This is a genomic window from Pantoea sp. At-9b (assembly GCF_000175935.2).
GTDB lineage: Bacteria > Pseudomonadota > Gammaproteobacteria > Enterobacterales > Enterobacteriaceae > Pantoea.
The window spans coordinates 461,373-519,043 of sequence record NC_014837.1 but is presented as its reverse complement, the minus strand read 5'-3'; the positions used below and the strand labels follow the sequence as shown (position 1 = coordinate 519,043).

Sequence of the window (57,671 nt, the reverse complement as noted above, 5' to 3'; positions counted from 1 at the left end):
CAGAACTTCTTCGTTGTCGATCTTCTCAGTTTTTGCGCCGTAACCTTCGTTGAAAATCACCACGTCGCCCACTTTAACGTCCAGTGGCAGGATGTTGCCGTTTTCCAGGATACGGCCTTTACCTACTGCAACCACTTCGCCACGAGTAGATTTGCCTGCCGCAGAACCGGTCAGAACGATGCCGCCAGCTGATTTTGCTTCAACTTCTTTACGCTTGACGATCACGCGATCATGTAACGGACGAATTGACATGTGATAGCTCTCCTTTAGAAAGTCCAATCATTCAGTTTTAGGGGTTGAACGCCGGGCTTCATGGCTTCCGGCCTCGTGGTGGAAGAGATTAGGGCTAATAAGAAGGCTTTCAAGGGGGAAACCAGAAAAAATTTTCGTTTTTGTAACAGACGACGAAAAACCCAGCAAAAAGGCGGCTTGCGCCGCCTTTCGGAAATTACTGATCTTTGTCCTGGCCTATACGATCGTTGTTTTTACGTTCGTACTCACCATCCACGGTAAAACCACTGTCCGGCCCGGCTCCGGGACCACGCCAGACGCGCAGGTGCGGCATCAGCTTCAGCGTCAGGTGCTTTTGCACCGGCGGCAACAGCAGCAGTAAGCCGAGGAAATCGGTGAAAAAGCCGGGCAGCAGCAGCAAAAAGCCCGAGATAATCAGTGAAACGCTTTTGATCATCTCCGCCGCCGGGCTTTCATTACGCGCCATTTTCTCCTGCATCAGCATGAAGTTTTTCACGCCCTGATTTTTCACCAGCGAGACACCAATACAGGAGGTGAAAATCACCAGTAGCATGGTGAGCAGCACGCCCATCACATGCGCGACCTTGATGAAAAGCGTGATTTCAATCCAGGCCAGAACAAAAAAGATCACAAACGGTAACCAGCGCACCGATATCTCCTGTGAGTTGAGGCTGTCTCGCGCCAAGCCAGACAGCAGAATGGGAGGGTCAAAGGGACCGTAAAGAAAGAGATGGTCATTCCGAGCGCTGATTTCAACCGATCCTGCCAAATTTTTCCGGCTGACTTAAAATTGTGAGAAACATCACATATCGTTATTAGCGTAGCGCCAGCAAAAGCCCGTAAAGTGATCTGTGCACAGGCTTTTCTGTAATGACAGAATATGATCGTGCTCGCCAGACCGAAGATGGATAAAATGTCGGCGCTGGTATTCCACGACAATATAATTGCATCACCTGCACGTGACTCGCCGCCCTCCTCTGATCGCCTCAGAGTGCGTCCGGCAGCCACTCAGCAGCCACTCAGCAGCCATAATAAGAAGGTAATCATGGCGAACAACATTCGTATCGAAGAAGACCTGTTAGGCATGCGTGAAGTTCCGGCCGACGCCTACTATGGTGTTCACACTCTGCGTGCGATTGAGAACTTCTATATTAGTAATAGTAAAATCAGCGACATACCAGAATTCGTTCGCGGTATGGTGATGGTGAAGAAAGCAGCCGCCCTGGCGAACAAAGAGCTGCAAACAATTCCTCGCAACATTGCTAACACCATTATTCAGGCTTGCGACGAGGTGCTGAACAACGGTAAGTGCATGGATCAATTCCCGGTGGACGTCTATCAGGGCGGCGCAGGGACCTCCGTCAATATGAACACCAACGAAGTACTGGCCAACATCGGTCTGGAGCTGATGGGTCACCACAAAGGTGAATATCAATACCTCAACCCGAACGACCACGTGAACAAGTGTCAGTCTACCAATGACGCTTATCCCACCGGTTTCCGTATCGCGGTGTATACCTCGATTCTGAAACTGATCGATGCCATCAACCAACTGGGTGAAGGCTTCCAGCGCAAAGCGGTGGAATTCGAGAACATCCTCAAAATGGGCCGTACCCAGTTGCAGGACGCGGTACCAATGACCCTCGGTCAGGAGTTCCACGCCTTCAACGTGCTGCTGAATGAAGAGACGCGCAGCGTACTGCGTACCGCAGAACTGCTGCTGGAAGTGAACCTCGGTGCCACCGCAATCGGCACCCGTCTCAACACACCGGACGGCTATCAGCAGCTGGCGGTGCAGCGTCTGGCAGAGGTCAGCAACCTGCCGGTGGTGCCAGCGGAAGATCTGATTGAAGCCACCTCCGACTGCGGTGCTTACGTGATGGTGCATTCATCACTGAAACGTCTGGCGGTGAAACTGTCGAAAATCTGTAACGACCTGCGCCTGCTCTCCTCCGGTCCGCGTGCCGGTCTCAACGAGATCAACTTACCGGAATTGCAGGCGGGCTCTTCCATCATGCCAGCCAAAGTCAACCCGGTGGTGCCGGAAGTGGTGAACCAGGTGTGCTTCAAGGTGATCGGCAACGACACGACGGTGACGATGGCCGCCGAAGCCGGGCAGTTGCAGCTTAACGTGATGGAACCGGTCATCGGTCAGGCATTGTTTGAATCCATCAGCATCCTGACCAACGCCTGCTACAACCTGCTGGAGAAATGCGTCAACGGCATCACCGCCAACAAAGCGGTGTGTGAAGCCTACGTATTTAACTCCATCGGTATCGTCACTTACCTCAATCCGTACATTGGTCACCACAACGGTGACATCGTCGGTAAGATTTGTGCTGAAACCGGCAAGAGCGTGCGTGAAGTGGTGCTGGAACGTGGCCTGCTGACCGAAGCGGAACTGGACGATATCTTCTCGATTCAGAACCTGATGTTCCCGGCCTACAAAGCCAAACGTTACACCGACGAAAACGAACAATAACTCGTTCTGGATCACGTTGTAGCAAGCACGCCCGTATAGAATACGGGCGTGTTTTTTTTGGGCGACTACAACTAAGGGATGTCGCGTTTCAGGGAGTGAAAAGATGGTCGTGGTCGAATTAATCATCGTGTTGCTGGCGATCTGGTTGGGTGCCCGTTTAGGCGGTATCGGCATTGGTTTTGCCGGTGGCCTGGGCGTGCTGATCCTGACGCTGTTTTGCGGCATGAAACCGGGCGCGATTCCCTTTGATGTGATTGAAATCATCATGGCGGTGATCGCCGCTATTGCGGCTATGCAAGTGGCGGGCGGTATGGATTACCTCGTCAGCCTCGCTGAACGCCTGCTACGCCGTCATCCGCGTTATGTCACCTTCCTCGCACCGCTGGTCACCTATGTCATGACGCTGCTGGCCGGTACCGGCCATACCGCTTTTTCCACCCTGCCGGTCATCGCTGAAGTGGCGAAAGAGCAAGGGGTACGACCATCACGCCCGCTCTCCATCGCCGTGGTAGCGTCGCAAATTGCCATCACCGCCTCGCCTATCTCCGCTGCGGTAGTCTTTTTCGCCTCGCTGCTGGAACCGCGCGGTGTCAGTTATCTGGCCCTGCTCGGCGTGGCTTTACCCTCGACCATGCTGGCGATCTTCTGTGCCGCGATTGTCACCAATTTCCTCGGCAAAGAGTTGAAAGACGACGCGGTTTATCAGACCCGGCTGGCGAAGGGAGAAGTGACGTTGCGGGGTGCGCAGGTGTTCAATCTCAAGCCCGGTGCCAAACGTTCGGTGTTGCTGTTCCTGGTCGGCATTGTGGCGGTGGTACTCTATGCCACCGCTATCAGCGAAAATGTCGGCTTGATTGCTCACCCGGTGCTGCCGCGTAACGAGGCCATTGTGGTGTTTATGCTCACCATCGCCACACTCATCTGCCTGACCTGCAAAATCGATACCGGTGAGATCCTGAGCGCCAGTACGTTCAAGTCCGGGATGAGCGCCTGTATCTGCGTCATGGGGGTGGCCTGGTTAGGAGATACCTTTGTAAAAGCGCACCTCGACGCTATCCAGACGCTGGCCGGTGATATGTTGCAAAGCTATCCGTGGTTACTGGCGCTGGTGCTGTTCTTTGCCGCTACCCTGCTCTATTCGCAGGCCGCGACCACCAAAGCACTGATGCCCGCCGCGCTGCTGCTGGGCGTATCCCCCCATGCGGCCATTGCCTCATTTGCTGCGGTTTCAGCCCTGTTTGTGTTGCCCACTTACCCGACGCTGCTGGCCGCGGTAGAGATGGATGACACCGGCTCCACACGCATCGGTAAGTTTGTGTTTAATCATTCCTTTATCGTACCTGGCGTGCTGGCTATTGCGTTGTCGGTGCTGTTTGGTTTTCTGTTTGGCAGCCTGATCCTCTAGCCTGGTTACATCCTGTAAACCTTGTGTTTAGCGGGGCGTGTTATCATCACCGCTTTCGTCACCGGAGCCTTCTGATGAGCATCAATTCTGCCGTTGTGGTGCTGTGCACAGCACCGGATCAGGCCAGTGCAGAGCAACTGGCTGCCCAGGCGTTGAATGCCAAACTGGCTGCCTGCGTCACGCTGCTGCCGGGTGCAACCTCGCTGTATGTCTGGGAAGGGAAACTGGAACGGGTCAGCGAAGTACAGATGTTGCTGAAGTGCGATACTCTACATCAGCAGGCGCTGATGGATTTGCTTAAAGCGGCGCATCCCTACGATGTGCCCGAATTACTGGCACTGCCGGTACAACATGGAGACAATGAATACTTGTCATGGTTGCACGCATCTCTCGCCTGATCGGCCTCTGCCTGGCGCTGTTCATCAGCCTGTCGGTCCAGGCCTCAATCTTTTCGCCCAATAGCAACAGCCGCTTTGTGCCGGTTGACCAGGCCTTTGGCTTTGACTTTAGCCAGCAGGGCAATCAGCTGACGTTAAGCTGGAAAGTCAAATCTGGCTATTATCTTTATCGTCAGCAAATTCACGTTACGCCGCAAAAAGCGCAGATCGCCCCGCTGGCGCTGCCGCAAGGGCAGCCACACGAGGATGAGTTCTACGGCAAAAGTGAAATCTATCCGCAGGATCTGCAGCTACCGGTGACCCTTCATCAGGCCAGCGACGGTGCCTCCCTGACGGTCACCTATCAGGGCTGTGCCGCTGCCGGTTTTTGTTATCCGCCAGAAACCCGCACAGTACCGCTCAACGCCGTGGCTGCCAATAACGCTGCGCCGCCGGTCAGTGCACAAGCAGAACATCGCAGCACCCCGCTGCCGTTCTCGCCGTTATGGGCGCTACTGATTGGCATTGGCGTGGCCTTTACTCCCTGCGTATTGCCGATGTACCCGCTGATCTCCAGCATCATCCTCGGCGGCCCACGGCGTTACTCGCTCGGACGCCTGTTCGCCCTGGCCATGGTCTACGTACAAGGCATGGCGCTGACTTACACCGCGCTCGGTGTGGTGGTCGCCGCCGCCGGTTTGCGCTTCCAGGCGGCGTTGCAGCATCCCTATGTGTTAATTGGCCTCTCAGTGCTGTTCATCATTCTGGCGCTGTCGATGTTTGGCCTGTTCACCCTGCAACTGCCTGCCAGCCTGCAAACGCGTCTGACGCTCTGGAGCAACCGTCATCAGGGTGGCTCGCTGCCGGGCGTGTTTGCGATGGGTGCGCTGGCGGGTTTGATCTGTTCCCCCTGCACCACCGCGCCACTCAGCGCTATCCTGCTGTATATCGCCCAGAGCGGTAATCTGCTGGCCGGGGCCGGTACTTTGTGGCTGTACGCGTTTGGTATGGGTTTACCGCTGATTGCCGTGACGCTGTTCGGTAATAAACTGCTGCCCAAAAGTGGCCCGTGGATGCATAGCGTCAAAGAGGGTTTTGGTTTTGTGATCCTCGCGTTGCCGGTTTTCCTGTTGGAACGCGTGATTGGCGATGTGTGGGGAATGCGCCTGTGGAGCCTGCTCGGCGTCGCCTTCTTTGCCTGGGCGTTCCGTCTGAGTTTAGGGCTACAGGGCAAAGGGCGCATCGTCCAGGTGGTGATGCTGGCCGCAGCGGTGGTGGCAGCACGACCATTGCAGGACTGGGCGTTCAGCGTAGATAACCAGGTACAAACTGTGGCGCATCTGCCCTTCCAGCCGATTGCCAATAGCCAGCAGCTTGATACCGCGCTGCAACAGGCACAGGGACGCATCACCATGGTCGATCTCTATGCCGACTGGTGTGTGGCATGCAAAGAGTTTGAGAAATACACCTTTAGCGATGAACAGGTACGCAACGCCCTGAGTCAGGTACAGCTGTTGCAGGCGAACGTCACCGCCAATAATGCGCAGGATAACGCGCTGTTGCAGCATTTACAGGTACTGGGGCTGCCAACCATTCTGTTCTTCGATGCACAAGGCAAAGAGATCCCTGACTCACGCGTGACCGGTTTCCTCAACGCCGACGAATTCCGCACACATTTGCACAATCTGCCGCGTTAAACGAAACTGGAGCAAGACACACCCCGTCCGACTGCCGGACGGGCCGCATACCAGAGGAGAGTCACTTGCAACGTGAACAGATACTCGAGCATGCGTTGAATGTGCTTGAACAGCGCGGCCTGGCCGCCACCACGTCTTTGCAACAACTGGCCGGTGAAACCGAGCTGGCCCCACAACAGCTGGAACGCTTCTGGCCTGATCGCGATGCGCTGCTGTATGACGCCCTGCGCTATCACGGCCAGCAGATTGATAGTTGGCGACGCCAGATTCAACTCAACGAACATCTCAGTGGCGCAGACAAACTGCTGGCACGCTATGAGGTGCTGGCGGAGCACGTCAATAAAGGCCGCTTCCCTGGCTGCCTGTTTATCGCCGCCTGTAGCTTCTACCCGCAGCCCGATCAACCGGTCCATCAACTGGCTGAACAGCAAAAACGCGCCTCCTGGCAATTTACCCACGATATTCTGGTCAATCTTGAACTGGATAACCCGCCAATGGTGGCGGATCAGATGGAGTTGATTCTGGAAGGTTGTCTGAGCAAGCTGCTGGTGAAACGCAATGTGCAGGATGTCGCCATGGCGCGCCGTCTGGCCGAAGACGTGCTGAGCATCGCGCTGTGCCGTAAAAACGGGGCGCTATCCTGAGGATTTTGACCGCTTTGCCTGAAAAGCAGGCAATCAATCACGTTTCCTGCGGTTTTTTCGCAAAAGCCGTTGACGGCTGTAAGCCATTAGGGTTTAATGCGCCCCGTTGCCCGAATAGCTCAGTCGGTAGAGCAGGGGATTGAAAATCCCCGTGTCCCTGGTTCGATTCCGGGTTCGGGCACCAAAATTCAGAAAACCCAGCCAATGGCTGGGTTTTTGCTTTTTAGCTTCTCACAGGTTTTACATTAACTAACGCTTTGTAAATGAAATGCCCTTCCTTTTAGTACCCATATCCTGAAAAATTTTATAGCATTATTATCGCTTCCGTAATATTCGCAACTCAACATCCCGCTGGGAATAATCCCAATATCCGCGCATTGAAATAACTACGGAGTCACCCATTTTCTGGTAATCTGGTATTTCACCTCAGGAAAATTATACGGTTCGGAAAAGTATCAAAATTCACCTGCTGATCACTTTTCTACAGAAACCGCCTGAGAGAAATATTATTCTACCTTTCATCCACCTTTATAGATTTTGATAATTTTACAGGGGACAAATATGGACAAAATGACAAATTCCAAAACCCGTCGCAAACACATCCGATTCTCTCATGCGCTGCTCGACCAGATTGAAGAAAGCATGAATAGTGAAAACAGTCAGAACTTCTCGGCCTGGGTCGTCGATGCCTGCCGTCTTAAAGTGCGGGAAATTCAAAAGAATTTTAAAAGATAAATTATTATTTAAATGTCTCTGGTATTTAATCCGCCATACAACTGACAAAAGAAACAATAAGACATAATGGTTGGTAAGAGATAAAGCATTTCCTTTGCGGTATTCGCACTGATAAATAAAAGGCCTGTTACGGATAATAACGTTTCCATAACAGGCCTGCTATTTTATTAACCTTCCAGCACCAGGCGACTGTCTGCGAGGATTAACGGCTGAATCTGGTGTGTCACCAGCAACGTCGTTTTTCCTTTCACCAATTCTTTTAGCGCCTTCAGCACCATTTCCGTATTTGCGGCATCCAATCCCTCGGTCGGTTCATCTAATAAGACGATGGGCGCATGCGACAGAAATGCTCTCGCGATGGAGATTCTGCGCGCCTGACCGCCGGAAAGACGGGCACCCAGCTCACCGACCAGCGTATCCAGCCCTTGAGGGAAAGCACGAACTTCTTCTGCCAGCGCAGCCTGAGAAAGTGCCTGCCATAAAGTGCCATCATCCGCATCCGGTGCCACCAACCGCAGGTTGTCCCTGATCGAGGCATTAAACAGATAGGTTTTTTGTCCGACTACCGAGATGCTCTGGCGTAACACCTCGTCCGATAACGCCCTTACCGGGGTGTCACCGATCAACACATCGCCTTGATCACAATCCCAAAAACCCTGTATCAGGTTCAAAATCGTGGTCTTGCCTGCCCCGCTGGGCCCAAGCAGCGCGAGGCACTGCCCCTGCGCGACCCGGAAGCTAAGCGAGTCCAGCACAACCGGCTGCTCAGGCGCATAGCGCATGGTTACCGCGGCAAAGGTCAGATCGAAGCTGGCAGGCGTTGCACTGCGACTGGGCAACACCACGGCCGGGGTCAGCTCTGCCATGGAGAAAATCCGGCGCGCCGCTTCGCGTGTCACGCCCAACGCGGCAAATGCCGTTGGTAATGCGGCCACCGCTTCAGTGCTGGCGAGTACCGCGAATAACAACATGACGATGTCATTGCCGGCAATAGCGCCCGCATGGCCCGCACTGACCAACAGAATAAAGGCACAAAACATCCCCAGCTGGCCAGCCAGCGCTGACAATGCGCTGCCTGATGCCCCGATCCACGCCTGCTGGCGCTGCGCGGCAATCAGCTTTTGCGAAAGCAGCGACAGATGTCGGGACTGCCGGGCAACGGCTCCCGCTACCTGTAACTCGCCAAGACCACGAATCAGGTCAGTCGATGCCGCCTGAATGGATGCGCGCAATCCCGTCACCGCATGACCACTGGCCCGGGTGCGCGACGCCACCACCAGCGGCACAATCACCCCCGCCAGCAACAACATCACACCATCAATGACGGCAACGCCTGGAGAGAACCAGAACAACACACACAGAATCGCGATCGATGAAATCATCCCGGCAATCGCGGGTGCCAGAATTCTCAGGTAAAAATTGTCGAGGCTATCGATATCCGTTCTCAGGCGCGCCAGCACATCGCCGTCGCGAAACCCCTGTAAACGCGCAGGAGCCAGCGGTTCAAGACGCTGGTAAAACCAGACCCGCAGCACGGACAACAACCGTAAGGTTGCATCGTGGGTCACCAGACGCTCAAGGTAGCGCGCAAAGGTGCGCAACACCGCCAGACCACGAATGGCTGCGGCAGGGGTAAAGAACTCCAGCGTCAGCGCCCCGACACCGGCCAGCGCCATCGACGCGATGAACCAGCCTGACAGTGCCAGCAGCGTCACATTTGACAGGATAACCACCACTGACAGCGCGATGCCAAGCGCCATGCGTAACCGCCAGGGACGCGCCAGCGCTAAGAGATGACGTAAGTCGTTCATGCTGTTGCTCCCTTCTGTAACCGTTCAAGCTCAGCAAACACCCCGCCGTTCAGCAACAGATCTTGTGGCTTACCGGATTCGATCACCCTGCCCTGCGCCAGTACCAATACGTGGTCGGCCATCGCCGCCACCTCGGTATCGTGAGTGATCACTAACCGTGCCGAATTCGGCAACGCCTCGGCCAACGCGGTCATCATCTGCCGCGCCGTGTGGCTGTCCAGTGCCGCTGTTGGCTCATCAAGGATCAGCACTGGTGGTGCAGTCAGCACCGCACGCGCCATCGCCACGCGCTGGATTTGGCCGCCAGAAAGCCCCTGACCGCCATCGCCAACCTGGGTGGCGTAGCTGGTCGGCAACGACTCAATAAAAGTCGCGGCCTGAGCCAGTTGTGCAGCCGCGTACAGCTCGCTGTTCCCGGCTTCAGGATGGGCCAGGCAGATGTTGTCCGCTATCGATCCCGCAAACAGGGTCGGTCGCTGCGGCAACCAGCCGATTTGTTTTTGCCACGTGGGCAAATCCAGCTCGGAAAGATCGCGTCCATCAATCAAAATGCGCCCGCTGGCAGGCGTGATAAAGCGCAACAGCAGCCTGGCAAGGGTGGTTTTGCCTGCCCCACTCGATCCCACGATAGCCAGCGTTTCTCCCCGGCGCAGTGTAAAGGAGATGTCCGCCACACCACCGCCTTCCTGATGTTGATAGCCAACACCTTCAACGCGAATCTCCTGCGCAGCACCCACCGGCACCACCGGGTGAGGTCCGGGCGCTGGCGGTTCGGTATTCAGGATGGCTAACAATCCTTCGGTGGCACCAAGGGCATCCATGCGGGCGTGATAATGCGCCCCGAGGTCACGCAAAGGGCGGAAGAATTCAGGTGCGAGCAACAGCGCAAACAACCCCGGCAGAAACGCCAGTTCGCCGTAGTACAGACGGAAGCCGACATAGACCGCCACCATGGCGGTACTGATAGTGGCGAAAAATTCCAGCACCAGCGAGGACAGAAACGCCACACGCAGCACCTTCATCGTTGTCTGACGGTAGTTTTCAGAAATCACCGCAATGATCTGCGCCTGCCTGCGGGCCGCATTGGACTGGCGCAGTGTGGTCAGACCGGAAATCACATCGAAGAAATGCGCGCTCATCAGGCTGAGTTTATGCCACTGCCTGAGATTCATTTTCTCGGCACCCTTGCCGACCAGGATCATAAATAACGGCACCAGCGGAGCCGTGATCAACATAATCAGCCCTGACACCCAGTCGGTGGGGAACAACGCCACCAGAATCGCCAGTGGCACAATACCGATGATGATTTTTTGCGGAAGAAAGGCGGAGAAATAGGTTTCGATCGCTTCAACACCTTCACCCAGCGAACTGGCGATGCTGCCGGTGCGCTGTTGCTGGCTCCATGTCGGGCCAAGTGCGGCGATACGTTCCAGTAAGGTTCCGCGCAACGTCTGTCGAATGCGCGCGGCACTCTCGAACGCGAAGCCCTGGCGCAGCATGTCCAAACCTGCACGCAGGATCATCACGACAGGCAACAGCCAAAGCGCGGGGAACAGTTCGGTCAATCCTTTGCCGCCGATGACAACCCGGTCAATCAACCATGCCAGCAGCCAGCACTGGACAATCATCATGATGGCATTCAGCGTTGCCATGGTGACAGACAGGGAGAAGAAGGCGCCAGCCTGGCGACGCTGGCTGGAGAGCCAACGTTCTGCCAGGCGAGCGGCCGCGCCACTAAGGGGAGGACGAGCCGACATGATGCGTTTAGTGTCCGTAACCAACCAGTTTGGAGATGCGTCCCCGGAAGACCCAAATCTGATACCAGTTATACATAATCATCACTGGCACAAACCCACCCATCGTCAGGGTGAAGGTGATCAGGGAAACCTGCGGGCTGGCACCGGCCCAAATGGTCCAGGTATTCGGCACGATCCATGGGAACATGGTAATCAACATACCAAAGCCCAGAATCAGTGCTGCACCGTTGAACCACATAATTGCCGCAAAATCTTTGTCTTTCAGGGTGTCACGACGTACCTGCTCAATGCAGAACAGGGCGATAAGACCAAACAGCCCCCAAATCCAGAAGTGCGGGCCGAACCACTTCGCACGCGCCCAGTCAAAAATCGCAGCACTCCATACCCAGGTGATCACCACGGCGGCAATCGCTAACCAGAAGATGGTCGCGGTCCAGCGGGCGGCATCCTGACGGATAGGCTCTGACTTTTCAAAACGGGCACGCACAAACAGCACGCCGGAGAACGTCATGGCGACGCAGGATGAAATACCGGTCCAGATGGAGAAAGGCGAAATAAAGTTAAACGCCCCGCCCGCATAATGCGGCACGCCCTGCGCCGGAGTATCCAGTGCAAAGCCCTGCAACACGGCACCGACACACATGCCACCAAAGAAGGTCACGGTCAGGCTGGCAACACCAAATACCCCGTCCGAGAAACGCTGCCAGAACGGCGACGCCAGATGGCGGAACTCCAGTGCCACCGCACGGGACATAATGCCCCATAACACCAGCGCCATCGGTATCATCAGGTAGCTGAACGCGGAACCGTAAACAAACGGGAAAGTACCAAACATGATACCACCGGCGACAATCAACCAGGTTTCATTGGCATCCCAGGTGCCCGCCATCGCCGCCATAATCGCGCCGCGTTCGTCATGATCTCTCACGAAGAGCGAGAAGATCCCCGCTCCCAGGTCTGCGCCATCCAGCGCAATGTACAACAGCACGCTGACGCCAAACGCCAGCCACCAGGCAATTGTCAGAAATTGCTGGGTATGAGTAAGCATATCCATGGGTGTCTTCTCCGCGTCAGACCGGTCTTACGTATTCAGGATGATCAGCATGACCGCCCGGCGGCAGGTCGAGATGGCCGAGGTGTTCATGACCTTCACCCGGCAACTTGCTGGTTAAATCCGGTCCCTGACGCACGACTTTGGCGAGGAACCAGATGGTACCGGCAACGACCGCTGACTCGAAGATGGCAAAACCGACCAGCCAGAAGATAGCCAGCCCAAGCGTCATCGCGCTCATACCGTCTTCAGTACGCATCAACCCGTTAACAATCCACGGCTGACGACCGATTTCACGTGTCCACCAACCGGCGATCACTGCAATATAAGGCAGCACCACCATCGCGACGGCGATAAACAGGAACAACGTATTACGTGGTGCCAGTTCCACCGTCATACGGCGGCGGCACATCAACCAAATGCCCCACAGGCTGACCAGCAGGATCGCCCCACCCGCTCCCGCCATGGCGCGGAACGCATAGAAAGGCAGTACCACAGGCGGCTGTTCATCTTTCGGGAAGCTGTTCAGGCCTCTCACCGGGCCGTTCCAGGTTTTGGTTTCGATCAGGCTCAATGCATGCGGGATAGAAATCGACCAGGCCAGCCCATTTCCTTCCGCATTCGGCCAACCAAGGATATGCCAGGCACTGTTGACGTTACCGGCTGCATCATAGGTGTCGTAGTGCCCTTCCATCGCTGCCAGTGCCGCAGGTTTGTTTTCGAGAGTATTCTCGCCCAGCACATCACCCATATAGACCTGTGCAGCGGCAACGAAGGCCAGCAAAACCAGGGCATATTTCAGCGGTTGCAGGAAAAGCTCGACATTGCGGCGTTTCAGCACGAACCAGGCACACGTCGCAACCACGAAGCAGAGCGACAGCTCAAAGCTGGCGAGTAACATATGAGGAAAGGCGGTTTTGACATTGGGATTGAGAAGTGCAGCGACCCAATCCGTCACATGGAAAATGCCGTTCTTGTACTCAACCCCGGTTGGCGTCTGCATCCACGAGTTGGCGACCAGAATCCACATCGCTGAAAGCGTTGAGGAGAGGGCAACGTTGAAGGTGGCGAAAAGATGCATGCCACGGCTGATCTTGCCCCAGCCAAAAATCATCAGTCCGATAAAACCGGCTTCGTACATAAAGGCGGTGATGGTCTCATATCCCAACACCTGGCCGAAGAATGGCCCGGCGGCTTGAGAAAAGCGGCCATACAGGATACCAAAAGCCATTTCCATCGTGACACCGGTAGCCACACCGGCCCCGAAGTTAACGATGAACAGCTTTTCGAAAAAGCGACACAAGCGGTACCACTTCTCATCGTTTTTTCTAACCCACATCAGTTCAGAAATGAACAACAGCGCGGCCAGACCGATGGTCAGTGGTGGATAAATGATATGTACTGATGAGATTAGCGCGAAGTCGATTCGCGTAATCAGCGATGTGAGATCGTTACTTAACATGACTATCTTCTTTTCTATTAAGTGACCAGATTAGCCAGCGACAACCGAACGCTCTTCCCCTTACATGGCAGGTGAAGTGGTAAGAGTCAGAACGGGGAGTGTAGAAACAGGTGTCGCACCATCGGATTAATCTACACGCCGATGCATCATAGTTAGCATTTATCCCTGCTAAACACACAAGAAACAGGATAATATCCGAAGGCATGAACAAGAGAGGTTGAGCCTGACCATTTGGTCATGCTGACACCCGGTTGATTGCCGACGAAGCTTATAAAATAAGCGCTAACAGTACTCGACGATAAGCAAAAGACCCTAAACGCTGAAATTTGCTTATTTGAGATGATCCAGGTTTCGAGACGCTTATATTGTCGATAAAGAACAATATAGGAGCTGTGTAGTCCGAATGAGGCTCAGTATATTCCCCCCCACCCGCATATTGTCAAGAAAAATGTGGGTAAATCGTTTTTTTGTTGCACGACATCTTATATTCATTCACAAGAAAAGAAAAATGAATCAATCAATCAACCAACTGTAACCAAAAGAAAATCAATCATTAATGGCGTCGGCGTTTCTACGTTAGATCGTGGCACCATTGGCAATAATAAAACACCCAACATAAGTAAAATTATACTTATAAATCAAAAACATATGCACTTGAATGATTTTAATGATTAATCTGATAAATCGCGTTTAATGTCTAAATAAAGAATCTTTCCGATCTGAGAAAATAATAATTTCCCAAGTTTACGATAACCTTTATTCAATATAAAGGTACATAAAATTCACAAAAAAACCGATATCCTTATTATCACAATGGCTATATCAATAACCTTTCATTCGATTATTTACAACAAATATAACCAATAAGTAACATAGATAAAGTTATCGCAGATCGTTTATTGCCTGACAAAAGTTTACAGACAGGATTGCCGGTAAAATGACGCTGAAAAAGGGCCCATGCTGGACATGCACCCTTCCCGTACCCAGACAATCGTTCAATCGGTTGCGGCTAACAGGTCAACCTGAGGGGTAGAACCACCACAGCAGCGCCTGGGCTACATAGATAAGACACGCCAGCACGATTTTTGAGCACAAACCGCGATGAGAAAAATGCTTCAGGATCACGCAAAAGATAACGAACAGCATTTGCAGCATTTCGCGCAGATGTAACAGGTGAGTGATGACCATAACATTTCCACGAATGACCAAAGTAGTCACCACTATACCTTGGTTTAGTTTGCGGAAAATCACTATCTGGCGGGAGTTGATGGACCGTCTAGGTTGACTTTCTATCGGGCAAAGATAATCAGCAAACTATTGGCTCAACGGCGCAGGTACGACTAAGCGATAAAGAAAAGGTATCGGGTTATCAAGACAGTTTTCCGTGCACCATCCGTAGCGATTTAATATTTGTTCCAGCCGTGCGGTATTCCCGGTCAGACGAACGAATAAAGGGGCAATTTGTTGACCATCGTCATTAAAGGAAACATCCAGAGAAGTGCGCGATAAATAAATCGCGTCCGCCGTGGTATTGCCGGCCAACACACGACAGCCAGACCATTCCCGATCGTTGAGATGATGAAAGGAAAAATCCATTTGCTTCGCGGTTTCTATGGCATAAGTCAGTCTGAACAGATCGTTTTGCTCCAATAATATGCCATTACAGGTACGCCACAGATAATCCAGCTTATCGTGCAGTTCCGACCTTGCGCCAAGCCTGCGTCCCTGTTTCAGTAACCAGTGAATATCGGGAGCGACCTCGCGAGGAAAACGATGTTGTTTCAATGCAGTGGAGAGCCAGCGGATCAGGAAAATATTTTCCTGCGACACCGATCGTACCGCGCCATCCAGCCTTGCCATATGCAGAGCAATCAGGGCACACCATGCCAGATGTCCGGTTTTTTCGGTCAGCGATTCAATTTTCACAGCGACACTCCATGTAATTGACTGTCATCCCCGCAGATTTAAGTGAAATACAATTTAGGCCGAATGTAAACCTTGCCTATTTCCCTTTCTGCCGTGTCGCGCCATTATTAAAAACATCACTAAAGAATATTCTGAGATTCCATATAAAAAATCTTTCTGGCTGAACCTCTTTCCTGATTCATATTAAAATTCTCTCTGCCCACCTAACTCAATTACTCTATTTGGCGGAATCATAAACTGCTCATGCGCACGCAACGCATTACGCTGGAAGAAATGGAAAATTGCGCCTTTGACCCGGGCCAACCCGCGGCGTTTTTTCATCACCAGGGTGTCGTGAGACGTAAAGAACGAGGCTTCCTGCAACGAACAGCCAAAACCTTCCAGCCCGCATAAATGCAAAATTTCCTGCATTGAGGGCACCTCATGCCAGCCATAGGACGCCGTCACCTGCCAGAATGAAGGAGAGAGTTGCTGCATGCGAATACGCTTCTGGTTATGCACCCTTGGCGTGTCGATGGTACGGATATGCAGCAGTACGGTGCGCTCATGCAACACCCGGTTATGTTTGAGGTTATGCAACAGCGCTTGAGGAATTTCATACTCTTTGCGCGAGAGAAAAATAGCCGTGCCACCGACTCTCATCGGCGGCGCAGCTTCCAGCGAACTGATCATCGCCTTTAGCCCCACCGGGTCATCCGCCAGGCGTCGAATCAACAGTGAGCGCTCACTACTCCAGATCAGCATCAACATCAGCATCGTCATCGCCAGCAATACCGGCACCCAACCGCCGGAGAGTAATTTCATCAGATTGGCGCTAAACAGGGGTACATCAATGGTCAGCATACAGAGGAGAAAAACCACCGCCAGCGGCAACGGCCAGCGCCAGTTTTTGAACGCCACCACACTCGCCAGACAGGCCGTCAGCACCATGGTGCCAGTCACCACGATGCCATATGCAGCCGACAGCGCGGAGGATTGTCGGAAAGCAACGATAATCACCGTCACAGCGGCAAACAGCAGCCAGTTAACCACCGGAATATAGATCTGCCCGGACTCGGTCGATGAGGTGTAAATAATCCGCACCGGCGGCAGAAACCCCTGGCGTATCGCCTGATGTGTCAGGGTATAGACGCCGGAAATCACCGACTGCGCCGCAATCACGGTTGATAAGGTGGCGAGGACGATCAGTGGGATCTGCGCCCAACCTGGAGCCAGCAAATAAAAGGGATTACGCACGGCATCCGCATCCCCCAGCACCAACGCCCCCTGACCAAAGTAGTTCAGCACCAGCGCTGGCATCGCAATGATCAACCAGGCGAGCCGAATCGGCGCTTTGCCCAGATGCCCCATGTCCGCATACAGCGCTTCCGCGCCGGTGACCGCCAGCACTACCATGCCTAACGCTGCGAACGACAGCGCCTTGTGTTGGTTAAGAAATTCCAGCGCATACAACGGATTCAAGGCTTGCAGCACGCCAGGGTGCATCAAAATCCCCCGCACACCCAACGCAGCAAGGGTAAGAAACCACACCAGCATCACCGGACCAAACACCAGACTGACCCGCTCGGTGCCGTGTTTTTGGATAATAAACAGTAAGGTCAGGATGATCACCGACAACGGCACGATCACATGATCGAGCGCCGGAGCCACCACTTCGATCCCTTCAATCGCCGACAGCACCGAAATGGCGGGAGTGATCACGCCATCACCATAAAAGAATGCACCACCAATCAACCCGGCCAGCACAATCAAATGTCCGGCCCGGCCTGTGACATGCTGGCGAGCCAGCGACATCAGCGTCAGAATCCCGCCCTCTCCATCATGATCGGCGCGCATCACAAAACAGACGTATTTCACGGTAACAATCAGCGTCAACGCCCAAAAAATCAGCGAGAGAAACCCCATCACCGCCGCAGGCGTGGTACCACCGTCGGGCAATATGGAAAGGCATTCCCGCAGGGTATACAGCGGGCTGGTGCCGATATCACCAAACACAATGCCTGCCGCTGCCAGCATGCCTGCCGGAAGAGACTGCTTAGTTGAAGCCATAAGAGACGCATCCTTTCAGAGGGGAGTACGGACTGAGAATATTATAGCTGCTGCCCCTGGCGTCGTTGCGCCGGGTAACGCCGACAACCGCCCGTTTTTGCCTGATTTTTATATCTGCCCGGCGTTTTTTTACGCCTTTTTTATATGCCGACGGCTTAAATCACAGGGAACGATTGCCATCGTGATCAAAGGGAAAATGCTATGTCAGGCTTAATTCTGGTTTCGCACAATCTGTCCCGTGCTTCGACGTTATCCGCCCTGTATGAAAGCATCCTGTCGCGCTGCGGCGGGTTGTGGGTGAGCTGGGATGGCAAAACTCAGGCCATCGCAGCGGATACGCCACGTCCCCTGACCTTCCGCCATGGTCATAAATTTGACACCCTCAGCTTCCCGCTGACCCAGGGCGAAAAAGAACAAGGTTATCAGCACTATGTCCATCAGGGCCTGTGGCCGATATTTCACCAACGCCCGGACTTGGCGCGTTTTAACCATGAAGATCTGAGTCAATATCGGCAATTCAATCAGGCCTACGCCACCGCAATTGCTGAATACGCGATGCCCGACGACATTATCTGGCTCCAGGACTATCACCTGATACCCTGCATCAAACTGTTGCGCGACGCCGGGCTGACCAACCGCATCGGTTTATTCTTCCATCAGCCGTTTCCGGCTGGCCAGGGATTTTCCGCCATCCCGGACTGGCAATGGCTGGCTGAGTCATTGTTGGGTTGCGACCTGATCGGCTTTCAAACCACCCAGGACATGAACAACTTTCTGCTCTGGGTGGAGAGTACCTATCGTTGTGAGCGCCTCGGTGCCGCGCTGTTTCGCATTCACGGCCATCTGCTCAAAACCGGCGTCTACCCGGTTGGGATTGACCTGGAAGACGCGCATTGCCTGCTGGCCAGCAACAGTTGCAGTTATATGGAGGAACAATGTCGTGCCACGCTGCCGCAAAACACGGTCCTTAGCGGCGGCCATCTCGACGACAGCGCCGGGCTGCCTTACCGCATCAGCGCGGTTGAGGTGTTGCTGCGCAACCATCCGGATTACGCCGGTAACATGATGCTGCTCCAACTGGCTGCGCCGTCAGCCGGTTACGCGCCACGGACTGCCGGACTAAGCCATGATCTGGAGAATATCTGCGGTGAAATGAACGGTATGCATGGCACGCTGGCGTGGTGCCCGGTCAGTTATCTGACAAACGCTTACAGCCGTGAGGAGCAGGCGGGGATTTATCGTGCGTCCCGCGTCGCGCTGGTTACGCCACTGATGGCGGGCATGAGCCTGATGGCAAAGATGTATGTTGCAGTGCAGGACCCGGCCAACCCTGGCGTGCTGATCCTGTCACAGTTTGCCGGGGCAGCGGAACATATGGATGGCGCGTTGATCATCAATCCTTACGACCCGGACGCCATTGCTGACGCCATCCATACCGCGCTACGCATCCCGCTCAGCGAACGTCAGAATCGTCATGCACGCTTGATGAAAGGTATCCACCGCCAGGATTGCCACTGGTGGGCAGATCGTTTTCTGACGGATCTGCGTGCACCGGAAACGGAAGAAGCGGTGGTGATGGCAGGCAGCTTGCTGGTGACCGCCGGGATGGGGAGACGGGTGAGATATTAAACCGACAACGGGAGGCCGAGCGGCCTCCCCGAAGCGTTAAAAATCGTATTGCAGGCTTAAACGGTTCTGCCAGAAGTGTGAATCATACAGCGGTGATGTCTGCACCCCGGCGAAATCGGTCAGGCTCAGACCCTTCAGCACGCCGCTGAAACTCCAGGTAAAGTACACCAGATATTCCGACTGATTAATGCTGGCCGACGCCGGTGACGGTTTCAGATCCATAAACGAATACTGCGTCCCGAGCGACAGGTTCTCGTTCATCACGTAGTTCAGGTTGGTCATATACGCGTTGCCGCTACCGAGATCCTGGGTACTGGTAAAGAACGGCTGCGCAAAGTAAGGGCCAGACGACGTGTTGTGCGCATAAGGCGTCACCAGTGAACCGTTGTTCCAGCTATTACCGCTGGCGGCGATATGGTCATAGCCCAGTTTCCAGCTCAGGGCTGGGGTAAAGGTCAGCGCCAGTTGTGCACCATAAGAGGTGCTGTTCACCTCACCGGCAAGCGCTTTGCCGAGGCTGGTGCCACGAATAAACTGCACACCTAAATCCGGCTGGAACAGCGTGTCCTGCCATTGCAGATGGCTCTCGCCATACACCAGGCGCGTATAATCGGCGTACTCCTGATACCACAACTGCCCGGTAAGTTTTTTACCGTCCCACTGCGTGCCACGACCACCGCCCAGCGCCCACATGCCGTTGGTGCGCTCATCAACATCGGTATAGGCCGTGGTATTGAGGAACTGATCATCACCCCAGGGTTTATAACGCCAGACTTTTGTGGCATGCAGATAATTGGTGCTGTCGCCATAATTCGCATCCACGCCACGGAACAGAATTGGCGTAATACGCCAGTCGTAATCACCGACAAAAGGAATATTGATTCGTTGATCACCGGCCGTTATTTTAAAATCATCCTGCTGCCAGCTTAAATAGGCTTCACCGACATTGGTTTGATTATCACCAATATCGCTGATGGTATGGGCTTCATCCGGATGATCAATACCACGCAGGAAAATACCGCTCACGCCAGCACGGAAACCATAAAACGGGGCGGTTTCATATTTAATGCTGCCACCGTAGCTCACGGTGTCCTGATTAAAACCTTTGGAAAAATAGGCGTTGTGTGTCGAATAATAAAGCGTCCGTAAACTACCGCTCACCGTACCGCAGGTGAAGATATCGGTGAAACTATTTACGCCACTCGCACCATACTGACAATCGCTGATATTGCTCTGTGTTGCCGCCAGTGCAGCCGGAGCAAGCGGGAAAAACAGCGCAGCAAGACACGCACCACTCAGTGTTTTTAATTGCATAATCCCAAGCCTCGTCACTTTTTAAAAAGAGCAAAGCATGGCCACCGCACAATAAATAGACGGAGGGTGGCTTGCTTTGCGGTAAAAAGTTTTATTATTGATTAATTATTTACACCGGTTATTTTCACATCCGGCAATGTATCGCGTACTTCCCAGCCACGTAATTTGCCGGGATTAAGTAAATTATACGGATCGCAGGCGCGTTTCATAGCCACAACGTCGGCACGCACCATGCCCTGTTTACCATCTTCAATATGAATAACGTGGGGGTTATTTATTTTCACGCCGTTATCACGATAAATTTGCATGATGGCATTCAGGCGATCTTCATTGCTGTAACGCACCAGCGGCAGACCGCTACAGGTTAACGTGCCGTTCATATCACGCAGAAATTCAATATGCGACATCACTTCATCTGATAGCTGAGCTTCCATCGCCAGCGCCTGCTGATGATAATTTTCTGGCGCATAGGCGGTTTGCAGATAGGTCAGGGTTTTATCTACCTTCAACGCCTGCAAGGTAGTGTGGTTCCAGCAGTATTCAATCAGTGAATGGCCGTGGTTCTCTCCCTCCGCAAAATGCAGCGCATTGCGGCCCCCCTGCTGCGCCAGCAGCGATGGCAGCAGGCGATCGCTCTCCACCCCAACCACCGAAATCACACCATGCTGCCCCGCCACATCAGCCTCCGCGAGATCGGTGAAGTAATCCAGTACCGGTGCAGCCATCACCGCGACCTGGCGCTTCACCAACCCCGGCGATTTTGCTAACGCATCCGCAAAAACCATCGCTGCCGGGAAACTGGCAAAGGTGTCGAGACGTTCGATCCAGTCGTGACGTGGAGCCAGCGCTAACTCGATCTCCAGCACAATACCGTTGCTGCCGTAAGCGTGGTGCAGCAGTAAGGCATCAGGTGCCTGTAGCGTCAGGATGCGCGGCGTCTCTTCCATCGTCATCAACTTCACCGACAATACGTTGCCGGGAGCCGCCAGCGGGCCATAGTTGATGGAACCCACGCCACCGAAACCACCACCAAACAGGCCGCCGAGTGTCGCCAGCTTCCAGGTGGAGGGCATACAACGCAGTTCCCAGCCAAGTGGCCGGGTATAGGCTTCCAGTTCACCGAGACGAATCCCGGCCTGAGCACACACCGTGCCCTGCCCCATACTCACCACCGCGTTGAGTTTGGTCATATCGACCATCACCCCGCCTTCCAGTGGAATCAACTGACCGTAGTTGCCGGTGCCACCACCCCGCAGGTTGAGGGGGATGCGCCGGTCAGCACAGGCCGCCACCACCGCCGTCAGCTCCTGCTCATCACGCGGGCGCACCGCCAGTTCAGCAAACTTCTCTTCCAGCTGCGGTTTCAACACCGGGCTGAACCAGTGAAAATCGCGCGACAGGCGTTTGACCTTGGGCGCTTCTTTAATCCAGTCAAGTTCAGGCAACGCCGCAACCAGCGCCGCCAGTGCAGACTGACGATCGGAATCAGACATCTTTCTTTCCTGTAGTTGAGGTATCAGGTCGGGCTAAGTTCGCTTTCATGCCAGGCCGCCAATACGCGGCGCGTCAGCCACGACATCAGGGCAAACAGCAGGAAACCCGCCAGAGAAATCAGCAGCAGCGCGGCAAACATCAGCGGGATATTGAGCTGATAACCGGCCTGTAAAATCTGGTACGCCAGTCCGGTATCGGTGCCGCCGGTGCCAGCAACAAATTCCGCCACCACCGCACCAATCAGTGATAAGCCGCTGGAGATGCGCAACGCGCCGAAAAAGTACGGCAACGCCGAAGGAATGCGCAGGCGCAGTAAAATCTGCAACCGCGACGCATGGTTCAGTTTGAAATAACTCAGCAAGCCCGGCGAGACGCTACGCAGCCCCTGGGTGGTGTTGGAGATGATCGGAAACACCGCCATCAGCGTGGCACACACCACCAGCGACATGGTGGTGTCTTTCACCCAAATGATGATCAGCGGCGCAATCGCCACAATCGGTGTCACCTGCAAAAACACGATGTAAGGAAACAGCGCGCTTTCGATAAAGCGGTTCTGCACCAGCAAAAACGCCACGATGGAGCCAATCACAATCGCCACCACAAAAGAGATAACGGTAATCTTCAGGGTGTAGAGCAAAGACATAAACAGCGTCGGGAAGTTTTGTACCAGGCTTTGTGCCACCACCAGCGGCGAAGGCACCAGAAAGGCGGGCACCTTCAGCGTCGTGACCAGGAACTGCCACAGCAACAACAGCACGATGGCAAACAGCGCCGGGAACAGCCACTGCTGAAATTTACGCTGCGCGGCTAAGGGCTTTTTCATCATTTGCTCTCCTGACTGGCGGCAAACAGACCGCGCTGCAACTGCTGTGCATACTGGGTAAACTGCTGACTCACGCGGAACTCATCATCACGCGGGAACGGCGCATCAATGCTGATGTCATCCACCACGCGCCCCGGTCGCGCCGCCATCATGATCACGCGCTGCGACAGGAACACCGCTTCCTGAATCGAGTGCGTAACAAACACCACCGTCAGCTTCTGCTCCTGCCACAGTTGCAGCAGATCGCTATCCAGCTTGTTACGGGTGATCTCATCCAGTGCGCCGAAGGGTTCATCCATCAGCAACACTTTCGGTCGTGTCACCAGACCACGGGCAATCGACACACGCATCTGCATCCCGCCGGACAGCTCGCGCGGCAACACATGCCCAAACTGCCCCAGGCCGACCAGTTCAAGGATCTCACGCACGCGGGTGTCCGCTTCGGCACGCGGCACGCCAGCCAGGTCGAGCGGCAGGCGCACGTTTTTGTGCACGCTGCTCCACGGCATCAATGTCGCTTCCTGAAACACGAACGATAACGGCAAATCGCGTTGTTTTTCCCGCCGATCGCGACGGAACAGCATCAACTTGCCATCACTCGGCTCAATCAGCCCGGCGATCATTTTCAACAAGGTACTTTTGCCACAGCCGGACGGACCGAGCAGCGAGACAAACTCGCCCTGGCGAATCGTCAGGTCCACCGGCAGCAAGGCACGCGTGCCGTTCGGGTAAATTTTCTCGGCGGAGAGCACTTCAATCGCCGGGGGGGCCGCATGCAGCGGCACCGGTTGCGCATCATTGCTCATCAGAGTCAGTCGGCTGGCTGCATTCATGGCATGACCTTCACGTCCTGGATGAATTTCAGGGTATAGCTACCGTCAAACGGCACTTTCGCCGGATCGATCAGCTTGTTGTCCACCAGCAGCTGCCAGGTCTGCTTCAGGCGCGGTACGGTCATGATGCCGATACCACCGGTCTGCGCATCACCGCCGGTCAGCATCTGATACTTCTTCATCTGCGCGATGCTGAAAGCGATCTGATCATCGGTCATCTGCGGGTTTTCTTTCTTAATCAGCACGTTGCCCGGAGCCGGATTTTCCAGATAATTTTTCCAACCCTGCATCGAAGCTTTGACAAAGGCCGCTACCGCCTGCGGACGTTTTTCGATGGTCGATTTCATACACACGATGCTGTTGCCGTAAGGTGGATAGCCCCAGTCGCTGATCGGATAAACATTGGCCTGCGCACCGGCCTTCTGCACGGCGAACGGTTCGGAGGTCACATAGCCCTGCTGTACCAGCGTCTTATCAGCGAGGAACGGCTGCACGCTGAAGGTGTAAGGACGAACGCGGGCATTTTTCAGGTTGAGCGCGCTCTGCGCCCACGGCCAGTATGAGGTGTAGGCTTCGGCAGCCAACAGGAAGGTTTTACCCTGCAAATCGGCCTGGCTTTTCACATCCGGGTGGGTGATAAACACAATCGCCGAGTGCTGAAAGGTGGTGGCAACCGGCACCGCTTCCACGCCCTGCTGCCAGGACTCCAGCGCCTGCATATTATCGCTGATGATGCAGTCAGCCTGACCGGCGGCCATCAGTTGCATGGTGTGCACCTGCGGGCCACCCATTTTAATGGTGACATCCAACCCGGCATCGCGATACAGATTCTGCGCCTGGGCCTGATAAAAACCGCCATGCTCCGCCTGAGCATACCAGTTGGTCATAAAGGTAAATTTCTCGGCAGCCATACCTGGTGCCGACAGTGCCACAGCAAGCGCGGCGACAATGCTCAATGTTTTTTTCATAGCCGATCCCCGAATTAGCGCGGTTGTAATAATGATGCTGCGTCGTTTTGATCTAAGACTTTGCCCTGCCACTGCCCTGTGCCCCACGCCGGTTCGGCACGGGTGACCCACGTCATCTGATGCACTTCGGTGATCACCTGCGCCCAGCTAATGGCGAGCGACTCAAGAATCGCTTCGCCCTGCGCTTTGGTGGAGGGCAACGGATCGCCAATCACGCCACTGGGGCCGAAATCATACGAAGCCCAGGCCGCCATCGGGCGGGTGCTGGAAAGCGTCGGGCACGGGAACGCCGGTGGATAGTTAGCCACCGCTTTGTCCATCTGTACGGTATCGGGTGCCAGCGCCAGCATCAGCGCGGTTTCGGCATGTCCGGCGTGCATCGCCATCTGCCGCTCTTGCTCATCCATAAAGCTTTCGGCACAGTTCGGCACTTTGAAGGTGTCCTGCATGATGATGATCATGTCACCGTGGCGCAGGCGCAGTTCGCGCATCGCCATCTGCAACGGCTGCGGTTGACCGCCGTGGCCGTTCACCATCAGAAACTTGCGGAAACCGGCGCGGTACAGCGATTCGCCAATCTCCAGAATGGTGTGCAGCAGCGTCTCACCGGTCAGTGTCAGGGTGCCGGGGAAATGCAAATGCTCGTCCGATTTGCCATAGGTGATCGGCGGAATAGCGTAGGCCGGGATCGCAGCCGGTAAGCGTGCCAGCGCATGGCCGACTACCCCGGAGGAGATCACGCTGTCCACCGCACAGGGCAGATGCGGCCCATGCTGCTCAATTGCGCCGGTTGGCAGCACAATCACCGTGTTGGCTTTGTCGTCCAGCGTGGCGATATCGGTCCAGCTCAGGTACGGCAAAAAGCGGTTTGCCGGAATATAACCATGTAACATCTCGCTTCCTCGTGTTATTGCGGCAACCACGCCGTCGCTTCAACTTCAATCAGGACATCCGGGCTGGGCAGCATTTCGCTCACCTGCACCACGGTCGAAACCGGGGGGGTATCGGGGTAAAACAGCTTGCGTACCCGGCTGTAGTGCGGAAAGTGGTCCAGATTGCGGAAATACTGCACCAGTTTGATCACATCGCTCATCTGGCCGCCTGCGCTCTCGATGGTGGTGCGGATACTCTCCAGCACATACCAGCTCTGTGCCAGAATCGGCCCTTCTTTGATATCGGTGGAGAACTCGCCGGTACGCCCCAACAGCTGCTGCGCCGCCGCGGGGATATCGTCGTAGCCGCGCACAATCAGCGCGGTTTGTGGGTTCACCGGGATAATGCCGGAGAGAAAGATAAAATCGCCCGCGCGTCGCCACGCGGCATACTTCGCCAGCGGTTTACCCGCCCCTGCTTCAAGCGTCATTGGTGTCGTCCCCATAACAGATCCCCTGTTTCAGCCGAAAGCGGCGGCGACTACGCAGTGGCCAGCTCGCCGCCTCAGCCGCAGGGAAAATGACAAAATCGTTTGCCAGCAACGTTGCACTGTCATGCAACGCCGCACGCTGGCAAATCAGCTCAGATGCTTCATCAAAAGCCGCGCCCAGTTGCGCACTCAGCAGGCCGCTGAACAGCGTATCGAGCGGGTCGTAACTGCCGAACGGGCAAAACGCGTCCTGCACGTTATCCGCCCCCAGCAACACCGATATCCCACGTGCCTGCGCCTCTTTAATCAGGGTTAAGCCCCGCTGGCGTGGTGTGCGCCCCGGTACGGCGTCCTGCAACAACAGGTTGGTCAGCGGCAGCGCAATCAGGGTGACGCGCTGTTGCGCCAGCACATCCAGAATGGCTTCAGCGTCCTCCTGCTGCACCAATGCACAGCCATGGCTACAGGTAATGCGTCCGCTAAACGGATGTTGCTGCAAATAACGCGCCAGCCAGCGCAGCCCCTGCGCTTCGTGGCTCAGTTCTTCGTCGATGTGCAGATCGATATCCAGCTGCCAGCGTTCCGCCGCCTGCAACAGATGAGTAAACGCCTGGGCATCCCAATTGCTGCTGTGAATAAAACCGCCCAGCAACGCACCGCTGGCCGCCACCTGGGCAGCGATATGTTCTGCCTGCCCGGCATCGGCAAAAAAGGTCACCGGGGCCAACGCCACCCGTTCGATGGTGCACAGCGGATGCTGCAACTCGCCGACGATCTGCCACGCCAGCGGCGCTTCAGCCGAAAACCAGTCGATATGGGTACGTAACAGACCTACCCCGGCTTCCACCGCCCAGTTCAGCGCCTGACGGGCGCGTTGACGCAAATCGTCCGCGCTCCAGTGCGCCCGGTCCTGATGCATGGCGGTAATCGCCGCCAACAGACCCGGTTGCAACGCCGGGCTGCGCTGCACGGTGAAGGTTTTATCCAGATGGGCATGGGGTTCCAGCAAGGGCGGCAGCACCAGCGCCCCCTTCAGTGCCAGATAGCCGCTGACGTCACGATCTGGCGCGATATAGGTGCCATCTTCGCGGAAATGTAAGGTTGCCAGCGCGGGTTGATCACCGTGCATCGGCCAGTCCTGCGGCAGCAGCCAGCGAGGTAAACGCGCGCCTGTCGCGCCTGGATACGCGTTCACAGGTCAAGGACCAGCAGCGGGGAACGAGAACGGGAGCAGCACAGCACAATGCAGTCATTGGCGGCGCGCTCTTTCTGGCTCAACACTTCATCGCGATGATCCGGCTCGCCGCTCAGCACGCCGGTAATACAGGCACCGCACATGCCCTGCTCGCAGGAGAGTTCGATGTCGATCCCTGCGCGCTCCAGCACCTCGGCAATGGTTTCCTCGGCATTGATGGTGTAACGCGCCCCGCTGGAAGCAATTTCTACCGCGAACCTGTCGCCAGCAACCGATTGCGTCGCCACGCCAGGTTTGAATTTTTCACTATGCAGTTGATCGGCCTGCCAGCCATGTTGCAGCGCCTGTCGCTGTAGGTGATCCATAAAACCCGCCGGTCCACAGCTCACTAACACGCTGTTATGTGGCTGTTTGAGATCGTCAGGTAGACACTGGCGCAGGCTGTCACCTTCGCTGCTGTAATGCACGACCACGCGCGCACCAAGTTGCTCCAGACGGGTGCTGAACGGCAGTTCATCGTGGCGTTTCAGAAACAGATGCAGCATGAAATCCGCACCCTGGGTCGCCAGCTGCTCGGCCATCACCAACAACGGTGTCAGACCGATACCGGCAGCAAACAACAACGTGCGCGGTGCATCAGGTAACGGAAAATGGTTGCGTGGTGCGGAGACAGATAAGCTCGCCCCTGTCTGCACCTGGTGGTGCAGCCAGCGAGAGCCGCCGCCCGATGCCTGATCGAGACGGACACAAATTTGGTAGTGTGCCTCTCCGGCGGCGGAGCACAGCGAATATTGCCGCTTACCGCAGTCGGGAATGGTCACATCAATATGGGCACCGGGCGTGAACGCCGGTAGCGGGTGGCCACTGGCAGACGCCAGGGTCAGTAATACATTGCCAGCACCGTTGAACTGCTTTGCGATGACGGTGACAGCCAGATTCTCTGCCTGCTTCATAATAATCCTGCATACGACGGACACGTCATCAGCCGGGAGGCCGCGCGTAGTCTTGTTTTTATCGTGATTGCGATTATTATTTTGCCTGTGTGTAAGCGTCCATCTGTTTAATTCGCACGAAGCGTTGCAAAAAAGAGAGCACCCGTTATGTTCGCCTTCTCCCGGTTTCTGATCTATTTCACCGAGGTGGCCCGCCAGGGGTCACTGCGCAAGGCTTCCGAGACACTTCACGTGTCCGCATCTTCCATCGATCGACAGATTTTGCGGGTGGAACAGCAGCTGGATATGCCGCTGTTTGAACGTCATCCATCAGGATTACGTATGACGGCGGCCGGGGAAATCCTGCTGAATGCGGCAAAGAATTGGCAGCGTGAATTTGGTCGCGTCTGTACCCAGCTCGATGACCTGCGTGGCCTGCGTCACGGCCACGTGCATATCGCCACCATCGATGCCATCAACCGCGGCTTTTTCTCCGCCATTTTGCAACGCATTCGCACCGAATATCCCGGCATCTCCTTTACGCTCACCACCATGAGCAACATCCATATCGCCAATGCGCTGACCAATGGCGATGCCGATTTTGGCATCATGCTGAATCCGCAAAGCTCACGCGAACTGCTGGTAAAGTCGTTTGCTGATTTGCGGCTGGGCATTGTGGTCAGCAGCCAACACCCGTTGGCAAAACGGGAAACCATCCGCTTTAGCCATTGTGAGTCCTGGCCGTTTATCGTCCCTGCCGCACCGCTGATGCTGGCTGAACCGCTCGAAGCGTTGATCAACAGTTCTGGCATTACGCTGAATGAGGTCGGCCGCACCAACAATATCCATATGTTGCGTTCGCTGGTACGCGATGACGTCGGCATCAGCCTGATGTGTTGGCTGGATATTGTGGATGAATACCGCCGGGGCGAATTGAAATTTATCCCGCTGATTGATGGCATGTTGAAGCCGTTTACCCTGTCGCTGTGCGTTGCGCCGCAGCGCCAGCTGTCGATTGCCGCTTCAATGATGTTGCGTGAACTGGAATCGTTTTTCGCCCTGATGCAAAACGAAGAGGCGCTGGCGGGGCAAAACGGCCCGTAGCGGGGGGATTTTTTGACCCTGCTCACACTTCCATCATCCCCCCTCTTGCCAGTTTGCCGTTGATTGCTGAAGATGTCCGCGATTCAGGATTGTTACTGCACATCAGGCAAAACCTAAATCGCACCGCATTCAGTTTTCGAGCGCGGTGCGATTTAGGTTTTTTTTTGCCTCCAATCCGGGACAACCCGAGAACAACAGCGATTATCAGCGGGAGTAGGTATGCCATATCAGGAACTGGCCGACGAAATTGTCGAAGGTGTCGGCGGTAAAGCCAACATCATTAGCGTGATCCACTGCGCCACACGTTTACGCTTTAAACTCAAGCAGCCGGGTAAGGCACAGACCGCCGCGTTGAAGAATAATCCCGGCATCATCATGGTGGTGGAGAGCGGCGGCCAGTATCAGGTGGTGATTGGCAACCACGTTGGCGAGGTCTATCAACAAGTAGCCAGCCGTCACGGGCTGGAAAACGACAGCAGCGATCGTGCCGATGAACCCAAACAAACGCTGTTCGCGCGTTTTATCGATCTGGTTTCCGGCATCTTCACCCCGTTTATCGGCGTCATGATCGCATCCGGTATCATCAAAGGATTGCTGGCGCTGGCGCTGGTTCTCGGCGTCCTGCATCAGGAGAGCGGCAGCTACAAACTGCTGTTTGTCGCCAGCGATGGCCTGTTTTACTTCCTGCCGATCCTGCTCGGCTACAGCGCCAGCAAAAAATTTGGCGGCAACCCCTTTGTCGGTATGGCTATCGCCGCCGCGCTGGTCCATCCGCTGATCCTCACCGCGCTGGAACAGCAGCAGCAGGGCGAGAGTCTGCGCTTTTTCGGCATTCCGCTGGAGATCATTAACTACAGCTCATCGGTGATACCGATTATCTTTGCTTCGTGGGTAGCCAGCCTGGTTGAACGCACCGTCCATCCCCGTTCCCCTGGCGCGGTGCGCAATTTCACCACCCCGCTGCTGTGCCTGATTATCACCGTGCCACTGACCTTCCTCGCCATCGGCCCGGCCGCCACCTGGCTGAGCCGCATGCTGGCGGAAGGGTATCTGTGGATCTATAGCCTCAGCCCGACCGTGGCCGGTGCGGTGATGGGGGGCATCTGGCAGGTTTGCGTGATCTTCGGTCTGCACTGGGGACTGGTGCCGATTATGTTGAATAACCTCACCAATTTCGGCCACGATACGCTGTTGCCACTGCTGATGCCTGCGGTGCTCGGCCAGGCAGGTGCCACCCTTGGCGTGATGCTGCGCACCCATGAAGCTAAAGTGAAGGCGATGGCCGGTTCTGCCTTTAGCGCCAGCATTTTCGGCATCACCGAACCGGCGGTGTACGGCATCACCCTGCCCAACCGTCGCCCGTTTATCTTTGGCTGCATCGGCGGCGCGCTGGGGGCGGCAATCCTCGGTTTCTGGCACACCACCATCTATTCCTTTGGCTTCCCCAGCATCTTCACCTTTATTCAGGTGGTGCCCCCCAGTGGCATTGATGCCAGCGTCTACGCGTCTTTCGCTGGGGCTATCGTCGCATTGCTGTTCGCCACCATCACCACCTGGCTGTTTGGCCTGCCCGCGCCCGCGCCGGTGGTGGAAAGCGCCCCGCTCCCGACAACCGATGCGTCACCGGTGCGTAAGCAAACCGTGTTTAGCCCGATCTCGGGCAAGGTACTGCAACTGGAATCGATCAAAGATGAGACCTTCGCCAGCGGTTTGCTGGGCAAGGGTGTCGCCATTGTGCCGGATAATGGCCGTGTGGTGTCGCCGATTGCGGGTGTGGTCTCGTCACTGTTTCGCACCCATCACGCCATTGGGCTAACGGCCGAGGACGGCGCGGAAGTGTTGATCCATGTCGGTCTCGACACCGTCAAACTGGACGGAAAATTTTTCACCCCGCATGTCGCCGTCGATGATGTGGTGCAAGTGGGTGATCTGCTGCTGGAGTTCGATCTGAGCGCCATTCAGGCGGCAGGTTACGATCTCACCACGCCAGTCGTCGTCACCAACAGCGATGAATTTATTGATGTTTTATCCCTGCAACCGTCAACGGTAACGGCCTGTGCGCCGTTGCTCAGTGCGGTGAAATAATTGAGGAGCTACAAGATGACCTTACGTTTCCCGGATGGATTTTTATGGGGCGGTGCCGTTGCCGCCAACCAGGTAGAAGGCGCGTATCAGACCGGTGGCAAAGGCTTATCCACCTCCGATCTGCAACCGAAAGGCATTTTTGGCGATCGCGTTGAACGCCACGCCGGTGATTTCGGTATCAAAGACACCGCGATTGATTTCTACCACCGCTTCCCGGAAGACATCAAACTGTTCGCCGAGATGGGCTTCACCGTGCTGCGCACCTCAATTGCCTGGACGCGTATTTTCCCACAGGGCGACGAAGCGGAGCCGAACGAGGAAGGTCTGGCTTTCTACGACCGCCTGTTCGACGAGATGGCGAAATACAACATTCAGCCGCTGGTCACGCTGTCGCACTATGAAATGCCTTACGGGCTGATCAAAAAGTACGGCGGCTGGGGTAGTCGCACCACCATTGACTGCTTCGAGCGTTACGCGCGCGCAGTTTTCACCCGCTTCCAGCACAAGGTGAAATTGTGGCTGACCTTCAACGAAATCAATATGTCACTGCACGCGCCCTTCACCGGCGTCGGTCTGCCGGAAGAGAGCGACCAGCAGGCGATTTATCAGGCCATCCACCATCAACTGGTCGCCAGTGGCCGTGCGGTCAAAGCCTGTCATGACATCGTGAAGGACGGCAAAATCGGCAATATGCTGCTCGGCGCACTGCTCTATCCGCTGAGCTGCCGTCCGGCGGATGTGATGGAAACCATGCAGCAAAACCGTGAATGGCTGTTCTTCGGTGATGTACAGGTACGTGGCTACTACCCGGCCTATATGAAACGTTTCTTCGCCGACCGCCAGATCCAGATCCACATCACCGATCAGGACAAACGTGACCTGCAAAACACCATCGATTACATCTCCTTCAGCTACTACATGACCGGTTGCGTCACGACCAATGAAGAAGAGAATCAGAAAGCGCGCGGCAATATTCTGTCCATGGTGCCGAACCCGCACCTCGCCAGTTCCGACTGGGGTTGGCAAATCGACCCGGAAGGCCTGCGTATTCTGATGAATCTGCTGTACGACCGCTATCAAAAACCGCTGTTTATCGTGGAAAACGGCCTTGGCGCGAAAGACAAGGTCGAAGCGGATGGCAGCATCAACGACGACTATCGTATCCAGTATCTCAATGACCATCTGGTGCAGGTGCGTGAAGCGATTGAAGACGGCGTGGAAGTGATGGGTTACACCTGCTGGGGACCGATCGATCTGGTCAGTGCCTCGAAAGCCGAGTTCTCTAAACGCTACGGCTTTATCTATGTTGATCGCGATGATAACGGCAGCGGTACGCTGACGCGTTCACGTAAGAAAAGCTTCTTCTGGTATCAGGAAGTGATTGGCAGCCACGGTGCTTCACTGAAATAAACCTTCCGCCGGGCCGCACTGGCCCGGCAGTTTTCAGGCTTCATCGTCCCCGATTTGCAACGCCCGCGTCTCTTTCCGTACCCGCTCGATATGGATGGTGAGAAACATCCGTTCCTCATTCGACAGGGCGTAGTGGTATTTCTGCTGAATATGCTGATCCACCTTGATGGTGCACTGATACGCTTCCGGGTATTTGTCGCGCACCACATCATGAAGCGACTCATCCTCACTGCATACACCGCGTTTGCCCAGCATACGTTGGGCGAAAAATTTCAGATGGTTAACAAAGCGGTTGTAACTCAGGCTTTCAACGCGGTAATCCAGTTGCAGGCGATACTTCACGATCTGCAAAATATCCTGCATAAACCGCGTGATATGCGCGACATCCGACATATCGCTGTCAAGCTGGGCATTGACCAGATGCATGGCGATAAAACCGGCCTCATCCTCGGGCAGGCGTTCACCGAGGCGTTTCTCAATGATCGCCAGCGCCTCCAGCCCCAACGCATACTCGTTGGGATAGAGGGTTTTGATCTCCCAGATCAACACATTGCGGATCGGCAAATTTTGCCGGTGCCGTTCAATGGCAAAGTTGCAGTGATCGCACAGCGCGATCGACAGGCTTTCGTGCAGTTTCGATCCCAGTTGTTCTCTGGCACGCGCAATGATCAATTCGGTGGTGGTGATCACCTCGATCGGGATCTCCGACAACAACTCGCTCAGGCGACTGGTCAGCGTATGGTTCTGCAATGCGAACACTTTTTCGATCAACTGCGCATCCAGCGGATCGCCGACACGTTTGTTGAACGCCAGCCCGCGTCCCATTACCACCTGTTCCTGGCCCTGCTCGCCCAGCACGATGGCCACATTATTATTAAGTATTTTCGCAATCTTCATTTGGCACCCTGAAAACGAAAAAACCTGACCTCCCGCGAAGCGAGCTGTCAGGTTTTGCCTGTGTGGAGGAACACAGTAACAATCCGCTCCATCATAAATGCCTGGCACCACACGGCAAGCTGAAATCGGGATAAATGTGACCCGGCTCCGTTTCTTTTCACTGATGATAACAGAGCGCCATACAATAAATTTATTCCCCCATAATAAAATTCAATAAATTTATTTATCATTGAGTTAAATCAATTCTGATTTTTATTTCGTGATCACTCCACCGTTAGCCGTAACACAACATCCGTAACACGCTATTTATCCGGTAGGCTTCATCAAACAGAAAAATAAACACCCTGAACCGGACGTGCCTGCACGCCCCTTATTTTCTCTTACCCTATAAATAACATCAGGAGTCAGCCATGCCTGAAGAAACGATGCTACTACCCTGGTATAAACGGCTGAATCGCCAGCAATGGAAAGCCTTCTGGGCCGCATGGATGGGTTATATGCTGGACGGCTTTGACTTCGTCATTATTACGTTAGTGCTGACGGAAATAATGGCGGAATTTAATGTCACCACGGCGGAAGCGGCCGCATTAATTTCTGCGGCGTTTATTTTACGCTGGTTTGGTGGATTAGCGCTCGGTGCCATGGGCGATAAATATGGTCGTAAAAGTGCGATGATCACCAGCATTATATTATTTGCCGGTGGCACATTCGCCTGCGGTATCGCACCCAATTATACCTGGATGTTTATTGCCCGCGTGCTGGTGGGGATTGGCATGGCTGGCGAATACGGCACCAGTTCCGCCTATGCCATCGAAACCTGGCCGAAAGATATGCGCAATAAAGCCAGCGCCTTCCTCAATTCCGGTTTTTCTGCGGGGGCGATTTTGTCAGTGATGGCGTATAGCTGGGTGGTTCCGCTGTGGGGTTGGCGCTCGCTGTTTTACCTCGGCATTATCCCGGTGTTTTATGCCCTGTGGCTGCGTCGCGCCATTCCTGAAGCCGAAGAGTGGGCAGCGGCCAAAGCCAAAGCGGCCAAACCGGCGGAAACCATGATCGATACGCTGTTTCGTGGGCCGAACCGGGTGCGCAATACCCTGAACCTGTTACTCGGTCTGCTGGCCGCCGTCGCACTCTACTTCTGCTTTGATCACCAAACCTCGGGCATGGTGACCGGCGTGCTGGCCGTGATCATTGCAGCGATTTTCATCCGGTTTCTGGTCCAGAGCGGCGGTGAACGCTGGCCCACCAGCCTGATGCTGACCGTCACCATCGTCTGTGTATTTCTTTATGGCTGGCCGATCCACGCGCTGCTGCCCACTTATCTGAAAACCGAGCTGCATTACTCGCCGGAAGTGGTCGCGCTGGTGTTCTCCTTTAGCCGCTTCGGCATGGGCCTCGGCTGCTGTGTGGCGGGGATCGCCGCCGATCGCATCGGCACCCGCAAAACTTATGTGCTGAGCCTGCTGATCGCCCAGATGATCATCATCCCGGTATTTATGCTCAACGGCTCCAGCGTCTGGCTGCTGTGCCTGCTGATCTTCCTGCAACAGCTGTTCAGCCAGGGTGTCGGCGGCCTACTGGCGAAGATGATCAGCGGCTATTTCGATACCGAACAGCGCGCGGCCAACCTCAGTTTTATCTACAACATCGGCTCGCTCGGCGGCGCACTCGCGCCGGTGCTGGGAGCGCTGATCGCCCAGCACGCCTCGCTGGGCAGCGCGCTCGGCGGCCTGTCGTTTGGCCTGACCTTCGTGGTGATGTTGTTGATTGGCTTTGATATGCCGTCACGCGTGCAGCGCTGGCTGAAACCGCAGGCGCTGCGCCACTACGACACCGTTGATGGCACCCCACTTGCTGGCGCGTTCACTCGTGAAGAACGTGCCACCCAGGATCTTACCCCGCTTAACTCAGGCAAACCCTGAAAGGAGACAACATGACCGCAGGAAACCGCATTTATTTACGTCGTCCGAATGATGCCGAACCGTTGCTGGAAACCTTCCGCACCCTGCCAGCGGCGGTGGTCGCAGACTGCATGAGCCGTCTGCCCGCCCTGTCAGCGGAGATCAGCCTGAAAACCGCGCCGCAGCAACCGATCATGTGTGGCCTGGCCGTGACGGTGAAAGCCCGTTCGGGTGACAACCTGATGCTGCACAAAGCGCTGGATATCGCCGGGCGCAACGATGTGATTATTTTGTCGAACGAAGGGGATCGCAGCCAGTCACTGATGGGCGAGGTGATGGCAACGTATGCAAAACAGCGTGGTATGGAAGGGATTGTGCTGGATGGCCCAGTGCGTGACATCGATGGATTATCACGCATGGATTTCCCGATCTACGCGGCCGGGGTGACACCGGGCGGGCCATTTAAAGACGGTCCGGGTGAGATCAACGTGCCGATCGCCTGCGGCAAGATCCATGTCTCCCCGGGCGATATCATCCTCGGCGATGCAGATGGGGTCATCGTGATCCCACGTCAGGATGCCGCACGTATCCTGGAAGATGCGCTGGCGTATTTACAGGTGGATGAACGTAACTTCGAGCTGGCGAAAACCGGCTCACTGGCGCGCGGCTGGCTGGATGAGACGCTACGTAACAAGCAGGTGGAGATTATTGACGATATGTATCGTTAAGCGCAGTTGCGTGATAAATCGCGCTGCGATTTATCACGCGTTTTTACACCAGAGCCAACTTCCGCTGCCGCTGTTCCCGCCACACGGCAAAAATCCCGGCCAGCGCCACAATCGATGCGCCAAACAGCGTGGTGGGACCAGGCAAGCTATTCAGGAACAGATAACCTATCACCATCGACCATACCAGCGTGGTGTAATCAAACGGGGCCAGCAGGGACGCATCGGCATAACGCAGGCTGAGCGTGACCAGAATCTGTGCCAGACCGCCAAACAACCCGCAGCCAAGCAACAGCAACAGTTGGGTGCCGCTGGGCATCGCCCAGCCAAACACCAGGGTGGCAAGACCGATCACCGTGGTCATCAGCGAAAAATAGAACACAATGGCACCGGGTTTTTCGATGCCGTTGAGAAAACGAATTTGCACATTGGAAGTGGCAGTACAGATGGCCGCCACCAGGGCGCACAGCACGCCGATCCCTGCACTGGCATGGGCCGCGCTGGCGGAGAACAGCGTCAGTTTGGACGATAGCATGATCAAAATACCGGACAGGCCGACGACCACTGCCAGCCAGCGCGACGCTCTGACCCGCTCTTTCAGCAGCACCGCCGCCATGATGACGGTAAACAGCGGCGCGGCGTAACTGAGTGCGGTGGCATCGGCCAGCGAGATATACACCAGCGCCAGATAGTTAAAGTACATGCCGCCAGTGCCGGAAAAGCCGCGAATCAGATGCCCGAATAAATTACGGGTTTTCAGGCTCTCCAGCACGTTGCCCTGAATTTTCAACCATATCAGCAGGGGAAACAGCGCGACAAAACTGCGGAAAAAAATCACTTCCCCGGTGGGAATGGTGCCATTCAGCCCTTTCACACACGCCAACATCAGCGTTGAACACAGCGCTGCCATTATTTTCAGTACTACGCCTAATCTGGCATTCATTGCTTTGACCCTATTCTCTCTCTACCACTCGCAACCGGCTTGATTGCCGAGAGGACAACGCGCATACCTTATGGAGAGACAGGGGGCCGCGATAACACTATTTTGCTCTGCCTGAATAGCAATAACTTATCGTCCGCCGTCATAGCATTTCGCTATCGCGCGACAGGGTTTCCCTCTTATTCGCCGCAAAACAAAGCCGATATAGTCCAGGAAAAGCGAATATTGACGGATTACCGAGGGGAATCACATGACCATGAAAAGACGTACCACCATCGGGCTGGCGCTGCTGCCGCTGCTGGCTATCTCTTCCGCCCATGCTGACCTGATGGCAAACATTAAGTCGAGCGGAGAACTCAAGTGCGCGGTCTATTCTGATGTGCCGCCGTTCTCCTCGCCGGATCCGCAAACTCGTCAGTTGGCGGGTATGGACGTTGACCTGTGCAACGCGCTGGCCAAACAGATGGGTGTCAAAGTCACTCTGGTGCCGACTTCCGTGGAAGCGCGTATCGCGGTGATCGCCACTGGCCGTGCCGATGTGCTGATCGCTAACCTTGCCTACACCAAAACCCGTGGCAGCCAGATCCAGTTCAGCGACCCGTATTATGTCGCCAAAGAGATGCTGCTGGTAAAAGCGCCACTGGCTGACAAGCCGCTGAGCTACTTCAAAGGCAAACGCATCAGCGCCACTAAAGGCACCACCTCCGAACAGTCAATCCATCTGAAAGGCGCACGTGCCGTGACTTTCCAGGACACCGCCTCTGCCTTCCTCGCCGTGGAACAGAACAAAGCATTGGGCTTTGTTACCAACACCATGACCGGTATCAAGATGATCACCCAGGCGAAAAAAGACGGTATCGACCTCGCAATGATCAAAGAACCGATGGCGCTGGAACCGATTGGTGTCGGCATGAAGCGTGACGAACCGGCACTGCTGACCAGCGTCAACAGCGGTCTGAAAGCGATGGACGATGATGGCACCATCGACAAAATCTGGGATACCTGGATTGGGCCGAAGACCGAATACAAAATGGTGCGTGAGGAGCGCGTTCAGCCGCTCTCCAGTCTGAAATTTGAACCGCTGGAATAACCATGCCCGTGATGTCGCCCTTTGATATCCAGCCCGCCAGCGCCCCCGCGCTGGCTTGCTCCTCCACGATTACCCTCTCCACCATTGGCGCACGTGCCTGGCTGGTGGAAGCACCGGGCGGATTTGATTTGCCCTCACAACGTCGCGTCTGGTCGCTGGCACGGTTGCTCGCCAGCTGCGATGACGTTGAATCCCTGATCCCGGGCGTCACCAATCTGCTGGTACTGTTCCGCCAGATTCCGCCCGATGAGTCAGTGGTACGCGCCCGACTCCATGCTGCCTGGGAGCAGGCGCAGGCCATCCACCCCCAGGGAAAATTGATCGAGATCCCCGTGGATTACGGTGGCGAACACGCTATCGATCTTGATGCAGTTTGCCGCCATACCGGTTTCAGTGCGCGCGAAGTGGTGCGCCGCCACCATCAAAGCGAATACACGGTGTTCGCCCTCGGCAGTGCGCCAGGTTTTGGTTATCTGCATGGCCTGGACCCGCAACTGGCAACGCCGCGCAAAAAAGTGCCGTCGCTCAGCATGCTGAAAGGCACCGTCACCATTGGTGGGGCACAGGCAGGCGTCTCGGCGCTGACCGGTCCCAATGGCTGGAACGCCATCGGTTATGCCGAGCTGGAGGTGTTTGATCCGCTGGCCGATTCCCCGGCGCTGATGGCACCCGGCGATCGCATTCGCTTTCTGCCGCAGAGGATTGAGCTGTGATTGAAATTGAACAGAGCGGTGCGCTCAATACGGTGCAGGACTTAGGCCGTTTTAATTACCGTCATATGGGTGTGTCGGTGAGCGGCGTAATGGACCCGCTGGCGCTACGGGCGGGTAACGTGCTGCTCGGCAACGAAGAAAATGCCGCAGCGATTGAAGTACAGCTGTTTCCGTTTCGCGTGCGTTTTTTGCAGGATACCAGTATCGCCGTGACCGGCGCTGACTGCCGCGCCACGCTCGATGGCAGCCCGCTGCCGCCCTGGTGGGGCTGCGGCGTGCGCGCCGGTCAGGTGCTGGAAATGCGCTACCCGCGTAGCGGCGCTCGTGGTTATCTGTGTATTGCCGGTGGGATCAATGTGCCGGTGGTACTGGATTCACGCAGCACCGCGTTACGTGGTGCCTTCGGTGGTCATCATGGTCGGGCATTGCAGCGTGGCGATCAGTTACCCCTCGGCGCGCCAACAGGCCCGGCATTACCGCTGGCGGGCATCGGTATCGAACCGCCGGAAAGTGCGTTGGGGGCGTGGTTCCCGCGCAATAGCGCTGGCGAGATCCAGCTACGTGCGATTCCCTCCGGCGAGTACCCCTTGTTTGCTGCCGACGCCGCGCGTTTCTGGCAGCAATCCTGGCAAGTTTCCAACCAAAGCAACCGCACCGGCTACCGGCTGGCAGGCGATCCGATCTTTCCGTCCCAAACGGTGGAGATGCGATCCTATGGTCTGATCCCTGGCATTGTGCAGGTGCCTCCTGCCGGTGAGCCGATTATCCAGTTGAGCGATGCCAATACCGCAGGTGGCTATCCCAAGATCGCCGGCGTGATCGAACAAGATCTGTGGCGGCTCGGTCAGGTGCTGCCCGGCCAATCTATTCAGTTGGTAAAAAGTGATGCGCGTGAAGCCATTGCCATCGAACAAGAAGTGGCGCGCTGGCTCACCCGGCTGCGTCTGAGCTGCCTGCCAATGCGTAAGGCAGTGGGCGTTTAACTCAGGCAAGGAACCAAAACGATGAAGATTGATGTCAATTCCGATATGGGAGAAGGCTTCGGCGTTTATCAGCTGTGTGATGACGCCGCACTGATGCAGGTGGTGTCATCCGCCAATATCGCCTGTGGTTTTCATGCTGGCGACCCGGCAATTATGACCAGAATGGTCCGGCTGGCGAAGCAGCATGGCGTGGGGATTGGTGCCCATCCGGGTCTGCCGGATCGTCAGGGGTTTGGTCGCCGTGAACTGCCTTTTTCCGCTGACGAAATTTGCCAGCAGGTGGCATATCAATTGGGCGCATTGATGGCCATTGCCCGCGCCGAGGGCACCAGGGTTGTCCACTTCAGCTTCCACGCCGCGATGGGTAATATCGTCAACCGTGACGCCGCCTTGGCGCAGCAGGTGATGGCACTGGTGGCGCGCATTGATAGCTCACTGATTATCTTCGCCCAGCCTGATACCATCATTGAACGCGCCGCGCAGGCCGCCGGACTGAAAACCCTGACGCTGTTCCTCGCCGACCGCGCTTACGATGCCCAGGGCCGTCTGGTGCCGCGCGGCATCGCCGGGTCGGTGATTAAAGAAGAAAGCGCGCTGCGCGCCCGTGTACGCCAGTTTCTGCAACACGGCACCGTTACCACGCTTGAAGGCGAAGACATTGCGGTACGCGCCCGTTCGATTCTGGTGCACAGCGATACGCCTGGTTCACTGGCGCTCGCCACCATCGTGCGCAGCGAGATCGAAGCCAGTGGTCATCAGGTGGCTCCGGCGGCGGAAGTGCTGGCCTGATACCCTCACCCCGGCCCTCTCCCGCAAGCGGGAGAGGGAGAGAGTACTCTATGTAAGATTTGCGCGGTCGGTCCCCTCTCCCGCTGGCGGGAGAGGGTTAGGGTGAGGGCAATCCCTACCGGCAACCGGCACAAAACGCCGCAATACGATCACAGCCAGTCTGCAAACGTTCCATGCTGGTGGCGTAGGACAGGCGGATAAACGGACTCATGCCGTAAGCCGCGCCCTGCACCGTCACCACATGCTGTTCCTCGATCAACGCCAGCACAAAATCCGCATCGTTGTTAATCTGACGGCCACCGGCGCTCACTTTACCGATATAACCCGCGATATTGACGAACAGATAAAACGCGCCCTGTGGTTTATGGCAGCGCAAACCATCAATCGAAGTCAGACGCTCCAGCACGTAATCACGGCGTTCGCGGTAAATACCTGCCCGTTCCTGCAACAGATCCTGTGGGCCTTCCAGCACTGCGACGGCGGCGGCCTGAGTCAGTGTGGTCACCCCACCGCTGTTCTGAGTGTTGACGTTACTCATCGCCTTAATCAGCGGTGCCGGGCCGCCACAGAAGCCGAGACGCCAGCCGGTCATCGAGTAAGCTTTAGATACGCCGTTTACCGTCAGCACACGGTCGTACAGACGCGGCTCAACCTGCGCCAGGGTATAAAAACGCACGTCGTCATAAATCAGATGTTCGTAAATATCATCCGTCATGATCCACACCTGCGGATGGCGCAGCAGTACCTCCCCCAGCGCCTGCAATTCTGCTTTGCTCGCCACCGAACCGGTCGGGTTACTCGGGTAGTTAAGCAGCAGCCATTTGGTTTTATCGGTAATCGCCGCCTCCAGCTGCGCCGGGAGTGGTTTAAAACCGTTCTCCTGGGCACAAGGCAGCGGCACCGGAATCCCACCGGCAAATTTCACGATATCGGCGTAGCTGATCCACGACGGCGTCGGGATCACGACTTCGTCGCCCGGATTGATGGTCGCCAGAATGGCGTTAAAGATGATCTGCTTGGCACCACCGGCCGTGAGAATCTGGCTGACGTCATAATCGAGCTGGTTATCACGTTTGAATTTTAGCTGGATCGCTTTACGCAGCGCGGGCGTGCCATCGGTGGGTGGATAACGGGTATCCCCCGCACGCGCCGCCGCGTAAGCCGCTTCAATGGCGTGATCCGGCGTGGGGAAATCGGGTTCGCCGGTAGAGAGTGCCACCACATCAATGCCCTGTGCCGCGAGATCGCGTGCTTTTTGGGTCATGGCGACGGAGGCGGAAACAGTCACATTCTTTAGTCGATCGGCTATCTCGGGCATGGGGAACACTTCCTGATCTCAGTGTCAGCAGAAACGGCGCGGCACGCCAAAACGCGCACGGCCAGCAAAGTTCTCTGAGCATAGGTTTTCGCCCACAGCCACCGCTAATAGTGCTTTGTTGTGGTGATATAACACAAAACGATGACAGGACCGGCAGCACACTTTTGCAGCAAACTCAGCGTATTGCCCGGAAATGCGCGGCGGGTCACGCAGCGCGCGCGTTAGATATGTTAAAAAACTGTTACTTTCAAGCCACTGTACGCGCCTTCACGGCGCATTGTTCCCGTCAGTCATTGGTTACGCTAATGGGAAAATGCACCTAAATGGTGCAAAACATCCTGTCTGAACATTTGTTGAGCAGGCACAGAGTCAACTCAGCAAAAGCCTTAGGAGGCATGTGCGCCGTACCCTCCTGCCTGAGTTCAATCACTAAACCTTATTCTGGCATCAACTTTGCTTGATGCTGATATGCGTTCCGTTGGAGGGAGTGACCATGAATCTTCGCCGTCTTAAATACTTCGTCAAGATTGTCGATGTCGGCAGCCTGACGCAGGCCGCCGATATTTTGCATATCGCCCAGCCCGCCCTGAGCCAGCAACTGGCGACGCTGGAAGGGGAAGTAAACCAGCAATTGTTGATCCGCACCAAGCGCGGCGTCACCCCCACTGAAGCGGGTAAAACGCTCTATTCACATGCCCAGTCCATTTTGCGCCAGTGTGAACAGGCGCAAAGTGCGATTGATCGTGTCGGTGCGTCGCTCAGCGGCAGCGTCTCTGTCGGTCTGGCACCGGGCACGGCGGCACAAAACCTTGCACTACCCCTGATGATGGAAGTGCAGCAGCAACATCCCGGCATTGTGCTCTATTTCAATGAGAACTTTGGCACCACGTTAAGTGAGCTGATCATGAACGGTCGCATGGATATGGCGGTGATCTATGACCATCGCAATATCCACGGCCTGCGCTTTATGCCGCTGATGAAGGAAGATTTGTGCTTCGTCTGTCCGTTCAGTCTGGCGAAACCGATGAAAGAGATCCGGCTGGCAGAAGTGGCGCAGTACGATCTGTTCCTGCCACGCATTTACAACATCATGCGTAAGGTGCTGGACGATGCCTTTGTACAGAACAACCTGCAATATCGCGTGAAATGCGAGATCGAATCACAGACCACGCTCAACGCCGCACTGACGGCCGGTCTGGGTGCCACCATCATGCCGGAATCCGCCGCGCGTGCGATGCTGAAAACCTCAGACTCCTGGATGGCGAAGATTGTCGAGCCGGACGTGCAGGCCTCGCTGTCGTTCTGCATGTCGGATCACCTGCCCCTGTCGCAACCGGCAGAAGCCGTGAAATCAATCCTGTTGTCACTGATGTCGCGCCGCAACGTGGAAAACCATCCCCTGACGCTGGTGGGATAAGCCTCGCTTATTACCGCAAAGCGAAACCCTCTTACTGCCCGTCTGATGAACGCGCTAGATTGATTGCGTTAGCTGCCCGCTCCGGCGGGCTTTCTTTGACGGGAATCCTATGGAAAAAACCGCAATACCGCTGCCGACGCTGCGTGCTGTCGCGCGCAAAATGCAAACCGCCGGGCTGAGCCACCTTGCGTTGGGCGGCAAAGCCTGGTCGGTAAAAATGACCTTTGCCGCGGTGCCTCCCTGCGTGCCTCACGCTGATCCCGATCGCCCGATCGTCACGCGCCCGATCGGCGCTCCCATGCCCGGTACGCTGCGGTTGCGCCATCCGCTGAATCAGCAGGATTTTGTCCAGCCCGGACAGGTTGTCAAACCCGACGAGGTGCTTGCACTGGTTCAGGTTGGCCCACTCTATTTACCGGTCACCAGCCCGGTGAACGGCACGGTAAAAACCGTCGTAATCCGCGATGGCTCGCCGGTGGAGTACGATGAAGAAATAATGATAATTCATGAAGATAACCTTGCATAACTGCGGTTATAAGGGTCTCTTATTGCCTCAAAATTTTTATGTCTTATCCCCATTGAACATAACTGCATAAAGTCAGAAAAAGATCAGAAACGCGCCGCTGCCACAGGCCCGGCGATGACAGGAGAGGCAAATGCCATTTTCAGATTACAAAACCGCACTGGTCACCGGCGCATCCGCCGGGATGGGTGAAGCCATTGTTGAGCGTCTGTGCCAGGAAGGAATCACCGTTCACGCCGTGGCTCGCCGTAAAGAGCAACTGGCGGCACTGGCCGAGCGTACCGGCTGCATCCCGCACGCGGTAGATGTCAGCGATCTCAGCGCCCTGACCGCGCTGTGCCAGGACTTGCAAATCGACATCCTGGTGAACAACGCCGGGCTGTCGCACCCGGGTTCGATTCTGGATGCTGACGAAAACGTGATTGAAACCCAGGTGGATGTCAATCTGCGCGCCGTGCTGCATCTGTGCCGTCTGCTGGTACCGGGCATGGTGGCACGCGATCGTGGCCATGTGTTCAACATCACCTCTATCGCCGCGATCTACAACTTCGGCGGCAACTCGGTGTACCACGCCACCAAAGCAGGGGTCCATGCCCTGTCGCGCCAGTTACGTGTCGATTGCTATGGCAAACGTGTGCGTATCACCGAGATCTGCCCGGGCCGCGTTGCCACCGATATTTTCGGCAACGTCTCCGGCGATCACGAAGAGGCGCGCCGTCGCTTTATCGATGGCTTTGAACTGCCGCAGGCGAAAGATATCGCCGACTGCGTGGCGTTTGCTCTCTCTGCGCCGGTCGCCGTGAATATCGGCAATATCGAAATCACCCCGACGTTACAGGTGCCGGGCGGCCTTTCCACCATGCGACCGGGCGACCGCGCCGAGTAACGAGGTAACACTATGGCACTCGATTTCAGCAGTGTGATAACCGGCCACTTCGGCCAGATGATCGTTGACGGAACGGTGGTCACTCTTGAACTGGCGTTGGGTGCCTGGCTGATGGCGATGATCATCGCCATGCTGCTGGTGGTGATCCGCCTGACCGATCAACGCATCGCGGTCGGACTGGTAAAGGCGTATGTCTCGTATCACCGCAATGTCCCGACGTTGATTCAATTGATGATGTGGTATTTCGCCATTCCGACGTTGCTGCCGGAAGCGCTGCAAATGTGGATTAACGACCTCAACGCCGAATTTCTGTTCTCACTGGTGGCGCTGGGGCTGTGTCAGGCAGCGTATTTCTCGGAAGATATTCGTAGCGGCCTGCGCGCCATCCCGGATGGGCAGAACGAAGCGGCGCGTGCGCTGGGCATGGGTTATGTCCGCGCCATGTGGTCGGTGATCCTGCCGCAAGGCATTCGTAACGCGCTGCCTGCGCTGATCAACCATACGGTGCTGCTGTTCAAAAACACCAGCCTGGCGATGGTGATTGGTGTGGCGGAGCTGACCTATGTCACCCGCGATATTGAGAACCAGACCTTCCGCACCTTCGAGTCCTATTTTGTGGCAACCGTTGGCTATCTGTTCTTCTCCCTGATGCTGATGGGCCTTGGCGCGCTGCTGGCCCGCCGCTTTCAGCGCGTCTATGCGAGGTAATGGCGATGTTTGAGATGTTCACCATTTTGCATGACAACGGCATGCTGCTGTTAATGGGCCAGTACCCGAATGGGCCGCTGGGCGGGGTGCTCTGCACCTTGCTGATCTCACTGCTGGCGGTACTGTTTGCCTTTCCGGTGGGGATATTGTTGGGCCTGGCGCGTCTGTCGCCCTGGCGCTGGCTGAGCTGGCCCGCCACCTGCTGGGTCTATCTGCTGCGCGGTATCCCGCTGATGATGGTGGTGTTCTGGACCTACTTCTGCGTGCCGCTGTTGATTGGTCACAATATCAGCGGTTTCTCCACCATGCTGTGTACGCTGGTGATCTATGAGAGCGCCTATATCGCTGAGATCGTGCGTGGCGGCATTCAGGCATTGCCGCACGGCCAGTACGAAGCGGCCCGCGCATTGGGCATGGGACACATCAAAACCTTACGTCTGGTGATCCTGCCGCAGGCACTGTTTAACACTCTGCCAAGCCTGGTGAGTCAGCTGGTTTCCATCATCAAAGACAGCACCCTTGGTTACGTGATTAACGTGCCGGAGCTGACTTTTGCGGCCAACCAGGTGAGCAACCAGTTACTGACTAAACCTTTCCAGGTGTTCGCCATCGTGGCGCTGAGCTACTACATCATCTGCTTCAGCCTGACATGGCTCGCCAACCAACTCGAAGCGCGACTTGCGCAGAAACGTCGTCAGCCACCCGTGGAGACGCCCGCTGCGGCACCCGCGGTGATGATGACTAAAACCCAATCGCAATAAGGAACCGCTATGAGACCGATGATTCTGTTTAATCAGGTCAACAAATGGTACGGCGCGTATCAGGCGCTGACTGACCTGAGTGCCGAAATCAATCCCGGCGAAGTGGTGGTGGTCTGTGGCCCCTCTGGTTCCGGTAAATCGACCCTGATCCGCACCGTAAACCGCCTGGAGCCGATTGAGGGCGGCCAGATTGTGTTTGACGGTATCGATATCCACGGCAGCAGCACGCGCCTGAATCAGTTGCGTACACGCATTGGTTTTGTGTTCCAGAGCTTCAACCTGTTCCCCCACGTCTCGGTGGCCGAGAACATTATGATGTCACCAATGAAAGTGCTGGGCGTGAAGCGTGCAGAAGCACGACAGCAGGCAGGTGAACTGCTGGAACGCGTAGGACTGTCGCATAAGGCAGATGCTTATCCGGCACAGCTCTCCGGCGGTCAGCAACAACGCGTGGCGATTGCCCGTGCGCTGGCCATGAAGCCGCCGGTGATGCTGTTTGATGAACCGACCTCCGCACTCGATCCCGAAATGGTGGGCGAAGTGTTATCGGTGATGCGCGGCCTCGCCCAAGAAGGGATGACGATGATGTGTGTCACCCACGAGATGAACTTTGCCCGTGAAGTCGCAGATACCATCTGGTTTATGGATCAGGGACAGATTCTGGAGAAGGCCACACCGGAGAAGTTCTTCACCCAGCCGCAACACCCGCGCGCGCAACGCTTCTTAAGCGATCTGCGTTCACATTGATTGAAAAGGCGCGATAAATCGCGCCGCTACCGAAAATCAGCAATCCACCCACACCGCGCCAGCATCCGCCGACTGTACACACCGCTCCACCCAACGCACCCCCATCAACCCGGCATGCACGTCGGGATACCAGAAGTCACTCAGGAAAGCCTGGTCATCGCGGTCGGTCGCATCCATCGCCAGCGCAAAACGGCGATAGAGATTCGACCAGGCTTCAAACAGCCCTTCCGGGTGCCCGCCACCAATGCGATCCTCCTCTAAGGCGCGACCATACAAATACCCCATACCACGTTCCAGAATTTGTACCGGCTCTCCCTGCACTTCATAACGTAGTTGGTTCGGTTGTTCATCCCACCACTCCAGGCTGGCCTTCTCGCCAATCACACGCACCTTCTGGCCGTGCATTGAGCCGCAGTTCACCGCCGACGCCCACATGGTGCCCACGGCACCGTTGTCATACTCCATCATCACAAAGGCGTTATCTTCCAGCGGTGCACGGCTTTTGACAAAGCTCTGGCGGCTGCACAGCAGACGTTTAACGTTCAGCTTCGGCACCATGGTTTCCGCGATAAACAGCGGGTGCGTCGCCAGGTCACCCAGTACATAGCTGGGGCCGACAAAGCGTGGGTCGACGCGCCATTTGGTGCTGGCATTTTGCAGCTCCACGGCCTCGTTATGGAACCCGTGGGCAAACTGCATATTGATGATGCGAATCTCCCCCAGCAGCCCCTCGGCGATCATCTCGCGCGCCTGGTGAATTAGCTGATGCCCGGCATAGCCATAGGTCACACCAATGATTTTTTTCTTCTCGGCGCAGAGCTTTTCCAGTTCGTCGGCTTCGGCGGCGGTGAAGCACAGCGGCTTTTCACACACCACATGCAGCCCGGCATGCAGCGCCGCCCGGCAGATGGCAAAGTGGGTGTTGTTCGGGGTGGCGATAGAAACCGCTTCAATACCGTCAGCGCGCGCCGCTTCGGCGGCAAACATCGTCTCGTAGTCGGGATAACAGCGGTCTGCCGCCACCCCAAGCGCGGTGCCAAAGGCCCGGCCACGTGCGGCGTCGATATCAAATGCCCCGGCCTGCAAAACAAAATTGCCATCGCGCAGCGCGGCAGAACGGTGAATGTAACCAATCTGGCTGGTGCCACCGCCGCCGACCATACCCCAGCGCAGTGAACGATCAAGAGCTTTAGTACCGTTAATCATGATGTTGTCCTCAGAATCCGACCGATTGCAGATAGTGCAGGCTGGCAGTGACATCGCGCAGGCTGGTGTCAGCATGGCGCGGGTCGCGTTCCTGCTCGATGGTGATCCAGCCCTGATAGCCACGTTCCGCGAGGAAAGCGCGCACTGCCGGATAGTCAATCGCCCCTTGCCCTATCGGGCACATCACCCCTTCGGCACAGGCGGCGAAGAAGTCAACGCCACGCGCGATCACATCGCGCCATACCGCCTCGTTAATGTCTTTGAAGTGCAGGTAATCGATGCGATTCCAATAGCGATTGAGGTAAGGAATGGGGTCCATGCCGGAGTAGTACAGGTGACCGGTATCGAGGCATAAACCGGCCACCTCGTGCGGGATATCCTGCACCAGCTGTTCCAGTTCATCGGCGAATTCAATGCAACCCCCGGCATGGGGATGGATCACCGCACGGACGCCGTATTCGTGCCAGGCGATCTCACTTAAGGTGGTGATGTGCTGCATCATGCGTTGCCAGTCGTCAGCAGACAGGCGGGGTGCTTTGTCCGACTGACCGGCATATTGCGCCCGCTGCGGATTGCCGAAATCGATAATCACCAGATAGGGGGCCGGTGCGTTTTCCGCATGAGTTTTCTCCGCCGTCGGCACCAGCGAGAGATTGCGGCAGATATTATGGGTCAGTTCCACCATGGCCGGGAAATTGGCGGCGCTGACCAGATCGTCGAAAAGGGTGCCAGCCACCAGCGACAATCCGTAATGCTCCAGTTGCTGGCGTAGCTCACTGGCCTCGACTGGCAGATAGCTCCACGGCCCCAATTCAATACTGCGATATCCCGCCTGTGCCGCTTCACTCAGGACTTTTTGCCACGGTGGCAGGAAAGGATTCTTCGGATCATCGACGCCCCAGCTACAGGGCGCATTGGCGATATGGATAGTCATGATCGTTCCTTGCTGTGATTGATGCAGCAAGTATCAAATGAAAATTTCAAACCAGACAAGCATGAAACTTTCATTTTTTGATAGCGATCAAGTTATTTATTATCATTTAAATGATAGATTATCTATCAAAATAAGTTACAGATTCTCCCGCGTCACAATATCAAACGGCAGCGTTACCTGCATGAAATGCTCGCTGCCCTCCGCCTGAGGTTGTTGCAGGGTCTGCACCAGGGTGGTCGCCAGATCCTCAATACGATGGCGCAGCATCACCGTGATGGTGCCATCAATCAACGCCAGATCGCCATCACTGACCGGGCCGTGGCAAATCAGCGCCACGCGACGTTGCGGCTGCTCGCGCAGCGCACGAATCACCCCTTCAATCCCGCCGCACGGCGCGAAAATCAGCGCCAGATCCGCATGTTCCTCCAGCAAACGACGCGTTGCCAGATAACCTCCGTCAATCGATTCATGGGTCTTGAGCGGTTCCAGCACCTGACGTGCGTTGTCCTGCTCACGCAGGTAAGAGCGAAAGCTGATTTCGCAGCTCTCCTGACAGGTAAAACGGTGGTCACCCACCAGCACCCCGACCGGTCCCGGCTGGTGCAACAGGTGCGTCGCCATCCAGCCTGCGGTACGGCCGGCCTTTTGGTTATCCAGCCCGAAATAACCCGCATGACCACAGGGGGAGAAATTGGAAAAGAGCGCATACACCCGCACGCCCTGGCGCGACACCGTTTCAATTGCGCGACGAATCAACGGATGATCAAGCGCCACCAGCCCGATGACATCAACCTGCTGCGCCAGCGTATGCAGCGAAGCCACTACCGCATCCACATCATCAATATCGTGCCAGCAAAACTGTGCTTCGCTGCCTGCGGGATGCAGCGGTTGTGTCTGTTCACGCAATGCGTCGGTAAGCGACTGATAAAAAGAATAACTTTTTGCCAGCAGAATAAACCCCATGCGCAGCACAACCGCAGGCGCTAAAGCACGACTGCTCAGTAATGGCATCAGGTCAGCGCGATAGCCCAGACGGCTGGCTGCTTCCAGCACCTTTTTCTCGGTGGCGGCACGCACCGGCGCACGACGGTTAAGCACGCGATCGACCGTAGCCACCCCGACACCTGCGGCGGCGGCAATGGCATTCATGGTGATTTTACTCATGCAAGATATCCATGATAGAAAATTATCAAAAAATAATGCCTGAAGCGCAGCCAAAGTGCGAACAGTTCGCGCAGAGAATCGTCATCAAATCGCAATGTCTGATAGAGAATCTCTCATAAATTTGATCGTTATCGCAAAAACGAAATGAATATTCTTAAAACCCCTACATTACGGAACAAATGTTTGATAATTATTCTTCCCGACGACGCCTGCGGTGAGGTTGATGGATTTGCATCAGCAAAGCATTAGAGCGACCTGCTGCGCCTTTCTATAGTGGTTGACGATCTGCCTGGTCGCCCGGTGTGTTACGTAGCGAAGAACAATGGAGATGATATGTTCCCCTCAACCTTACCTGTACCCCGTCGTCACCCTGTAAACCAGATTCCCGCCCTGCGCTGGGGTATTGTCGGTCCTGGCTGGATAGCCGACCACTTTGCCAATGCGCTGCGCCACCACACACAGCAGCAACTGGTGGCGGTGTCATCGCGCAGCCTGGAGAAAGCGCAGGCATTTGCCCGCAAATGGGAGATTCCCCATGCCTGTGAAGGCATTGATGTATTGCTGGGCCGTGATGATATTGATGTGGTGTATATCGCCACGCCGCACAACCACCATTTCCCGGACGGCCTGCATGCCCTCAAAGCCGGTAAGCATGTGTTGATTGAGAAGCCGCTGGCGCTCAACGCGCAGCAGGCATTACAGCTGCAACAGGAAGCGCAACAGCAACACCGTCTGTGCCTCGAAGCCATGTGGTGTGACTATGCGCCAAAATATGATGTGATTCGTCAGCTACTGGCCGACGGTGCGTTCGGGGACGTTAATACCCTGATTGCCGATCATGGCGAGTATTTCACTCAGGATCACCGCATTTTTAACGCCGATCTCGCCGGCGGACCGATGCTGGATCTGGGCAGCTATCTGATCAGCTTCAGCGTCTTGGTCAGCGGTGCGCCGGACAGTATCGTTGCGCGAGGCCAGCCCGCGCCAGGCGGCGTTAACGGCCAGACATCAATGTTACTGACCCATCCGCAGGGCATGCATGCGGTGCTTAACACCACCTTATTCAGTAACACGCCAGGTACGGCGGTGATCGCCGGTCGAGATGCCACCCTGTATCTCGACGGCCAGTTTTACACACCGGGTAATTTCCGTCTGACTTCCAGTGATGGCCGCCACACGCTGCGCTGGGAAGAACCTAACAATCGCTATATCCAGCTGTGTCATGAAATCGAACATACCGCCTGGTGTATTCATCAGGGGCTGTCTGACTCACCGGTGCGTCCGTTTGCCGCCTCTCTGGCAACGCTCAACGCGATGGATGAGGTGAGACGCCAGATCGGTGTCGTGTTCAATGAAGAGCGACCGGCTTAACGCGCAGGAGAAAACAATGAAAATCGCTTTTGACGTGGATGTCATCCGCGACCTGGGTATCACCCGCATGGTGCATCAGGTGGCGGAATGGGGCTACAAATACATCGAACAGTCGCCCCATCCACAAATTAACCCGTTTTATAAACACCCGAAAGCCAGCCGCGAAATCATGACCGAATATAAGAACGCGCTGCGTTCTACCGGGGTGGAAATCTCTTCATTTATCGTGGTCTATCGCTGGTCTGGCCCGGATGAAGCGCGCCGCCAGGCAGCGGTAAAGAACTGGAAGCGGATGATCGAAATCGCCGTGGAAATGGGGGTGCCGGTCATCAACACCGAGCTGTCCGGCAATCCAAACGAGCCAGAGATTTGCGAAGAGATGTTCTACCGTTCCATGGAGGAGTTGCTGCCGATTATCGAACGTGAAGGTATTCGCGTGGAAATCCAGGCTCACCCGTGGGATTTCTGCGAGGAAAGCAACGAAACCGCCGATATCGTGAAATCCTTCCGTAGCGATAACGTGAAGTATATCTACAGCGCGCCACATACCTTTTTCTACGACAAAGGCAAAGGCGATGTGAAAAGCATGCTGCACTATGCCGGTGACGACCTGTCGCATATGCTGATTGCCGACACCATGAACCATACCAAGCATTGTCGCTATATCGTCAACCCGCCGGGCGTGGATGCCACTATCCACCAGCATGTCGGCGTGGGGGAAGGTGAGGTCAATTTCGATGCGTTGTTCGAAGCGTTACGTGAGATGAATTTTGCCAAACGCACCTTCAAGGTTGGCGGCGAGTCGATTATTTCAGCCGCTCTGTTTGGCTATCCCGAAAAGATGAAGTATCAGGCGGTGGAAACCCGCGAGCTGATTGAGCGCGAATTGCTTTAAGTTAGGTGCGCTTTGTTACCCTCACCCCGGCCCTCTCCCATAAGGGAGAGGGAGATGTGCCATATGCTCGATCGGTTCCCTCTCCCGCTTGCGGGAGAGGGTTAGGGTGAGGGTACCAACACGCACCTAACCCACCTCAACAAACTCTCCCCGCGTTAACGAAAGCTGCGCCGCTTCGGCAATCGCCTGCGCACGCAGGCCATCCAGCAACCCGGGCAGCCCTTCGACTTTCTCTCCGGCAATATGACGCAAAAACGTATCCAGATGGGTGTAATAGGTTTCCTGTACCCGGCTGAACCAATCCGCATACAGGCCTGGCTGGCTAATCCGTTGCCCCTGATACAGCGTCGCGCCACGTACCGACTGGCTTTCGGATGCCAGCATCCCTTCACTGCCCATCACGCTGATGCGTTCATCGTAGCCATAAGCGGTACGCCGCGTGTTATCCAGCTGCGCCAGCGCGCCGCTCTGCATCCGCATGATCAGCACCGAGGTATCGACATCAAAATCCCGGATTTCCGGCATCGCCAGCGCCGCCCCCAGTGCCCCGACGGTGGTCACCTCGTCATCAGTCAACCAACGCAGCAGATCGAAGAAGTGAATCGCCTGATCGCGCATCTGCCCACCCGATGCCTGCAAATAACTTAACGGGGGCAGCTCAGAGGCTCGACAGACCATCTGGATCAATTCCGCACGGCCAATCACCCCTTGCTGCAACTGCGCTTTCAGTTGTTGATGGCTGCGGTCAAAACGACGGTTAAAGCCCACCGTGACCGGCACCTGCACTGGCGAGATGTTCTCTACGGCTTCCTGCGCGCGCGCCAGCGACAGGTCGATCGGCTTTTCGCAATACACCGCCTTGCCTGCCATCACCGCCTGTTCCAGCAGTATCGCATGGGTTGGCGTGGCGCTGGCAATCAGCACCCCGTCAATCGCATCACTGGCGAGCGCCTGTTGCACGCTGGCCGCTTTTGCGCCGTAGCGCTGCGCCACCGCTTCGGCGCGTGATGCATCAATATCGCAGACCAGTGCCAGCTCCACGCCAGGGTGCGCCGCCAGGTTCGCAGCATGGACCTGGCCGATAAAACCACTACCAATCAAGGCAAAACGTTGCGGTGACCGCATGATAAAGCTCCTGTTTGTTCACATTTCAGACGTAGCGTGCTTGTCAAAATAGCCGCTTCTGGCAGGCTGGCTGAACGCGGTTTTTGATGGAATTCACTCAGATGAAAGCAATGACGCTGGCGGAACTGGCGAAACGGGCGGGCGTAGGCGTAGCCACCGTGGATCGGGTGCTGAACGATCGGGGTGGCGTCTCACCGGCGATGACCAAAAAAGTGCTGCAAATTGCGCGTGATGCCGGGCTAAAACGCATTTTGCCGGAAGAACATCGCCACTCATGGCAGATTGAAGTGCTGCTGAGCGGCAACGGCTCCTTCTTCTTTCAACAACTGGCGCAGGACTTCGCCACCCTCGCCGATCAAATCGGCTATCGCCGTCTGCGACTGCATCGCACCCTGATTCCGGAAAATGCGCCGGAGAAACTGGCGGCGCACATTGCAGCCAGCAGCAAAAAAATGGATGCGCTGATTGTCTTCGCCCATGAAAATCCGCTGATTTATCAGGCGCTGGAGGCCTGTAAGGCGCGTGGTGTGCCGGTGATTACACTGGTGACCGATCTGCCCGGTGCTGCACGCCTGTGTCATGTCGGTATCGATCAATACAAAGCCGGACGCACCGCCGGGCTGATGCTGGGCAGCATGTTGTCACACCCCGGTGAAGTGGTGCTGGTGAGTGGCCGCGCCGACTACAGCGCCCATCGTCAACGCATCGAAGGTTTTCAGGCGGTGCTGGCGGAGCGTTTTCCACAGCTGCGCCTTAACGCGATCCTTGCCGGACAGGATGAACGTGAGCGCATCAGCCGCCTGTTGGAAAAAGCGCTGGCCGGTTCAAAGCAGATAGTCGGCCTGTATAACACCGGGCTGGGCAATACCCAGATCCATGAAGCGCTGGCGCGCCACCGCCTGGGCGGCAAGGTGGTGTACGTCACCCATGAGCTATACCACACCACGCGGCAGTTGCTGGAGAAGCAGGTACTGACACTGACCCTCGATCAAAACACCCTACGTCATGCGCAACTGGCCCTGACGCTGATGCTGCGTCATCTGGAAGAAGGGGGGCAACCGGAAACCTATCAGTCGGGCAAAGTCGACTTTATGCTTTTTACGCAAGAGAACTTTGCATAACCGGACTTTGCATCTTACCGCCAGCGCGGTTAAATCGCCTGTGACCGCGACTGCTACACTCAGTAGCAGCAAAAAATGCAACCACAACAAGGCGAAATCACTATGTCGGAACATCAGTATCAGCCCGCAAAAGTCTGGACCTGGGACCCGGAAGCCAAAGGCAACGGCGCGAAAACCAACCGTCCGACTGCCGGGCCGACGCATGAGAAGACCCTGCCAGTCGGTAAACATCCGCTCCAGCTTTATTCGCTGGGCACACCAAACGGCCAGAAAATTACCATCCTGCTGGAAGAACTGCTGGCGATCGGTGTTAAAGAAGCCGAATACGACGCCTGGCTGATTCGTATCGGCGAGGGCGATCAATTCTCCAGCGGCTTCGTTGAGGTCAACCCTAACTCTAAAATCCCGGCGCTGCGCGACCACTCGGTTACCCCACCGCTGCGTGTGTTTGAGTCCGGCAACATCCTGCTGTATCTGGCGGATAAATTTGGTCACTTCCTGCCGAAAGACATCGCGGGCCGCACCGAAGCGCTGAACTGGTTGTTCTGGTTGCAGGGTTCAGCCCCCTACCTTGGCGGCGGGTTTGGCCATTTTTACCACTACGCGCCGGAAAAAATCGAGTACGCCATCAACCGCTTTACCCTCGAAGCGAAACGTCAGCTTGATGTGCTGAATCGTCAGTTGGCGAATCACCGCTATCTCGGCGGCGACGAATACAGCATTGCCGATATCGCCACCTGGCCGTGGTACGGCAACCTGGTGCTGAACGATCAATACGGCGGCGCTGAATTCCTTGATGTGCAATCGTACCAACACGTGGTGCGCTGGGCGAAAGAGATTGCGCAGCGTCCGGCCGTGATTCGTGGCCGTAAAGTGAACCGCGCTTTTGGTGCCGCACCGGAAGACCAACTGCTGGAGCGCCACGATGCCAGCGATTTTGAGACCAACACCGAAGACAAACGCCAGGCGCGAGGAGAGTAACAGTGAGTGCGTATGTGATTTTTATCCGCGATGAAACCCTGAACGACAGCGAAATGGCAACCTACGCGCAAAAAGCGGGGGAAGCACGCGGCGATCATCCGATTAATCCGCTCGCCTTTTACGGTGCGCTGGAAACCCTGGAAGGCCCACAAGCCGAAGGCGTTGTGGTGCTGGAGTTCCCGGATATCGATGCGGCAAAAGGCTGGTATTACAGCCCGGCATACCAGGAAGCGAAGGCGCATCGTCTGAAAGGGGCGAACTATCGCGTACTGCTGGTACAGGGTGTGGCGGCGTAGCACAGGAATAAGGGCGGGATCATCCCCGCCCTTGGCAGATTAATGCAACGGGATACGCACCACGCTATCCGGTCCCTTCGCGGAGTGATCTTTGTTGAAGCCCTGCTTCACCGTCACAAATAATGTCTGACCATCCGGCGACACCAGCAGGCTGTTGGGATGGGTCGGCAGCGTCCAGCTGTTTTTCACCGCATAGGTGGTGGCATCAAGTTGCAGCACCTTGCCGGATTCACGCTGGCTGATGTAGATCTCATTGCGTTTGGCATTGAACTTGATGCCCAAGGCATCGCCGTCAATACGCTTGATCACCTTGCCGGTATGCTCATCAAACACCAGCGTGGTTTTCGCTTTCGAGTTGTCGGTGACAAACAGGCGACCAGTAGCCGGATCTTCCGCCAGGTTCAGCAGCAGATACGTTTTGTCATCGCCCGGCGTCCAGCGCTGTTCGATCTTGTGGTTGCGCGGGTTGATCACCAAGATCTCCCCACTGCCGTTGGCCGCATAGATACGATCCGTCACCGAGGAGTAAAGCAAACCGGTGACCCACTTACCGGCATTTTTGATGGTGGTTTTCAGCTTAAAGGTTTTGGCATCCACCACCCAAATCAGGCCGGGATCGGCCACGCCGCCGATATACAGCAGGCCATCATGCAGCATGATTTCACGCGCACCGGTCGGGAAGCCTTTGTCATTGATCAGGCCAAACTGCAGACGCTGCACCACCTTGCCGCTGTGCGCATCCACTTTTGAGATCCCGCCATCCAGCGTATTGGTGACATACAGCAGGCTGCCATCTGGCTCCATCGTCATGCCGAAGTTTTTCAGATCGGTATGGGTTTCACCGAGGGTTTTCAGCGTGGCAGGATCGAGACGGTAGATCACCCCACCGTTAACACCTTTAAAACTTTGGGCACTGGCGACATACAGCGCAGCGGGGTTGCCCGGGATATAGGCCATCTCATACAGCCCTTCCGCCAGCTCGCGCTGCTGCACATTGCTGGCAACCGGTTGTGGGGCGACGACCGGGGCCGCCGCTTTTTTGGCCGGAGCCTGGCAGGCCGTCAAACTGAGCGCAGTTACCACTGCCAGCGCCACGCTGGCGATACGCGGATTGAACAAGGATTTCATTCTTAGCTCCATCAGGGAGTTATAAAAAGAATGAGAATCATACGTATTAACGATTACTGAGTAAACGTAACGCGGATTATTCGTCGCAGCGCACTAAATCGCGCCGCGACGAAATACGGCTTAATTCGCCGCCACAAACTGCGTGTAATTCTCCGGCGTAATGGTCTTGTACGGCACCCAGTTGTAAACCTGCACTTTTTGCTTATCCAGCAATGCCTTGGTCACCTGCACTGCCCCGGTCGCCTGCCCTTTCG

The 57,671-nt window shown here is 55.8% G+C and carries 54 protein-coding genes and 1 tRNA gene (2 of these 55 cut by a window edge); 28 read left to right on the top strand and 27 right to left on the bottom strand.

Annotation, left to right across the window (positions count from 1 at the left end; all coding sequences use genetic code 11):
- Both PAT9B_RS02250 and PAT9B_RS02245 read right to left on the bottom strand, forming a co-directional pair.
- Positions 1-252 carry the 5' portion of a co-chaperone GroES gene (locus tag PAT9B_RS02250; protein ID WP_013507632.1) on the bottom strand. 42 nt of this gene lie to the left of the window's left edge, so the window shows 252 of its 294 coding nt (coding positions 1-252); the start codon lies at positions 250-252; its stop codon lies off the left edge, out of view.
- A 196-nt stretch (positions 253-448) separates the two neighbouring features.
- A complete protein-coding gene (locus tag PAT9B_RS02245) occupies positions 449-901 on the bottom strand; it encodes an FxsA family protein (RefSeq protein ID WP_013507631.1) in 453 nt (150 codons plus the stop codon).
- 396 nt (positions 902-1,297) lie between these two features.
- On the opposite strand from PAT9B_RS02245, the gene aspA reads away from it, so the two are divergent.
- The 7 genes from aspA to PAT9B_RS29565 all read left to right on the top strand — a co-directional run bounded on the left by aspA (position 1,298) and on the right by PAT9B_RS29565 (position 7,592).
- Positions 1,298-2,734 (top strand): aspartate ammonia-lyase, encoded by a 1,437-nt coding sequence (gene aspA / locus PAT9B_RS02240; protein WP_013507630.1) that lies wholly within the window; start codon positions 1,298-1,300, stop codon positions 2,732-2,734.
- Positions 2,735-2,837: 103 nt separating this feature from the next.
- The gene (locus PAT9B_RS02235; RefSeq protein WP_013507629.1) at positions 2,838-4,139 is read left to right on the top strand and encodes an anaerobic C4-dicarboxylate transporter; all 1,302 of its coding nucleotides are present in this window, start codon (positions 2,838-2,840) and stop codon (positions 4,137-4,139) included.
- A 74-nt stretch (positions 4,140-4,213) separates the two neighbouring features.
- Positions 4,214-4,537: a divalent cation tolerance protein CutA gene (cutA, locus tag PAT9B_RS02230; RefSeq protein ID WP_013507628.1), complete on the top strand. Its 324-nt coding sequence runs from the start codon at positions 4,214-4,216 to the stop codon at positions 4,535-4,537.
- The gene (locus PAT9B_RS02225) at positions 4,513-6,213 is read left to right on the top strand and encodes a protein-disulfide reductase DsbD (RefSeq protein ID WP_013507627.1); all 1,701 of its coding nucleotides are present in this window, start codon (positions 4,513-4,515) and stop codon (positions 6,211-6,213) included. The genes cutA and PAT9B_RS02225 overlap by 25 nt, the downstream gene beginning before the upstream one ends.
- Positions 6,214-6,278: 65 nt before the next feature.
- Positions 6,279-6,857, top strand: coding sequence for a transcriptional regulator (locus PAT9B_RS02220; protein WP_013507626.1), 579 nt, complete (start codon positions 6,279-6,281; stop codon positions 6,855-6,857).
- Between the two features lie 108 nt (positions 6,858-6,965).
- Positions 6,966-7,041: transfer RNA gene (locus tag PAT9B_RS02215), tRNA-Phe, on the top strand.
- A 377-nt stretch (positions 7,042-7,418) separates the two neighbouring features.
- Positions 7,419-7,592: a YlcI/YnfO family protein gene (locus PAT9B_RS29565; protein ID WP_013507625.1), complete on the top strand. Its 174-nt coding sequence runs from the start codon at positions 7,419-7,421 to the stop codon at positions 7,590-7,592.
- Between the two features lie 167 nt (positions 7,593-7,759).
- Here PAT9B_RS29565 and cydC read toward each other — a convergent pair whose 3' ends face one another.
- From cydC to kup, 7 genes are all read right to left on the bottom strand, one after another.
- Positions 7,760-9,403, bottom strand: coding sequence for a thiol reductant ABC exporter subunit CydC (gene cydC / locus PAT9B_RS02210; protein ID WP_013507623.1), 1,644 nt, complete (start codon positions 9,401-9,403; stop codon positions 7,760-7,762).
- Positions 9,400-11,160: a thiol reductant ABC exporter subunit CydD gene (gene cydD / locus PAT9B_RS02205; RefSeq protein WP_013507622.1), complete on the bottom strand. Its 1,761-nt coding sequence runs from the start codon at positions 11,158-11,160 to the stop codon at positions 9,400-9,402. The genes cydC and cydD overlap by 4 nt, the downstream gene beginning before the upstream one ends.
- 7 nt (positions 11,161-11,167) lie before the next feature.
- Positions 11,168-12,214, bottom strand: coding sequence for a cytochrome d ubiquinol oxidase subunit II (locus PAT9B_RS02200; RefSeq protein WP_013507621.1), 1,047 nt, complete (start codon positions 12,212-12,214; stop codon positions 11,168-11,170).
- Positions 12,215-12,230: 16 nt separating this feature from the next.
- Entirely contained in the window at positions 12,231-13,673 is a 1,443-nt protein-coding gene (locus PAT9B_RS02195; protein WP_013507620.1) for a cytochrome ubiquinol oxidase subunit I, read from the bottom strand.
- A gap of 1,017 nt (positions 13,674-14,690) precedes the next feature.
- The gene (locus tag PAT9B_RS30865; RefSeq protein ID WP_013507619.1) at positions 14,691-14,861 is read right to left on the bottom strand and encodes a hypothetical protein; all 171 of its coding nucleotides are present in this window, start codon (positions 14,859-14,861) and stop codon (positions 14,691-14,693) included.
- Positions 14,862-14,987: 126 nt separating this feature from the next.
- Positions 14,988-15,599: a DUF2913 family protein gene (locus PAT9B_RS02190; RefSeq protein ID WP_013507618.1), complete on the bottom strand. Its 612-nt coding sequence runs from the start codon at positions 15,597-15,599 to the stop codon at positions 14,988-14,990.
- 183 nt (positions 15,600-15,782) lie between these two features.
- Positions 15,783-17,648 (bottom strand): low affinity potassium transporter Kup, encoded by a 1,866-nt coding sequence (kup, locus tag PAT9B_RS02185; RefSeq protein ID WP_013507617.1) that lies wholly within the window; start codon positions 17,646-17,648, stop codon positions 15,783-15,785.
- 201 nt (positions 17,649-17,849) lie between these two features.
- Between kup and PAT9B_RS02180 the strand changes: the two genes are divergently transcribed.
- Positions 17,850-19,277 (top strand): trehalose-6-phosphate synthase, encoded by a 1,428-nt coding sequence (locus PAT9B_RS02180; RefSeq protein WP_013507616.1) that lies wholly within the window; start codon positions 17,850-17,852, stop codon positions 19,275-19,277.
- 36 nt (positions 19,278-19,313) lie between these two features.
- Here PAT9B_RS02180 and PAT9B_RS02175 read toward each other — a convergent pair whose 3' ends face one another.
- The 9 genes from PAT9B_RS02175 to PAT9B_RS02135 form a co-directional block, all read right to left on the bottom strand.
- Entirely contained in the window at positions 19,314-20,591 is a 1,278-nt protein-coding gene (locus tag PAT9B_RS02175) for a TonB-dependent receptor (RefSeq protein ID WP_013507615.1), read from the bottom strand.
- A gap of 101 nt (positions 20,592-20,692) precedes the next feature.
- Entirely contained in the window at positions 20,693-22,084 is a 1,392-nt protein-coding gene (locus PAT9B_RS02170) for an FAD-binding oxidoreductase (RefSeq protein ID WP_013507614.1), read from the bottom strand.
- A 23-nt stretch (positions 22,085-22,107) separates the two neighbouring features.
- Positions 22,108-22,911, bottom strand: a complete 804-nt coding sequence (locus PAT9B_RS02165) for an ABC transporter permease (RefSeq protein ID WP_013507613.1) — start codon at positions 22,909-22,911, stop codon at positions 22,108-22,110.
- Complete coding sequence (locus PAT9B_RS02160; protein WP_013507612.1) at positions 22,908-23,741, bottom strand: ABC transporter ATP-binding protein; 834 nt, start codon at positions 23,739-23,741, stop codon at positions 22,908-22,910. Before PAT9B_RS02160 ends, PAT9B_RS02165 begins: the two co-directional genes overlap by 4 nt.
- Positions 23,738-24,709 carry an ABC transporter substrate-binding protein gene (locus tag PAT9B_RS02155; protein ID WP_013507611.1) on the bottom strand — a complete coding sequence of 324 codons (972 nt, stop codon included), beginning with the start codon at positions 24,707-24,709 and terminating at the stop codon, positions 23,738-23,740. Before PAT9B_RS02155 ends, PAT9B_RS02160 begins: the two co-directional genes overlap by 4 nt.
- A 14-nt stretch (positions 24,710-24,723) precedes the next feature.
- A complete protein-coding gene (locus PAT9B_RS02150) occupies positions 24,724-25,602 on the bottom strand; it encodes a creatininase family protein (protein WP_013507610.1) in 879 nt (292 codons plus the stop codon).
- 14 nt (positions 25,603-25,616) lie between these two features.
- The gene (locus tag PAT9B_RS02145) at positions 25,617-26,072 is read right to left on the bottom strand and encodes a RidA family protein (protein ID WP_013507609.1); all 456 of its coding nucleotides are present in this window, start codon (positions 26,070-26,072) and stop codon (positions 25,617-25,619) included.
- Positions 26,062-27,267 (bottom strand): amidohydrolase family protein, encoded by a 1,206-nt coding sequence (locus PAT9B_RS02140; protein ID WP_041525724.1) that lies wholly within the window; start codon positions 27,265-27,267, stop codon positions 26,062-26,064. Before PAT9B_RS02140 ends, PAT9B_RS02145 begins: the two co-directional genes overlap by 11 nt.
- Positions 27,264-28,220, bottom strand: a complete 957-nt coding sequence (locus PAT9B_RS02135) for a PDR/VanB family oxidoreductase (protein WP_013507607.1) — start codon at positions 28,218-28,220, stop codon at positions 27,264-27,266. Before PAT9B_RS02135 ends, PAT9B_RS02140 begins: the two co-directional genes overlap by 4 nt.
- 147 nt (positions 28,221-28,367) lie before the next feature.
- On the opposite strand from PAT9B_RS02135, the gene PAT9B_RS02130 reads away from it, so the two are divergent.
- From PAT9B_RS02130 to PAT9B_RS02120, 3 genes are all read left to right on the top strand, one after another.
- A complete protein-coding gene (locus tag PAT9B_RS02130) occupies positions 28,368-29,303 on the top strand; it encodes a LysR family transcriptional regulator (protein ID WP_013507606.1) in 936 nt (311 codons plus the stop codon).
- Positions 29,304-29,522: 219 nt separating this feature from the next.
- Positions 29,523-31,388: a PTS beta-glucoside transporter subunit IIABC gene (bglF, locus tag PAT9B_RS02125; RefSeq protein WP_013507605.1), complete on the top strand. Its 1,866-nt coding sequence runs from the start codon at positions 29,523-29,525 to the stop codon at positions 31,386-31,388.
- A gap of 15 nt (positions 31,389-31,403) precedes the next feature.
- A complete protein-coding gene (locus tag PAT9B_RS02120; RefSeq protein WP_013507604.1) occupies positions 31,404-32,798 on the top strand; it encodes a glycoside hydrolase family 1 protein in 1,395 nt (464 codons plus the stop codon).
- A 33-nt stretch (positions 32,799-32,831) separates the two neighbouring features.
- On the opposite strand, the gene licT is transcribed toward PAT9B_RS02120, so the two are convergent.
- On the bottom strand, positions 32,832-33,695 hold the full coding sequence (licT, locus tag PAT9B_RS02115) for a BglG family transcription antiterminator LicT (RefSeq protein WP_013507603.1): 864 nt from the start codon (positions 33,693-33,695) through the stop codon (positions 32,832-32,834).
- Positions 33,696-34,105: 410 nt separating this feature from the next.
- Here licT and PAT9B_RS02110 point away from each other — a divergent pair, with 410 nt between their 5' ends.
- On the top strand, positions 34,106-35,617 hold the full coding sequence (locus PAT9B_RS02110; RefSeq protein WP_013507602.1) for a sialate:H+ symport family MFS transporter: 1,512 nt from the start codon (positions 34,106-34,108) through the stop codon (positions 35,615-35,617).
- Positions 35,618-35,628: 11 nt separating this feature from the next.
- Entirely contained in the window at positions 35,629-36,324 is a 696-nt protein-coding gene (locus PAT9B_RS02105; RefSeq protein ID WP_013507601.1) for an RraA family protein, read from the top strand.
- A 43-nt stretch (positions 36,325-36,367) separates the two neighbouring features.
- Here PAT9B_RS02105 and PAT9B_RS02100 read toward each other — a convergent pair whose 3' ends face one another.
- Entirely contained in the window at positions 36,368-37,264 is an 897-nt protein-coding gene (locus PAT9B_RS02100) for a DMT family transporter (protein ID WP_013507600.1), read from the bottom strand.
- 247 nt (positions 37,265-37,511) lie between these two features.
- Here PAT9B_RS02100 and PAT9B_RS02095 point away from each other — a divergent pair, with 247 nt between their 5' ends.
- The 4 genes from PAT9B_RS02095 to PAT9B_RS02080 are packed head-to-tail and all read left to right on the top strand — an operon-like array spanning position 37,512 to position 40,836.
- Positions 37,512-38,351 (top strand): transporter substrate-binding domain-containing protein, encoded by an 840-nt coding sequence (locus PAT9B_RS02095; RefSeq protein ID WP_013507599.1) that lies wholly within the window; start codon positions 37,512-37,514, stop codon positions 38,349-38,351.
- A gap of 11 nt (positions 38,352-38,362) precedes the next feature.
- Entirely contained in the window at positions 38,363-39,064 is a 702-nt protein-coding gene (gene pxpB, locus PAT9B_RS02090) for a 5-oxoprolinase subunit PxpB (RefSeq protein WP_369700779.1), read from the top strand.
- Positions 39,061-40,047: a biotin-dependent carboxyltransferase family protein gene (locus tag PAT9B_RS02085; protein WP_013507597.1), complete on the top strand. Its 987-nt coding sequence runs from the start codon at positions 39,061-39,063 to the stop codon at positions 40,045-40,047. Before pxpB ends, PAT9B_RS02085 begins: the two co-directional genes overlap by 4 nt.
- A 21-nt stretch (positions 40,048-40,068) precedes the next feature.
- Complete coding sequence (locus tag PAT9B_RS02080) at positions 40,069-40,836, top strand: 5-oxoprolinase subunit PxpA (protein WP_013507596.1); 768 nt, start codon at positions 40,069-40,071, stop codon at positions 40,834-40,836.
- A 115-nt stretch (positions 40,837-40,951) separates the two neighbouring features.
- On the opposite strand, the gene PAT9B_RS02075 is transcribed toward PAT9B_RS02080, so the two are convergent.
- Positions 40,952-42,154, bottom strand: coding sequence for a pyridoxal phosphate-dependent aminotransferase (locus PAT9B_RS02075; protein WP_013507595.1), 1,203 nt, complete (start codon positions 42,152-42,154; stop codon positions 40,952-40,954).
- A 493-nt stretch (positions 42,155-42,647) separates the two neighbouring features.
- Here PAT9B_RS02075 and nac point away from each other — a divergent pair, with 493 nt between their 5' ends.
- The 6 genes from nac to PAT9B_RS02045 all read left to right on the top strand — a co-directional run bounded on the left by nac (position 42,648) and on the right by PAT9B_RS02045 (position 47,196).
- Positions 42,648-43,571 (top strand): nitrogen assimilation transcriptional regulator NAC, encoded by a 924-nt coding sequence (nac, locus tag PAT9B_RS02070; RefSeq protein ID WP_013507594.1) that lies wholly within the window; start codon positions 42,648-42,650, stop codon positions 43,569-43,571.
- 109 nt (positions 43,572-43,680) lie between these two features.
- On the top strand, positions 43,681-44,097 hold the full coding sequence (locus PAT9B_RS02065; protein ID WP_013507593.1) for an acetyl-CoA carboxylase biotin carboxyl carrier protein subunit: 417 nt from the start codon (positions 43,681-43,683) through the stop codon (positions 44,095-44,097).
- Between the two features lie 130 nt (positions 44,098-44,227).
- Positions 44,228-44,980: an SDR family oxidoreductase gene (locus tag PAT9B_RS02060; RefSeq protein ID WP_013507592.1), complete on the top strand. Its 753-nt coding sequence runs from the start codon at positions 44,228-44,230 to the stop codon at positions 44,978-44,980.
- A gap of 12 nt (positions 44,981-44,992) precedes the next feature.
- Complete coding sequence (locus PAT9B_RS02055) at positions 44,993-45,688, top strand: amino acid ABC transporter permease (protein ID WP_013507591.1); 696 nt, start codon at positions 44,993-44,995, stop codon at positions 45,686-45,688.
- A gap of 5 nt (positions 45,689-45,693) precedes the next feature.
- A complete protein-coding gene (locus tag PAT9B_RS02050; RefSeq protein WP_013507590.1) occupies positions 45,694-46,449 on the top strand; it encodes an amino acid ABC transporter permease in 756 nt (251 codons plus the stop codon).
- Between the two features lie 9 nt (positions 46,450-46,458).
- A complete protein-coding gene (locus tag PAT9B_RS02045; RefSeq protein WP_013507589.1) occupies positions 46,459-47,196 on the top strand; it encodes an amino acid ABC transporter ATP-binding protein in 738 nt (245 codons plus the stop codon).
- 36 nt (positions 47,197-47,232) lie between these two features.
- On the opposite strand, the gene PAT9B_RS02040 is transcribed toward PAT9B_RS02045, so the two are convergent.
- From PAT9B_RS02040 to PAT9B_RS02030, 3 genes are all read right to left on the bottom strand, one after another.
- Positions 47,233-48,402, bottom strand: a complete 1,170-nt coding sequence (locus PAT9B_RS02040; RefSeq protein WP_013507588.1) for a Gfo/Idh/MocA family protein — start codon at positions 48,400-48,402, stop codon at positions 47,233-47,235.
- Between the two features lie 10 nt (positions 48,403-48,412).
- Complete coding sequence (locus tag PAT9B_RS02035) at positions 48,413-49,336, bottom strand: TIM barrel protein (protein ID WP_013507587.1); 924 nt, start codon at positions 49,334-49,336, stop codon at positions 48,413-48,415.
- 135 nt (positions 49,337-49,471) lie between these two features.
- A complete protein-coding gene (locus tag PAT9B_RS02030) occupies positions 49,472-50,500 on the bottom strand; it encodes a LacI family DNA-binding transcriptional regulator (protein ID WP_013507586.1) in 1,029 nt (342 codons plus the stop codon).
- Between the two features lie 333 nt (positions 50,501-50,833).
- Between PAT9B_RS02030 and PAT9B_RS02025 the strand changes: the two genes are divergently transcribed.
- Both PAT9B_RS02025 and PAT9B_RS02020 read left to right on the top strand, forming a co-directional pair.
- On the top strand, positions 50,834-51,871 hold the full coding sequence (locus PAT9B_RS02025; protein ID WP_013507585.1) for a Gfo/Idh/MocA family protein: 1,038 nt from the start codon (positions 50,834-50,836) through the stop codon (positions 51,869-51,871).
- 16 nt (positions 51,872-51,887) lie between these two features.
- On the top strand, positions 51,888-52,766 hold the full coding sequence (locus PAT9B_RS02020; RefSeq protein ID WP_013507584.1) for a sugar phosphate isomerase/epimerase family protein: 879 nt from the start codon (positions 51,888-51,890) through the stop codon (positions 52,764-52,766).
- 126 nt (positions 52,767-52,892) lie between these two features.
- On the opposite strand, the gene PAT9B_RS02015 is transcribed toward PAT9B_RS02020, so the two are convergent.
- Positions 52,893-53,891 carry a Gfo/Idh/MocA family oxidoreductase gene (locus tag PAT9B_RS02015; RefSeq protein WP_013507583.1) on the bottom strand — a complete coding sequence of 333 codons (999 nt, stop codon included), beginning with the start codon at positions 53,889-53,891 and terminating at the stop codon, positions 52,893-52,895.
- Between the two features lie 101 nt (positions 53,892-53,992).
- Here PAT9B_RS02015 and PAT9B_RS02010 point away from each other — a divergent pair, with 101 nt between their 5' ends.
- From PAT9B_RS02010 to PAT9B_RS02000, 3 genes are all read left to right on the top strand, one after another.
- On the top strand, positions 53,993-55,012 hold the full coding sequence (locus PAT9B_RS02010; protein WP_013507582.1) for a LacI family DNA-binding transcriptional regulator: 1,020 nt from the start codon (positions 53,993-53,995) through the stop codon (positions 55,010-55,012).
- A 102-nt stretch (positions 55,013-55,114) separates the two neighbouring features.
- Positions 55,115-55,993, top strand: a complete 879-nt coding sequence (gene yghU / locus PAT9B_RS02005; RefSeq protein ID WP_013507581.1) for a glutathione-dependent disulfide-bond oxidoreductase — start codon at positions 55,115-55,117, stop codon at positions 55,991-55,993.
- 2 nt (positions 55,994-55,995) lie between these two features.
- Entirely contained in the window at positions 55,996-56,289 is a 294-nt protein-coding gene (locus PAT9B_RS02000; RefSeq protein ID WP_013507580.1) for a DUF1330 domain-containing protein, read from the top strand.
- Positions 56,290-56,328: 39 nt separating this feature from the next.
- On the opposite strand, the gene PAT9B_RS01995 is transcribed toward PAT9B_RS02000, so the two are convergent.
- Both PAT9B_RS01995 and PAT9B_RS01990 read right to left on the bottom strand, forming a co-directional pair.
- Entirely contained in the window at positions 56,329-57,417 is a 1,089-nt protein-coding gene (locus PAT9B_RS01995; RefSeq protein WP_013507579.1) for a YncE family protein, read from the bottom strand.
- A 120-nt stretch (positions 57,418-57,537) separates the two neighbouring features.
- Positions 57,538-57,671, bottom strand: partial view of a substrate-binding domain-containing protein gene (locus PAT9B_RS01990; protein WP_013507578.1) — the 3' end only. It continues 784 nt past the right edge of the window; only the last 134 of its 918 coding nucleotides appear in the window; its start codon lies beyond the right edge, outside the window — the gene reads right to left on this strand; its stop codon occupies positions 57,538-57,540.

Bases quoted from the DNA above. Each gene is read 5' to 3' on its own strand.
- cutA (WP_013507628.1), top strand. From the start codon at position 4,214: ATGAGCATCAATTCTGCCGTTGTGGTGCTGTGCACAGCACCGGATCAG.
- PAT9B_RS02065 (WP_013507593.1), top strand. From the start codon at position 43,681: ATGGAAAAAACCGCAATACCGCTGCCGACGCTGCGTGCTGTCGCGCGC.
- PAT9B_RS30865 (WP_013507619.1), bottom strand. From the start codon at position 14,861: ATGGTCATCACTCACCTGTTACATCTGCGCGAAATGCTGCAAATGCTG.
- PAT9B_RS02225 (WP_013507627.1), top strand. From the start codon at position 4,513: ATGGTTGCACGCATCTCTCGCCTGATCGGCCTCTGCCTGGCGCTGTTC.
- PAT9B_RS02165 (WP_013507613.1), bottom strand. From the start codon at position 22,911: ATGATGAAAAAGCCCTTAGCCGCGCAGCGTAAATTTCAGCAGTGGCTG.
- PAT9B_RS02040 (WP_013507588.1), bottom strand. From the start codon at position 48,402: ATGATTAACGGTACTAAAGCTCTTGATCGTTCACTGCGCTGGGGTATG.
- PAT9B_RS02050 (WP_013507590.1), top strand. From the start codon at position 45,694: ATGTTTGAGATGTTCACCATTTTGCATGACAACGGCATGCTGCTGTTA.
- PAT9B_RS02060 (WP_013507592.1), top strand. From the start codon at position 44,228: ATGCCATTTTCAGATTACAAAACCGCACTGGTCACCGGCGCATCCGCC.
- PAT9B_RS02120 (WP_013507604.1), top strand. From the start codon at position 31,404: ATGACCTTACGTTTCCCGGATGGATTTTTATGGGGCGGTGCCGTTGCC.
- PAT9B_RS02100 (WP_013507600.1), bottom strand. From the start codon at position 37,264: ATGAATGCCAGATTAGGCGTAGTACTGAAAATAATGGCAGCGCTGTGT.
- PAT9B_RS02180 (WP_013507616.1), top strand. From the start codon at position 17,850: ATGTCAGGCTTAATTCTGGTTTCGCACAATCTGTCCCGTGCTTCGACG.
- PAT9B_RS02055 (WP_013507591.1), top strand. From the start codon at position 44,993: ATGGCACTCGATTTCAGCAGTGTGATAACCGGCCACTTCGGCCAGATG.
- yghU (WP_013507581.1), top strand. From the start codon at position 55,115: ATGTCGGAACATCAGTATCAGCCCGCAAAAGTCTGGACCTGGGACCCG.
- PAT9B_RS02095 (WP_013507599.1), top strand. From the start codon at position 37,512: ATGACCATGAAAAGACGTACCACCATCGGGCTGGCGCTGCTGCCGCTG.
- PAT9B_RS02170 (WP_013507614.1), bottom strand. From the start codon at position 22,084: ATGTCTGATTCCGATCGTCAGTCTGCACTGGCGGCGCTGGTTGCGGCG.
- kup (WP_013507617.1), bottom strand. From the start codon at position 17,648: ATGGCTTCAACTAAGCAGTCTCTTCCGGCAGGCATGCTGGCAGCGGCA.
- licT (WP_013507603.1), bottom strand. From the start codon at position 33,695: ATGAAGATTGCGAAAATACTTAATAATAATGTGGCCATCGTGCTGGGC.
- PAT9B_RS02075 (WP_013507595.1), bottom strand. From the start codon at position 42,154: ATGCCCGAGATAGCCGATCGACTAAAGAATGTGACTGTTTCCGCCTCC.
- PAT9B_RS02105 (WP_013507601.1), top strand. From the start codon at position 35,629: ATGACCGCAGGAAACCGCATTTATTTACGTCGTCCGAATGATGCCGAA.
- bglF (WP_013507605.1), top strand. From the start codon at position 29,523: ATGCCATATCAGGAACTGGCCGACGAAATTGTCGAAGGTGTCGGCGGT.
- PAT9B_RS02020 (WP_013507584.1), top strand. From the start codon at position 51,888: ATGAAAATCGCTTTTGACGTGGATGTCATCCGCGACCTGGGTATCACC.
- cydC (WP_013507623.1), bottom strand. From the start codon at position 9,403: ATGAACGACTTACGTCATCTCTTAGCGCTGGCGCGTCCCTGGCGGTTA.
- PAT9B_RS02175 (WP_013507615.1), bottom strand. From the start codon at position 20,591: ATGCAATTAAAAACACTGAGTGGTGCGTGTCTTGCTGCGCTGTTTTTC.
- PAT9B_RS01995 (WP_013507579.1), bottom strand. From the start codon at position 57,417: ATGAAATCCTTGTTCAATCCGCGTATCGCCAGCGTGGCGCTGGCAGTG.
- PAT9B_RS02145 (WP_013507609.1), bottom strand. From the start codon at position 26,072: ATGACGCTTGAAGCAGGGGCGGGTAAACCGCTGGCGAAGTATGCCGCG.
- PAT9B_RS02010 (WP_013507582.1), top strand. From the start codon at position 53,993: ATGAAAGCAATGACGCTGGCGGAACTGGCGAAACGGGCGGGCGTAGGC.
- aspA (WP_013507630.1), top strand. From the start codon at position 1,298: ATGGCGAACAACATTCGTATCGAAGAAGACCTGTTAGGCATGCGTGAA.
- PAT9B_RS02155 (WP_013507611.1), bottom strand. From the start codon at position 24,709: ATGAAAAAAACATTGAGCATTGTCGCCGCGCTTGCTGTGGCACTGTCG.
- PAT9B_RS02135 (WP_013507607.1), bottom strand. From the start codon at position 28,220: ATGAAGCAGGCAGAGAATCTGGCTGTCACCGTCATCGCAAAGCAGTTC.
- PAT9B_RS02080 (WP_013507596.1), top strand. From the start codon at position 40,069: ATGAAGATTGATGTCAATTCCGATATGGGAGAAGGCTTCGGCGTTTAT.
- PAT9B_RS02030 (WP_013507586.1), bottom strand. From the start codon at position 50,500: ATGAGTAAAATCACCATGAATGCCATTGCCGCCGCCGCAGGTGTCGGG.
- PAT9B_RS02195 (WP_013507620.1), bottom strand. From the start codon at position 13,673: ATGTTAAGTAACGATCTCACATCGCTGATTACGCGAATCGACTTCGCG.
- PAT9B_RS02015 (WP_013507583.1), bottom strand. From the start codon at position 53,891: ATGCGGTCACCGCAACGTTTTGCCTTGATTGGTAGTGGTTTTATCGGC.
- PAT9B_RS02130 (WP_013507606.1), top strand. From the start codon at position 28,368: ATGTTCGCCTTCTCCCGGTTTCTGATCTATTTCACCGAGGTGGCCCGC.
- PAT9B_RS02235 (WP_013507629.1), top strand. From the start codon at position 2,838: ATGGTCGTGGTCGAATTAATCATCGTGTTGCTGGCGATCTGGTTGGGT.
- PAT9B_RS02160 (WP_013507612.1), bottom strand. From the start codon at position 23,741: ATGAATGCAGCCAGCCGACTGACTCTGATGAGCAATGATGCGCAACCG.
- nac (WP_013507594.1), top strand. From the start codon at position 42,648: ATGAATCTTCGCCGTCTTAAATACTTCGTCAAGATTGTCGATGTCGGC.
- pxpB (WP_369700779.1), top strand. From the start codon at position 38,363: ATGTCGCCCTTTGATATCCAGCCCGCCAGCGCCCCCGCGCTGGCTTGC.
- cydD (WP_013507622.1), bottom strand. From the start codon at position 11,160: ATGTCGGCTCGTCCTCCCCTTAGTGGCGCGGCCGCTCGCCTGGCAGAA.
- PAT9B_RS29565 (WP_013507625.1), top strand. From the start codon at position 7,419: ATGGACAAAATGACAAATTCCAAAACCCGTCGCAAACACATCCGATTC.
- PAT9B_RS02150 (WP_013507610.1), bottom strand. From the start codon at position 25,602: ATGTTACATGGTTATATTCCGGCAAACCGCTTTTTGCCGTACCTGAGC.
- PAT9B_RS02110 (WP_013507602.1), top strand. From the start codon at position 34,106: ATGCCTGAAGAAACGATGCTACTACCCTGGTATAAACGGCTGAATCGC.
- PAT9B_RS02200 (WP_013507621.1), bottom strand. From the start codon at position 12,214: ATGGATATGCTTACTCATACCCAGCAATTTCTGACAATTGCCTGGTGG.
- PAT9B_RS02045 (WP_013507589.1), top strand. From the start codon at position 46,459: ATGAGACCGATGATTCTGTTTAATCAGGTCAACAAATGGTACGGCGCG.
- PAT9B_RS02025 (WP_013507585.1), top strand. From the start codon at position 50,834: ATGTTCCCCTCAACCTTACCTGTACCCCGTCGTCACCCTGTAAACCAG.
- PAT9B_RS02035 (WP_013507587.1), bottom strand. From the start codon at position 49,336: ATGACTATCCATATCGCCAATGCGCCCTGTAGCTGGGGCGTCGATGAT.